General features: G+C 65.9%; 54 protein-coding genes and 2 tRNA genes (1 of these 56 running past the window's edge). 34 read left to right on the forward strand and 22 right to left on the reverse strand.

Translation table 11 applies throughout. The annotated features are described in order from the left end of the window. The first annotated feature begins 135 nt into the window (after window positions 1-135). Window positions 136-2,289, forward strand: coding sequence for an ATP-dependent helicase (locus tag SB764_RS16520; protein ID WP_410864208.1), 2,154 nt, complete (start codon window positions 136-138; stop codon window positions 2,287-2,289). 55 nt (window positions 2,290-2,344) lie between these two features. On the opposite strand, the gene SB764_RS16525 is transcribed toward SB764_RS16520, so the two are convergent. From SB764_RS16525 to fdxA, 10 genes are all read right to left on the reverse strand, one after another. Further along, window positions 2,345-3,094 carry a DUF4088 family protein gene (locus tag SB764_RS16525; RefSeq protein ID WP_065061285.1) on the reverse strand — a complete coding sequence of 250 codons (750 nt, stop codon included), beginning with the start codon at window positions 3,092-3,094 and terminating at the stop codon, window positions 2,345-2,347. 260 nt (window positions 3,095-3,354) lie between these two features. Then, the gene (locus SB764_RS16530; RefSeq protein ID WP_065061403.1) at window positions 3,355-3,678 is read right to left on the reverse strand and encodes an AzlD domain-containing protein; all 324 of its coding nucleotides are present in this window, start codon (window positions 3,676-3,678) and stop codon (window positions 3,355-3,357) included. A gap of 8 nt (window positions 3,679-3,686) precedes the next feature. Next, entirely contained in the window at window positions 3,687-4,472 is a 786-nt protein-coding gene (locus tag SB764_RS16535; RefSeq protein ID WP_080180368.1) for an AzlC family ABC transporter permease, read from the reverse strand. A 228-nt stretch (window positions 4,473-4,700) separates the two neighbouring features. Continuing rightward, window positions 4,701-5,603, reverse strand: a complete 903-nt coding sequence (locus SB764_RS16540; protein WP_074983856.1) for an AraC family transcriptional regulator — start codon at window positions 5,601-5,603, stop codon at window positions 4,701-4,703. Window positions 5,604-5,651: 48 nt separating this feature from the next. After that, window positions 5,652-6,152 carry a CreA family protein gene (locus SB764_RS16545; RefSeq protein ID WP_074983855.1) on the reverse strand — a complete coding sequence of 167 codons (501 nt, stop codon included), beginning with the start codon at window positions 6,150-6,152 and terminating at the stop codon, window positions 5,652-5,654. A gap of 46 nt (window positions 6,153-6,198) precedes the next feature. Then, window positions 6,199-6,492 (reverse strand): type II toxin-antitoxin system RelE/ParE family toxin, encoded by a 294-nt coding sequence (locus SB764_RS16550; RefSeq protein ID WP_410864095.1) that lies wholly within the window; start codon window positions 6,490-6,492, stop codon window positions 6,199-6,201. Next, window positions 6,480-6,752 (reverse strand): CopG family ribbon-helix-helix protein, encoded by a 273-nt coding sequence (locus SB764_RS16555; protein ID WP_065061287.1) that lies wholly within the window; start codon window positions 6,750-6,752, stop codon window positions 6,480-6,482. The genes SB764_RS16550 and SB764_RS16555 overlap by 13 nt, the downstream gene beginning before the upstream one ends. Before the next feature lie 175 nt (window positions 6,753-6,927). Beyond that, a tRNA-Asn gene (locus SB764_RS16560) sits at window positions 6,928-7,003 on the reverse strand. An 83-nt stretch (window positions 7,004-7,086) separates the two neighbouring features. Continuing rightward, window positions 7,087-7,162, reverse strand: a tRNA-Asn gene (locus tag SB764_RS16565). Window positions 7,163-7,345: 183 nt separating this feature from the next. After that, window positions 7,346-7,669 carry a ferredoxin FdxA gene (gene fdxA / locus SB764_RS16570; protein ID WP_065061288.1) on the reverse strand — a complete coding sequence of 108 codons (324 nt, stop codon included), beginning with the start codon at window positions 7,667-7,669 and terminating at the stop codon, window positions 7,346-7,348. Window positions 7,670-8,045: 376 nt separating this feature from the next. Here fdxA and pncB point away from each other — a divergent pair, with 376 nt between their 5' ends. From pncB to rmuC, 5 genes are all read left to right on the forward strand, one after another. Continuing rightward, the gene (gene pncB, locus SB764_RS16575; RefSeq protein WP_065061289.1) at window positions 8,046-9,248 is read left to right on the forward strand and encodes a nicotinate phosphoribosyltransferase; all 1,203 of its coding nucleotides are present in this window, start codon (window positions 8,046-8,048) and stop codon (window positions 9,246-9,248) included. Between the two features lie 128 nt (window positions 9,249-9,376). Further along, complete coding sequence (locus tag SB764_RS16580) at window positions 9,377-10,039, forward strand: lactate utilization protein C (protein ID WP_065061290.1); 663 nt, start codon at window positions 9,377-9,379, stop codon at window positions 10,037-10,039. A 40-nt stretch (window positions 10,040-10,079) separates the two neighbouring features. Then, window positions 10,080-11,492 (forward strand): sodium:proton antiporter, encoded by a 1,413-nt coding sequence (locus SB764_RS16585; RefSeq protein WP_410864210.1) that lies wholly within the window; start codon window positions 10,080-10,082, stop codon window positions 11,490-11,492. A gap of 152 nt (window positions 11,493-11,644) precedes the next feature. Further along, window positions 11,645-12,634 (forward strand): 2-hydroxyacid dehydrogenase, encoded by a 990-nt coding sequence (locus SB764_RS16590; protein WP_410864097.1) that lies wholly within the window; start codon window positions 11,645-11,647, stop codon window positions 12,632-12,634. Continuing rightward, the gene (gene rmuC, locus SB764_RS16595; RefSeq protein ID WP_410864099.1) at window positions 12,631-14,133 is read left to right on the forward strand and encodes a DNA recombination protein RmuC; all 1,503 of its coding nucleotides are present in this window, start codon (window positions 12,631-12,633) and stop codon (window positions 14,131-14,133) included. The genes SB764_RS16590 and rmuC overlap by 4 nt, the downstream gene beginning before the upstream one ends. A gap of 98 nt (window positions 14,134-14,231) precedes the next feature. On the opposite strand, the gene SB764_RS16600 is transcribed toward rmuC, so the two are convergent. The 6 genes from SB764_RS16600 to SB764_RS16625 form a co-directional block, all read right to left on the reverse strand. Then, window positions 14,232-14,714, reverse strand: coding sequence for a GNAT family N-acetyltransferase (locus SB764_RS16600; protein ID WP_410864101.1), 483 nt, complete (start codon window positions 14,712-14,714; stop codon window positions 14,232-14,234). Next, the gene (locus SB764_RS16605; protein ID WP_065061294.1) at window positions 14,714-14,989 is read right to left on the reverse strand and encodes a hypothetical protein; all 276 of its coding nucleotides are present in this window, start codon (window positions 14,987-14,989) and stop codon (window positions 14,714-14,716) included. Before SB764_RS16605 ends, SB764_RS16600 begins: the two co-directional genes overlap by 1 nt. Window positions 14,990-15,053: 64 nt before the next feature. Next, entirely contained in the window at window positions 15,054-16,376 is a 1,323-nt protein-coding gene (gene glp / locus SB764_RS16610; RefSeq protein ID WP_410864103.1) for a gephyrin-like molybdotransferase Glp, read from the reverse strand. A gap of 107 nt (window positions 16,377-16,483) precedes the next feature. Beyond that, entirely contained in the window at window positions 16,484-17,131 is a 648-nt protein-coding gene (mobA, locus tag SB764_RS16615) for a molybdenum cofactor guanylyltransferase MobA (RefSeq protein WP_410864105.1), read from the reverse strand. Between the two features lie 7 nt (window positions 17,132-17,138). Then, window positions 17,139-18,251 (reverse strand): GTP 3',8-cyclase MoaA, encoded by a 1,113-nt coding sequence (gene moaA / locus SB764_RS16620; RefSeq protein WP_410864107.1) that lies wholly within the window; start codon window positions 18,249-18,251, stop codon window positions 17,139-17,141. A gap of 230 nt (window positions 18,252-18,481) precedes the next feature. Beyond that, entirely contained in the window at window positions 18,482-21,853 is a 3,372-nt protein-coding gene (locus tag SB764_RS16625; protein ID WP_410864109.1) for an Rne/Rng family ribonuclease, read from the reverse strand. Window positions 21,854-22,707: 854 nt separating this feature from the next. Between SB764_RS16625 and SB764_RS16630 the strand changes: the two genes are divergently transcribed. The 4 genes from SB764_RS16630 to SB764_RS16645 all read left to right on the forward strand — a co-directional run bounded on the left by SB764_RS16630 (window position 22,708) and on the right by SB764_RS16645 (window position 25,923). Beyond that, a complete protein-coding gene (locus tag SB764_RS16630) occupies window positions 22,708-23,739 on the forward strand; it encodes an RluA family pseudouridine synthase (RefSeq protein ID WP_074983844.1) in 1,032 nt (343 codons plus the stop codon). Between the two features lie 90 nt (window positions 23,740-23,829). Then, the gene (locus tag SB764_RS16635; RefSeq protein ID WP_074983843.1) at window positions 23,830-24,489 is read left to right on the forward strand and encodes an HAD-IIIA family hydrolase; all 660 of its coding nucleotides are present in this window, start codon (window positions 23,830-23,832) and stop codon (window positions 24,487-24,489) included. Continuing rightward, window positions 24,486-24,890 (forward strand): Rieske (2Fe-2S) protein, encoded by a 405-nt coding sequence (locus SB764_RS16640; RefSeq protein WP_065061301.1) that lies wholly within the window; start codon window positions 24,486-24,488, stop codon window positions 24,888-24,890. The genes SB764_RS16635 and SB764_RS16640 overlap by 4 nt, the downstream gene beginning before the upstream one ends. 25 nt (window positions 24,891-24,915) lie before the next feature. After that, on the forward strand, window positions 24,916-25,923 hold the full coding sequence (locus tag SB764_RS16645) for a S49 family peptidase (RefSeq protein WP_065061302.1): 1,008 nt from the start codon (window positions 24,916-24,918) through the stop codon (window positions 25,921-25,923). Between the two features lie 90 nt (window positions 25,924-26,013). On the opposite strand, the gene SB764_RS16650 is transcribed toward SB764_RS16645, so the two are convergent. Together SB764_RS16650 and SB764_RS16655 are read right to left on the reverse strand one after the other, a co-directional pair. Beyond that, entirely contained in the window at window positions 26,014-26,751 is a 738-nt protein-coding gene (locus tag SB764_RS16650) for an SAM-dependent methyltransferase (RefSeq protein WP_065061303.1), read from the reverse strand. Then, complete coding sequence (locus SB764_RS16655) at window positions 26,748-27,398, reverse strand: Maf-like protein (RefSeq protein WP_110328329.1); 651 nt, start codon at window positions 27,396-27,398, stop codon at window positions 26,748-26,750. Before SB764_RS16655 ends, SB764_RS16650 begins: the two co-directional genes overlap by 4 nt. 377 nt (window positions 27,399-27,775) lie before the next feature. Between SB764_RS16655 and SB764_RS16660 the strand changes: the two genes are divergently transcribed. From SB764_RS16660 to nagZ, 22 genes are all read left to right on the forward strand, one after another. Then, the gene (locus tag SB764_RS16660) at window positions 27,776-28,435 is read left to right on the forward strand and encodes a DUF177 domain-containing protein (RefSeq protein WP_065061305.1); all 660 of its coding nucleotides are present in this window, start codon (window positions 27,776-27,778) and stop codon (window positions 28,433-28,435) included. Window positions 28,436-28,568: 133 nt separating this feature from the next. Then, entirely contained in the window at window positions 28,569-28,748 is a 180-nt protein-coding gene (rpmF, locus tag SB764_RS16665; RefSeq protein ID WP_018441573.1) for a 50S ribosomal protein L32, read from the forward strand. A gap of 146 nt (window positions 28,749-28,894) precedes the next feature. Continuing rightward, on the forward strand, window positions 28,895-30,058 hold the full coding sequence (gene plsX, locus SB764_RS16670; protein ID WP_237181277.1) for a phosphate acyltransferase PlsX: 1,164 nt from the start codon (window positions 28,895-28,897) through the stop codon (window positions 30,056-30,058). Then, a complete protein-coding gene (locus tag SB764_RS16675; RefSeq protein ID WP_065061306.1) occupies window positions 30,058-31,047 on the forward strand; it encodes a beta-ketoacyl-ACP synthase III in 990 nt (329 codons plus the stop codon). Before plsX ends, SB764_RS16675 begins: the two co-directional genes overlap by 1 nt. 115 nt (window positions 31,048-31,162) lie before the next feature. After that, window positions 31,163-32,101: an ACP S-malonyltransferase gene (gene fabD / locus SB764_RS16680; RefSeq protein WP_074983837.1), complete on the forward strand. Its 939-nt coding sequence runs from the start codon at window positions 31,163-31,165 to the stop codon at window positions 32,099-32,101. A 46-nt stretch (window positions 32,102-32,147) separates the two neighbouring features. Further along, window positions 32,148-32,897, forward strand: a complete 750-nt coding sequence (gene fabG / locus SB764_RS16685; protein WP_065061308.1) for a 3-oxoacyl-ACP reductase FabG — start codon at window positions 32,148-32,150, stop codon at window positions 32,895-32,897. 169 nt (window positions 32,898-33,066) lie between these two features. Beyond that, window positions 33,067-33,306, forward strand: a complete 240-nt coding sequence (gene acpP, locus SB764_RS16690) for an acyl carrier protein (protein WP_004197638.1) — start codon at window positions 33,067-33,069, stop codon at window positions 33,304-33,306. 180 nt (window positions 33,307-33,486) lie between these two features. Beyond that, entirely contained in the window at window positions 33,487-34,728 is a 1,242-nt protein-coding gene (gene fabF, locus SB764_RS16695; RefSeq protein ID WP_065061309.1) for a beta-ketoacyl-ACP synthase II, read from the forward strand. A gap of 140 nt (window positions 34,729-34,868) precedes the next feature. After that, the gene (locus SB764_RS16700; protein WP_146230033.1) at window positions 34,869-35,267 is read left to right on the forward strand and encodes a protein YgfX; all 399 of its coding nucleotides are present in this window, start codon (window positions 34,869-34,871) and stop codon (window positions 35,265-35,267) included. A 259-nt stretch (window positions 35,268-35,526) separates the two neighbouring features. Continuing rightward, window positions 35,527-36,126 (forward strand): RNA polymerase sigma factor RpoE, encoded by a 600-nt coding sequence (gene rpoE / locus SB764_RS16705; protein ID WP_065061310.1) that lies wholly within the window; start codon window positions 35,527-35,529, stop codon window positions 36,124-36,126. A gap of 81 nt (window positions 36,127-36,207) precedes the next feature. Beyond that, window positions 36,208-36,858 (forward strand): sigma-E factor negative regulatory protein, encoded by a 651-nt coding sequence (locus tag SB764_RS16710; RefSeq protein WP_065061311.1) that lies wholly within the window; start codon window positions 36,208-36,210, stop codon window positions 36,856-36,858. Between the two features lie 5 nt (window positions 36,859-36,863). After that, a complete protein-coding gene (locus tag SB764_RS16715; protein ID WP_124260874.1) occupies window positions 36,864-37,934 on the forward strand; it encodes a MucB/RseB C-terminal domain-containing protein in 1,071 nt (356 codons plus the stop codon). A gap of 31 nt (window positions 37,935-37,965) precedes the next feature. Next, a complete protein-coding gene (locus SB764_RS16720) occupies window positions 37,966-39,480 on the forward strand; it encodes a DegQ family serine endoprotease (RefSeq protein WP_410864114.1) in 1,515 nt (504 codons plus the stop codon). A gap of 57 nt (window positions 39,481-39,537) precedes the next feature. Next, complete coding sequence (locus SB764_RS16725) at window positions 39,538-39,849, forward strand: glutaredoxin family protein (RefSeq protein ID WP_110328335.1); 312 nt, start codon at window positions 39,538-39,540, stop codon at window positions 39,847-39,849. A gap of 169 nt (window positions 39,850-40,018) precedes the next feature. Next, on the forward strand, window positions 40,019-41,812 hold the full coding sequence (lepA, locus tag SB764_RS16730) for a translation elongation factor 4 (protein ID WP_065061315.1): 1,794 nt from the start codon (window positions 40,019-40,021) through the stop codon (window positions 41,810-41,812). Between the two features lie 21 nt (window positions 41,813-41,833). After that, on the forward strand, window positions 41,834-42,730 hold the full coding sequence (lepB, locus tag SB764_RS16735) for a signal peptidase I (RefSeq protein ID WP_065061316.1): 897 nt from the start codon (window positions 41,834-41,836) through the stop codon (window positions 42,728-42,730). Window positions 42,731-42,907: 177 nt separating this feature from the next. Next, complete coding sequence (gene rnc / locus SB764_RS16740) at window positions 42,908-44,071, forward strand: ribonuclease III (RefSeq protein WP_124260872.1); 1,164 nt, start codon at window positions 42,908-42,910, stop codon at window positions 44,069-44,071. 78 nt (window positions 44,072-44,149) lie between these two features. Beyond that, complete coding sequence (gene era / locus SB764_RS16745) at window positions 44,150-45,055, forward strand: GTPase Era (RefSeq protein WP_065061318.1); 906 nt, start codon at window positions 44,150-44,152, stop codon at window positions 45,053-45,055. Window positions 45,056-45,105: 50 nt separating this feature from the next. Continuing rightward, window positions 45,106-46,113, forward strand: coding sequence for a DNA repair protein RecO (recO, locus tag SB764_RS16750; RefSeq protein WP_410864116.1), 1,008 nt, complete (start codon window positions 45,106-45,108; stop codon window positions 46,111-46,113). Next, window positions 46,110-46,877 (forward strand): pyridoxine 5'-phosphate synthase, encoded by a 768-nt coding sequence (pdxJ, locus tag SB764_RS16755; protein ID WP_065061320.1) that lies wholly within the window; start codon window positions 46,110-46,112, stop codon window positions 46,875-46,877. The genes recO and pdxJ overlap by 4 nt, the downstream gene beginning before the upstream one ends. Before the next feature lie 70 nt (window positions 46,878-46,947). Then, the gene (gene acpS, locus SB764_RS16760) at window positions 46,948-47,370 is read left to right on the forward strand and encodes a holo-ACP synthase (RefSeq protein WP_124260871.1); all 423 of its coding nucleotides are present in this window, start codon (window positions 46,948-46,950) and stop codon (window positions 47,368-47,370) included. A gap of 58 nt (window positions 47,371-47,428) precedes the next feature. After that, on the forward strand, window positions 47,429-48,469 hold the full coding sequence (gene nagZ, locus SB764_RS16765) for a beta-N-acetylhexosaminidase (protein WP_065061322.1): 1,041 nt from the start codon (window positions 47,429-47,431) through the stop codon (window positions 48,467-48,469). Window positions 48,470-48,549: 80 nt separating this feature from the next. On the opposite strand, the gene SB764_RS16770 is transcribed toward nagZ, so the two are convergent. The 4 genes from SB764_RS16770 to earP all read right to left on the reverse strand — a co-directional run bounded on the left by SB764_RS16770 (window position 48,550) and on the right by earP (window position 52,980). Further along, window positions 48,550-49,935, reverse strand: a complete 1,386-nt coding sequence (locus tag SB764_RS16770; protein ID WP_176080969.1) for a sigma-54-dependent transcriptional regulator — start codon at window positions 49,933-49,935, stop codon at window positions 48,550-48,552. Between the two features lie 466 nt (window positions 49,936-50,401). Next, the gene (locus SB764_RS16775) at window positions 50,402-50,611 is read right to left on the reverse strand and encodes a CsbD family protein (protein WP_065061324.1); all 210 of its coding nucleotides are present in this window, start codon (window positions 50,609-50,611) and stop codon (window positions 50,402-50,404) included. A 277-nt stretch (window positions 50,612-50,888) separates the two neighbouring features. Continuing rightward, the gene (gene efp, locus SB764_RS16780) at window positions 50,889-51,446 is read right to left on the reverse strand and encodes an elongation factor P (RefSeq protein WP_065061325.1); all 558 of its coding nucleotides are present in this window, start codon (window positions 51,444-51,446) and stop codon (window positions 50,889-50,891) included. 187 nt (window positions 51,447-51,633) lie between these two features. Next, a complete protein-coding gene (gene earP, locus SB764_RS16785) occupies window positions 51,634-52,980 on the reverse strand; it encodes an elongation factor P maturation arginine rhamnosyltransferase EarP (protein ID WP_410864119.1) in 1,347 nt (448 codons plus the stop codon). A 268-nt stretch (window positions 52,981-53,248) separates the two neighbouring features. On the opposite strand from earP, the gene uvrC reads away from it, so the two are divergent. Beyond that, window positions 53,249-55,609, forward strand: coding sequence for an excinuclease ABC subunit UvrC (gene uvrC / locus SB764_RS16790; RefSeq protein ID WP_082992023.1), 2,361 nt, complete (start codon window positions 53,249-53,251; stop codon window positions 55,607-55,609). A gap of 129 nt (window positions 55,610-55,738) precedes the next feature. Then, a protein-coding gene (pgsA, locus tag SB764_RS16795; protein WP_065061326.1) for a CDP-diacylglycerol--glycerol-3-phosphate 3-phosphatidyltransferase crosses the window boundary here: on the forward strand, window positions 55,739-56,323 show its 5' portion. Its footprint extends 6 nt past the window's final position; 585 of the gene's 591 nt are visible here — the first part of the coding sequence; its start codon is at window positions 55,739-55,741; its stop codon lies off the right edge, out of view.

Consider the following 56,323-nt stretch of genomic DNA (forward strand, 5'->3'; position numbering starts at 1 on the left):
GGAAGTTGACGCATAAATATCGCCAGATCGCGCCAGATCAGCCCACGATCGAGCGCTTGCGGGTGCGAGGTGTATGGATATACAGTATGCGTCGCCGCCTTTTACGGATTCTCCGCGCCCGCCGTGTCCACCGCCGTGTCCACTCCCGTTTCCAACGATTCCCTCGTCGATCCCGTCAGCGCTGTCGCTCAGGACGTTGCGGCCTATCTCGCCAAGCTCAACGAGGCGCAACGCGCCGCCGTCGAGCATGGCGGTCCGCAGGCCTTCGCTCCGGGTGCGACGCTGCCGGAACCGCTGCTCGTGATCGCTGGAGCGGGTTCGGGCAAGACCAACACGCTTGCGCATCGCGTCGCGCATCTGGTCGTGAACGGCGCCGATCCGCATCGTATCTTGCTGCTAACGTTCTCGCGTCGCGCGGCGCAGGAAATGACGCGGCGTGTCTCGCGCATCGCCGCCGGCGTGCCGGGCGCGGCCGCCGTGCTCGCGCAGGGGCTCACGTGGGCGGGCACGTTTCACGGCATCGGCGCGCGCCTGCTGCGCGAATACGCCGAGCAGATCGGTTTGTCGCCGGCCTTCACGATCAACGATCGCGAAGATTCCGCCGATCTCATGAACCTCGTGCGCCACGAGCTGGGATTGTCGGCGAAAGAGAAGCGATTTCCCGCTAAATCCACGTGTTTGGCGATTTACTCGCGCGTAGTCAACACCGGCGATTCGCTCGCCGACGTGCTCGCGCGCTCGTTCTCCTGGTGTCTCGAATGGGAGCCGCAACTGCGCGCGCTGTTTGCCGAGTACGTGGACGCGAAGCAGAAGCAGAACGTGCTCGATTACGACGATTTGCTGCTGTATTGGGCGCATATGGCGCAAGAACCCGTCATTGCCGCCGATCTCGCCACGCGCTTCGATCACATTCTCGTCGACGAATATCAGGACACGAATCGCCTCCAGGCGTCGATCCTGCTCGCGCTCAAGCCCGACGGACGCGGCCTGACCGTCGTCGGCGACGATGCGCAGGCAATTTACTCGTTTCGGGGCGCAACGGTACGCAACATCCTCGATTTCCCCGCACAGTTCGATCCGTCCGCACGTCAGGTGACGCTGGAACGCAACTACCGGTCAACCGAGCCGATCCTCGCTGCGTCCAACGCCGTGATGGACGCCGCCACCGAGCGCTACACGAAAAACCTCTGGACCGATCGCGCCTCGCAGCAGCGTCCGCGCCTCGTGACGGTCGCCGACGAGGCCACGCAGGCGCGCTACGTCGTCGAGCAGATTCTGGAGGCGCGCGAGGGCGGCATGAAGCTCAAGCAGCAGGCCGTGCTGTTTCGCGCCGCGCACCATAGCGCGACGCTCGAAATCGAGCTGGCGCGGCGCAATATCCCGTTCGTGAAATTCGGCGGCCTGCGTTTTCTCGACGCCGCGCACGTAAAAGACGTGCTGGCGGTGCTGCGCTGGGCCGAAAATCCGCTCGATCGCGTGGCCGGGTTTCGCGTGACGCAGTTGATGCCGGGCGTCGGGCCGGCTACCGCCGCGCGTCTGCTCGATCAGGTTGCGGCTTGCACGGGCGCGTATCGCGCTGCCGAAGCGCTCGCCGCATTCGCACCGCCGCCGCGTGCCGCCGAGGACTGGAGCGCGTTCACGGCGCTCATCGACAGCATCGGCGCGCGCGCCACGGCCTGGCCGGCCGAGTTCGAGCGCGTGCGGCGCTGGTACGAGCCGCATCTGGAGCGCAATCACGAAGACGCGCAGGTGCGCATGGCCGATCTGCTGCAGATGGAAAGCATCGCGAGCACGTACCCCTCGCGCGAGCGCTTCCTGACCGAACTCACGCTCGATCCGCCCGACGCGACCAGCGCCGAATCGGCCGATCCGCTGCTCGACGAGGACTATCTGATCCTCTCGACCATCCATTCGGCCAAGGGGCAGGAGTGGCGCAACGTGTTCGTGCTCAACGGCGTGGACGGCTGCATTCCGTCCGATCTGGGCGCGGGCAGCGACGAGGAACTGGAAGAGGAGCGCCGTCTGCTCTACGTGGCGATGACGCGTGCGAAGGAGGATCTGCACATCGTCGTGCCGCAGCGCTTTTATGTGCACAACCAGGCGGCGTCCGGCGATCGTCACGTGTGGGCGTCGCGCACGCGCTTCATCGCGCCGTCGATGCTGCCGCTGTTCGAGTCGCGCGCGTGGCCCGCGCCGCCCGTGGCGAGCGCGCCGAGTGCGGCGGGACTGGCCGCTGCGGCGCGCGCGAAGGTCGAGATCGGCGCGAAATTGAGGAAGATGTGGGACTAGGGCGCGCGCCGGGGGTATGAGCCTGATCGGTGCGGTGTCCCGCGGGCGGGACGGGCTAGCGAGGCTGATTCTTCGGCGGCGGCACGAAGAAGTTGCGCAGCCAGGCGGCGAGGCGCGTGAAGACGTCGTCGGGTTCTTCGACGAAAATTTCCGGCTTCAGCAGACGCAGATATTCCATGATCTGCTGCGCTTCCTGCTTCTGGAACGTGCCGTGCGCGATGCCCAGACGCAGCAGGCCGCGCAACTCCCCGAGCCGCTCGCGCGCGAGCGAACCCGTGGCCTGTTCGCAGCCGATCTTCGCTTCATAGACGCGCTGGCGCACCGATTCCGCGAGCCGCCATGCGGGCGTCTGCATGATTTCTTCGAGCGTCTGGATGTCCTGCACGCCCGACTTGATCTGCGCGGCGAGCGGGTCGATCTGCGCTTCCTCGCCCTGCGCTTCCTGCACGATCGCGGCCGCCCATTCGCGGCACTTCTTCGACAGCTCGTCGGGCGTCCACTCGGGACGCGACGCGACGCCGAAACCAAAATCGCCGGCCTGACGCAGCAGCATCGAGACGACTTCCGGAAACTCCTTGTCGAGCGTGCGCTTGGCCCACGCGTACTGGCCGCCCTGCAATAGCCGCTGCACCGCCTGCTCGGTGAGCGGCGTCATGTTGTCGAGCAGCTTCGCGCGCAGGAAGTCCTCGAACGACGGCGTGAGGAATTGCGGGTCGAGCTTCAGCGAGACGCGCAGGAACGCGTCGAAATCCTTGCGCAGCGACGCAAGTGTTTCTTCCTTGAGGTTAAGGGTGATATTCCCCATTCTGGTTGCCCCGATCTATTCCTGGCGTTGCCTGGTGATGGCCAGTCTTCGGCTGACCACTGCGCCAAGGCAGGCTTCGACGGTTTAACGGCGCGGCGCGGCGAAACTTGAGCGGCTGCGTGAAAGGTTCACGCGAGGTTCACGCGAGGTTCGCTCGAACGCGCGCCGTGAAAGGACCGTGGGTGGACGGGCGGCGGCCCGTCCGGGGGGATTCGAGGGCGCACTCCAATGCGTATTCAGATGCGCATTTCAGCGTGGATTCAGCGCAACACGACGCCTTGCCAGACGAAGAACACGCCGAGGCCCACGGCGATGGTCAGCAGCGGACGCTTCGTCAGCGCGCTCACGACGATCGCCGCCAGCGCGCCGACGAGTTGCGGATTGCGCCAGCTCAGTTCGGCGCCCTGGCCGTGCGGCGAGACGGCCATCGGCACGATGATCGCCGTGAGGACGGTTACGGGCACGAAACCGAGCGCCGTGCGCACGAGCGGCGGAAACACGAGTCGCTCGCCGAGCACGAAGACGGCGGTGCGCACGATCCAGGTGATCAGCGCCATGCCGAGGATCAGGACGACGTAGTTCATGGGCTGGTTCATCGGTTGCCTCCTGCGACGGCGTGCGCCTCGCGCGGATGCCGGTCCGGGCGGCGGTTGCCGGTCGGGTTCGATGAGTGCGACGGAGCGTCGGCGTCGGGTAGGGCGTCGGCATCGACATGAGATTGGCGCGGTTTGCGCGGCAACGACAGCGCCACGCCGACCACGACGCCCGCGAGCACCGCGCCGAGCAGCCCGAGCTTGTACGGCCACGCCTGCCAGTAGAACGCGAGCACGCCCGAGGTGACGGCGGCCGCCACAAAGCGCAGCGCCACCAGTTGCGGGACCACGATGGCGATGAAAGTGGCGACCATCGCGAAGTCGAGTCCGAGCGACTGCAGGCCCGGGAACGCCGCGCCGAACAGCAGGCCCGCGGCGGTCGAAATCTGCCAGTTCAGATACATCGAGACACCCGAGCCGAGGAAGTGCCACGGCGAGACGTCGTCGCCGGGATGATGGCGGCGGTAATGCGCCCAGGCGACGGCGAACACCTCGTCGGTGAGCACCGCGCCGAGCGCGAGGCGCCAGCGCATCGGCAGATGCGAGACATAGGGCGCGAGCGTGGCGCTGTAGAGCACGTGGCGCAGGTTGACGATCAGCGTGGTGGCCCAGATCACGGCGTAGCTCGCGTGCGAGGCGATCAGCCCGAGCGCGATGAACTGCGCCGAGCCAGCGAATACCGTGACCGACATGAACTGGCCGTGCCAGAGCGCGAGCGGCCCGGACGTGACGAGCGTGCCGAAAATCACGCCGAACGGCGCCGCGCCGATCATCATGGGGATCATGTCGCGCGCGCCGGCCGCGAATTCTTTGTAGCGATGGGGATGGTGGGTCAAGCTGTCTCTCCTGATTCGGAAAGCAGCATAGCGAGCGGCGCGGTGCGTGGCTTGTACGATCTTGCGGCGAGCTTTGTCGATCAGTGTGGCGAGGTTGCGTGGCGTTCCGGATGACGCGCAGTCAAGCGCGCAGTAAAGCGCGCAGTAAAGCGCGCAGTAAAGCGCGCAGTAAAGCGCTCAGGACGACTGCCAGCGTCCCGGCGGCACGCCGAACATGCGGCGGAAATGGCGCGTGAAATGGCTTTGATCGGCGAAACCGCTGGCGGCGGCCACGTCGGCGACCGACGCACCCGCGCGCAGCGGCCCGAGTGCGCGTTGCAGGCGCAGTTGCGTGCGCCATGCGTGCGGCGGCAGACCGGTCGCCTGGGTGAAGAGACGCGTGGCGTGGAACGGCGACAGGCCGACCGCCTGGGCGAGATCGGCGACGCGCAGCGGCGCGGGCAGGTCGGCGGCCAGCAGCGCCTTCATGGTCTCGACGCGCGGGTCGTTGACGTGCGGCCCGATCGGCGCTTCGCGGGTGCGGGCGTGGCGCGTGAGCAAGGTCGCGAGCGCGTCGAGCAACGCGTCTTCGACGGCGAGCGGGTCGGGCGCGGGCAGGGCGAGCGCGCTGGCGTTGCCGCCGGGCGCGGTTCGGGGCTCCGGATCGGCGCGCCGCGCATCGGCGTCGGCTTCGAGCAGACGATGCGCGTACGAGAGCCGCTGCGCGAGATCGGGATCGCGGATCACATCGGCGCCGAACCACGGCAGCGGCTGCTCGCGGCCCGCAATTTCCGCCGCGAGACCGTGCAGATAATCGACCGGCAGGTATATCACGCGATAGCGCCAGCCTTCGTCGACGGCGCGCGAACCGGTATGCACCTCGCCCGGATTGATGACCGGCACCGTGCCGGTTTCCGCCACATGATGCGCGCCGCGATAGCGGAAGCACTCCGCGCCGTCCTCGATCACGGGCACCGTGTACGCCTCGTGCCAGTGCGGCGAGAACGTGTGATCGTGATATTCGGCCGTCAGCAGATCCCCGCCGGGCAGCAGCGGCGAGCGCCAGTAACGGGCGGAATCGCGAAAACGGGGAAGGTTCATGGAGACGGCGGCCAGTCAGTCGGCTTTCAGGCGGCGTGGAAGACCAGTTTAGCGCACCGGAATGGTCGTGCCGGCGGGCATCGGCACGGCGGTGACGCTGTTCTTCGCGCTGCCGCTCACGACGCGGTCGCTATAGGTCAGGTAGACGAGCGCGTTGCGCTTGGTATCGACCACGCGCACCACATGCAGCGTCTTGAAGAGAAACGACATGCGCTCGTTGAACACGTCGGCTTGTTGCTTGAGCGGCGCGCCGAAGCTGATCGGGCCGACCTGGCGGCAGGCGATCGATGCTTCGGTGGGATCTTCGGCGATGCCGAGCGTGCCCTTCACGCCGCCGGTGCGCGCGCGCGACACGTAGCAGGTGACGCCGCTCACGGCGGGGTCGTCGTAGGCCTCGACGACGACCTTGTCGGAGCCGGTCATGCGGAAGTTGGTGTTCACGCTGCCGATCTGTTCGGCGTGCGCGATGCCCGATGCGCAGGCGAGCGCCGCGGTGAATGCGGCAGTGAACGCGGCGGACAGCGTCGGGGCAAGGCGGATGGATTTCATGCGGATTCCCGGGAGTGACGAGGTGTCATTATCGGGCAGGGCGGCGCTAGTAACCGAGTTCTCGTTGATGGCGGAAGGCCAGGACATAGAGGGTGTCGTCGCCGGGAGGGGGCAGATAGAGCGCGACGTAGTCCGTATCGCCGAATGGAATGACCAGTTCGCGAAGTCCGGGTGTGGCCTCGATTGGTCGGCCAATCGCTGGCGTGGCTTCAAGCGCCCGGAAATGTTGATCGATGACTTGTGCTGCGCGCCGCGAGGCTTCGGGTGTTTTTCGAGACAGAAACCGCCGACAGCGCTCCAATCCTTCAATGGCGCGCTGAGTGACGATCAGTCGTGGCATTCCGGCGCGGGGAGTTCGTCATCCGTGCCCCAGTCGCCCAGCCACGCGCGCACCTCGTCGCCATTCAGGTGACGGCCGGATTGCTGATAGTGCTGCCATGACGCGAGCGCTTCCTGCGTGAACCGCTCGCGCGCTTCTTCGCGCTCGGCGTATTGCGCGATGGCTTCGCGCATCACGGCGTGCGGCGTGCGATGCTGAAGGCCCGCGATATGCTGGATGCGGTCCTTGAGTTCGTCGTCGAGCTTGATGGAAATGGACATGAGGCGTGCCCCGTTAGCGGGTATTACCTGTCGATACTACACCAGTTGACTGGCTGCCATCGCGGTCAGTCGGGCGAGTGTTTGATGTCGCAAAAGGGAGAGGGCGCGCCATGCGTCAGTCACGCACGCCCAAAAGAAAAAAGCCGTTGCGCAAAAACGCAACGGCTTTATATTTTGGCTCCCCGACCTGGGCTCGAACCAGGGACCTACGGATTAACAGTCCGGCGCTCTACCGACTGAGCTATCGGGGAACAGCAGTACAACTACAACTTTTTAACTTCATGAAAAAGCCCGTTATGCGCGGTGTTCAACACGAACGGGCTTTTGCGAATCTTGGCTCCCCGACCTGGGCTCGAACCAGGGACCTACGGATTAACAGTCCGGCGCTCTACCGACTGAGCTATCGGGGATCAACAAAAGCAGAGAACGAGATTCTATGGGGCCTGGCGGAGTCTGTCAACACCTTGTCGCCATCTTTTTAAAACAATCCTCCTTCAAAAGGATTGTTCGACGGATTGTCCGTCCTCGGGTGACGTGGTGACGTGGTGACAAACGGACGCGGCGGCGCGGCCCCAACCGCCGCGGAACGCGGCTTAGCGCTCGAGCAGCGCGAGCTTGTCCTTGATGTCCTTGAATTCCTCGGCTTCCGGCAGGGCAGCCTTGGTTTTCGTGATGCTCGGCCAGTTCTTGGCGAGATCGGCGTTCAGCGCGATGAAATCCTGCTGGTCGCCAGGCACATCTTCTTCGGCGTAAATGGCGTTCACCGGGCACTCAGCCACGCACACGGCGCAGTCGATGCACTCGTCCGGGTCGATCGCGAGGAAGTTGGGACCTTCGCGAAAGCAGTCCACCGGGCACACATCGACGCAGTCGGTATAGCGGCACTTGATGCAGCTTTCGGTCACAACGTGGGTCATTCAGGCAGCTCCTGCAAGCTTTTGTATTGGGGATGGCGCTGGATTGACGCGCGCCAAAAGCGGTATTGTAACTGAATGGGAATTTCCCTATCCACACCGCCGGCGCGCCTTTTATATCGTTTCGTGATTAGTTTATGCGGTGCCGCCTTGGCCCGCGCAAATGCGAAAGGCGCGCAAGTGGCGGCCGATTTTTTGCGCAATATCCCTGCGCGCGCCACGGACGTGCATGCAAGCCCGCGTCCGAATGCCGCATTCGGGTAACATGAGCGCACCGCTGATGCCCGCCTTCCGACGGCGTCGCCGCGAGCCCCGGAAGGCGCGTGGCGGTTCGGAAAACGAGGCATGCATCCTCCGATTGCAGTCCGGCTAGTCAATCATGGTCATTACTTCGCTGCTCGATACCGATCTGTACAAATTCACGATGATGCAGGTGGTGCTGCATCATTTCCCCGCGGCCAACGTCGAATATCGCTTCCGCTGCCGCACGCCGGATGTCGACCTCGTGCCGTACGTCGACGAAATCCGCAGTGAAATTTCCAAGCTCTGCCGTCTGCGTTTCGCCGAGCCCGAACTTGAGTATCTGCGCAAGATGCGCTTCGTGAAGGGCGATTTCGTCGACTTCCTCGCGCTGTTCCATCTGAACGAAAAGTACATCTCCGTCACGCCGTCGCCGAAGAACAACGGCGAAATCGACATCGAGATCAAGGGGCCGTGGCTGCACACGATCCTCTTCGAGATTCCGGTGCTCGCGATCGTCAACGAGGTGTATTTCCGCAACACGCAGCATCATCCGCAATACGAAGAGGGCCGCGAGCGCCTGCGCCGCAAGATCGAGCTGCTCGGCGCGAAGCCCGAGTTCGCCGACTGCAAGATCGCCGATTACGGCACGCGCCGCCGCTTCTCGAAGCGCTGGCACGAAGAGGTGATCCTCACGCTCAAGGAAGATCTCGGCGAGCAGTTCACGGGCACGAGCAACGTCTACTACGCGATGAAGCACAACCTCACGCCGCTCGGCACGATGGCGCACGAGTATCTGCAGGCGTGCCAGGCGCTCGGACCGCGTCTGCGCGATTCGCAGATCTACGGCTTCGAGATGTGGGCGAAGGAGTATCGCGGCGACCTCGGCATCGCCTTGTCGGACGTGTATGGCATGCAGGCGTTCCTGCGCGACTTCGACATGTACTTCTGCAAGCTCTTCGACGGCGCGCGCCACGATTCGGGCGATCCGTTCGAGTGGGGCGAGCGTCTGCTCAAGCACTACGAGGAGAACCGCGTCGACGCCCGTACGAAGACCATGATCTTCTCGGACGCGCTCGACATTCCCAAGGTGCTGCGTCTGTACGAGCGCTTCAAGGACCGTTGCCGTCTCGCGTTCGGCGTGGGCACGAACCTCACCAACGACCTCGGCTATCAGCCGCTGCAGATCGTCATCAAGATGGTCCGCTGCAATGGTCAGCCGGTCGCCAAACTGTCCGATTCGCCGGGCAAGAACATGTGCGACGACAAGGCCTATCTCGCGTATCTGCGTCAGGTGTTCGGCATCGAGCAGCCGACCGAAGTGGAGTGCGCGGGCAAGTAAGTTCGCGCACGCAGCACGTAAGCGACACGCGGGCGGCACGCGCTTCATGCGCGGGATAGCGCGCCGGAATACGAGCGACGCGCCGGTATAATCGGCGCGTCGCTTTTCTTCTTTTGACGAGGACGCACATGGACACCACGGCCGCCCGCCGCAGCATGCTCGCGCGCATCCGCGCCGCTCAGGGTCGCGATGCAACACCCGCCGCGCACGAACGGGAAGCCGTGGCCGACTATCTCGCGCGGCATCCGCAAGGGCCGCGTCCGCCGATGGAAGGCGACCTCGTCGCGCGTTTCGTCGTCGAGGCGAAGAAGATGGCATCCACGGTCGAGGAGGTCGCGCAGCTCGCCGACGTGCCCGCCGCCGCGGCGCGCTATCTCGCCTCGCTCCAGTTGCCCACGCAGGCCGTCGCCTGGGAGACGCTCGAATCGTTCGACTGGACTTCGGCGGGGCTCACGGTCGCGTTTCGCAAGCCCGAAGATCGCGATCTCGTCGGCCTCACGGGCTGTTTCTGCGCCACTGCCGAGACCGGCACGCTGGTGCTGCTGTCGGGTCCGCAAACCTGGGCCTCGGGCGCGCTGCTGCCCGAAACGCACATCGCCGTCGTGCCGGCCTCGCGCATCGTCGCGGGTCACGAGGACGCCTTCGCGCTCATGCGCGCCGAACGCGGCGAACTGCCGCGCGCGGTCAATTTCGTCTCGGGGCCGTCGCGCACCGGCGACATCGAACAGACCATCGTGCTCGGGGCTCACGGGCCGTATCGCGTGCACGTGATCGTCGTGCAGGGAGCGTGACGCGTTGACGGATAGCCGCGCGGCACGCAACACGAAGCGGATCCTTGCGCAGTCGCTCGCGGCGCTGCTCGCCTGCGGCGCCAGCACGGCGCACGCATCGAGTGGCGTCGACGGCGCGACACTCTCCGCGACCTGGGGCTTGCCGTTCGCCTGCATGCTGCTCTCGATCGCACTGTTCCCGATGTTCGCGGCCACGTTCTGGCATCGCCATTTCGGCAAGATTTCGGCGGCGTGGGCGCTCGCGTTTCTCGTGCCGTTCGCGGCGTCGCACGGCGTTGGCGTCACGGTTCCGCTCTTTCTGCACGCGCTCGTCGACGAATACGTGCCGTTCATCGTACTGCTCGGCGCGCTCTATACGATCGCGGGCGGCATCTGCGTGTACGGCAATCTGCACGGCTCGCCGCGCACCAATACCGCGATCCTCGCGCTCGGCACCGTGCTCGCGAGCGTGATGGGCACGACCGGCGCGGCCATGCTGCTGATCCGCCCGCTGCTGCGCGCCAACGACAATCGCCGCCACAACACGCACGTGGTCGTGTTCTTCATCTTCCTCGTGGCGAACGCGGGCGGTTCGCTCACGCCGCTCGGCGATCCGCCGCTGTTCCTCGGTTTTCTCAACGGCGTCGGCTTTTTCTGGACCGCGCAACATCTCGCGCTGCCGATGCTGTTCGTCTGCGGCGTGCTGCTCGTCGCGTTCTTTCTGCTCGATACGTGGCGGTTCCGAAGCGCCGGCGAAGCGCGCGCGCCGTTCCTCGATCCGACGCCCGACACCGGACGGCTCGGCATCGGCGGCAAGGCCAACTTCGCGCTGCTCGCGGGCGTGATCGCGCTCGTGCTCATGAGCGGGCTCTGGAAGCCGGGCATCGGCGTCGAGCTGGCGGGTGCGCGCATCGAACTGCAAAACGCCGTGCGCGATGCCGGACTGATCGTGCTGGCAGTCGTGTCGTACGTGTTCACGTCGCGGCAGGCGCGTGCCGACAACGGTTTCGACTGGGCGCCGATTGCCGAAGTGGCGAAGCTGTTCGCAGGCATCTTCGTGACGATCACGCCGGTGATCGCGATGCTGCGCGCGGGCGAGGCGGGCGCGTTCGCCTCGCTGATCGCCTTCGTGAACGATGCGCCGGGCCGCCCGAACGACGCGCTGTATTTCTGGGCGACGGGGCTGCTGTCCTCGTTTCTCGACAACGCGCCCACCTATCTCGTGTTCTTCAATCTCGCGGGCGGCGACGCGCAGGCGCTCATGACGGGCGGCGCGAAAACGCTCGCCGCGATCTCGGCGGGCGCCGTGTGGATGGGCGCGGTGACCTATATCGGCAACGCGCCGAACTTCATGGTGAAGGCGATCGCGCAGCAACGCGGCGTGCGCATGCCGGGCTTCTTCGGCTATCTTGGCTGGTCGTGCGTGGTGCTCACGCCCGTGTTCGCGGCCGCGACCTGGCTCTTTTTCGCCTGATTCGTCTGATACCTGATACGCGCGCGGATCTGGCGGATTAGCCATTCGGCCGACTATGCCGATGCGCGGCCGCGCGGGACAATGCGGAACAATAACGCCCAGGCCGCCCCCGGCGGGCTTCCGGATCAACCTCAGTAGTGTGGAGAGTAACGATGCAAAAGATTCTCGTGGCGCGCCCGATCTTTCCGGACGTGATCGACCGTCTCAAGCAGTATTTCGACGTCGACTGGAACAACGGCGAAACGCTGTCCGCCGAAGCGCTCAAGGCGCGACTCGCCGACAAGGACGGCGCGATCACGATGGGCGACCCTGTCGACGCCTCGACCTTCGCCGCCGCGCCGCGTCTGCGCGTGGTCTCGAACATGGCCGTGGGCTACAACAATTTCGACATGGCCGCGTTCAACGCCGCGAACGTGCTCGGCACCAACACGCCCGACGTGCTGAACGAAACCACCGCCGACTTCGGCTGGGCCCTGATGATGGCCGCCGCGCGCCGCGTGACCGAATCGGAGCATTACCTGCGCGCGGGCAAGTGGCAGAAGTGGTCGTTCGACATGTTTCTCGGCGCGGACATCCACGGCGCGACGCTCGGCGTGATCGGCATGGGCCGGATCGGCCAGGCGCTCGCGCGCCGCGCGCGCGGCTTCAACATGCGCGTGATCTATCACAACCGTTCGCGCGTCGCGCCCGAGATCGAGCGCGAGCTGAACGCGGAATACCGCGCGAAGGAAGATCTGCTCAAAGAGGCCGATCACGTCGTGCTGGTGCTGCCGTACACGCCGGAAAACCATCACACGATCGGCGCGGCCGAACTCGCGCTCATGAAGCCCACGGCCACGCTGACCAACATCGCGCGTGGCGGCATCGTCGACGACGCGGCGCTGGCGCAGGCGCTGCGCGAGCGCCGCATCGCATCCGCGGGTCTCGACGTGTTCGAGGGCGAGCCGAGCGTGCATCCGGCGCTGCTCGAAGTCGATAACGTCGTGCTCACGCCGCACATCGCGAGCGCGAGCGAGGCCACGCGCCGCGCGATGGCCAATCTCGCCGCCGACAATCTGATCGCCGGACTGGGTCAAGGTCCGCGCGCGGGTGAGCCGCCCAATGCGATCAATCCGGCCGTGATCGGGAAAGCGCGCGCATGAGTGCTGAGTCGTTGATGGCGCTGGCGCTGGCGGTGCTCGCCGTGCTGGCGGTCGTGCTTGCGTTCGCCGTGATCGTGCTGCTGCGCGCGCGCGGCGGCGCGCATGACGAAGCCGCGCTCGACGCGCTCGATCAACTGAGCGACCGTCTCGCGGCATCGACCGACACGCAGGCGCGCGCGGCCGAACGCATCGAGCGCGAGTTGCGCAACGAGATCGCGCGCACGGCGCAGGCTTCGCGCAGCGAATTCGGTGGTGGTTTCGCGCAGGTGCAACAGGCGCTCGCGGCGCATCTCACGAGCATCGCGACCGTGCAGAACGGCCAGATCGACGGCTTCGCGCAGCAGCTCGTCAAGCTCACCGAGAGCAACGCCCAGCAGCTCGACGCCGTGCGCCAGAGTCTGCACGTGCAGGCGCAGCAGGCGCGCGAGGAGCAGTCCACGGCGCTGCGGCACTTCGGCACCGTGCTCGGTCAGCAGCTCGCGCAACTGACTGAAGCGAACGACCGGCGTTTCGCCGAAGTGCGCGCGACGCTCGAACAGCGTCTCAAGGACATCGAGGCGAACAATGCGGCGAAGCTCGAAGAAATGCGCCGCACCGTCGACGAAAAGCTGCACGCCACGCTCGAACAGCGTCTCGGCGAATCGTTCAAGCTGGTCTCGGACCGGCTGGAGCAGGTGCATCGCGGCCTCGGCGAAATGCAGACGCTGGCTGCGGGCGTGGGCGATCTGAAGAAGGTGCTCACGAACGTGAAAACGCGCGGCACGTGGGGCGAGGTGCAGCTCGAAGCGCTCCTGGAGCAGATGCTCACGCCCGACCAGTTCGCGAAGAACGTAGCGACCGTGCCGGGCAGCAACGAGCGCGTGGAGTTTGCGATTCGTCTGCCGGGCAAGGGCATCAAGCCGGGTGCGCCGGACAGCGCGCCGGTCTGGCTGCCCGTCGACGCGAAGTTTCCGCGCGAGGACTACGAGCGCCTCATCGACGCCCAGGAGCGCGCCGATCTCGCTGGCATCGAGGAAGCGGGGCGCGCGCTCGAAACGCGCGTGCGCGCCGAAGCTCGCACCATCGCCGAGAAATACGTCGCGCCGCCACACACGACCGACTTCGCGCTGCTGTTTTTGCCGACCGAAGGGCTGTACGCCGAAATCCTGCGTCGCCCCGGTTTGACCGATGTGCTGCAGCGCGACTTCCGCGTGACTGTCGCCGGGCCGACGACGCTCACGGCGCTGCTCAACAGTCTGCAGATGGGCTTTCGCACGCTCGCTATCGAGCAACGGTCGAGCGAGGTGTGGCAGGTGCTGGGTGCGGTGAAGACCGAGTTCGGCAAGTTCGGCGACGTGCTTGCGCGCACGAAGACGCAACTGGAAACGGTCACGCGCTCGATCGAGGCCGCCGAAGTGCGCACGCGCGCGATGAATCGCAAGCTGCGCGACGTGGAGGCGTTGCCGGGCGAAGAGGCGTCGAATCTGCTCGGCGACGCGCTGCCTGGCGTGGAAGAGTAGGACCCGCAGCACGCCCATGCCCCTATGAAAAAACGGGCCGTCCGCAGCGTTGCGGACGGCCCGTTTTTTCATGTGACTTGCGTCGTGAGACGCGTGCTTTAGCCCGGCACGGCGAGCTTGTCGAGCGCGTCGCCCGTCACGCGCACCACGCGCCAGTCGGGGAAGACCGTCGCGCCCATCTTCTCGTAGAAGCGGATGGCCGGCTCGTTCCAGTCGAGCACGCTCCACTCGAAGCGCGCGCACTGGCGCTCCACGGCGATGGCCGCAAGCTTGCGCAGCATCGCGGTGCCCAGACCCGTGCCGCGCTGCGTCGGCTCGATATAGAGGTCTTCGAGATAGAGACCGCGGCGCCCCAGAAACGTCGAATAGTTGTGGAAGAACAGCGCGTAGCCGACGATCTTGCCGGCGTCGTCGGCGACCAGGGCTTCGGCGGCCGGATGTGCGCCGAACAGCGCGTCGGCCAGCAGTTCCGGCGTGCCGGTGAACAGGTGCGTGAGCTTCTCGAATTCCGCGAGCTGGTACATGAGCGCGTGCATGTCGCTCACGTCGCTGGCCGTGGCCGCGCGGATCGTGGCCGCCATTACGCTTCCTCGGGTACGTCGGAGAGATGGATCTCGATGCCGCCGAAGCGCGAAGCCACCCAGTTGTAGAGATGGCAGGCGATCCACAGCAGCACGAAGCCGACGATCGCATTGAGGATCAGCGCGCTGAACACGGTGCCGAGTTCGAAGGTGCCGTAGCGGAAGAAGGCGACCACCGCGACGAGCAGCACGATCGGCACGCTGAACGTGAGGTAGACGAGGATGAGCGCTTTGGCGGTTTGCCCCGCGGCGATGAACGAGATCTGTTTTTTCATGGAAGTCGGTCCGTAGGTCGAATGGACGTAGCGTGTACAGGATGGCTGGAGTGGGGCGCGCGCGCTAGACGAGCCCGTCAAAGAGCATGACGTCGACGGCGTCGCCGGCGTCGAGATCGGCGGATTCGTGCGCGAGCACGATGAAGCAGTTGGCTTCGCTCATCGTGCTGAGCGCGCCGGAGCTTTGCGAGCCGGTGGGCGTCACGCGCCACTGGCCGCGCGCGTCGCGTTCGGCGACGCCGCGCTGGAATTCGGTGCGGCCGGCGCGCTTTTTGATCGGCGCTTCGCAGCGCGCGGGAATCAGCGGCACGGGCTGCGGCGTCGCGCCCGACATGGCGATCAGGGCGGGGCGCACGATCTGGTAGAAGCTGACCATGGTCGCGACCGGGTTGCCGGGCAGGCCGAACAGCAGCGCCGGGCGACCCGCGCCCGGATGGCCGCCGGACCAGATGCGGCCGAACGCGAGCGGGCGGCCGGGGCGCATGGCGAGGCCCCAGAACGTGACGTCGCCGAGCGTTTGCAGTTGGGTGCGCGTGAAATCGGCTTCGCCGACCGAGACGCCGCCCGAGGTGAGCACGACGTCGGCGCTCGCGGCGGCCTGTTTGAGCGTGGCGGCGAGTGCGTCGGGCTCGTCGCGCACCATGCCGAGATCGATGGCCTCGACATTCAGGCGGCGCAGCATCGCGCCGAGCGTGTAGCGGTTGCTGTCGTAGATGCAGCCGGCATCGAGCGGCTCGCCGGGCGAGCGCAGTTCGTCGCCGGTCGAAAAGAAGGCCACGCGCAGGCGTCGTTTCACTTCGACTTCGACGAGACCCAGCGAGGCGAGCAAGCCGATGTCGGAGGCGCGCAGATCGCGGCCCGCGCGCAGCGCCACGCCGCCACGCGCGAGGTCCTCGCCCCGGCGGCGGCGGTTCGCGCCGGGTGCGCTGTCGCGCACGCTGAAGCGGATCGACGCGGATTCGCCGGACTGATCGAACTGCACGCGTTCTTGTGGCACGACGGTGTCGCAGCCGGCGGGCATCGGCGCGCCGGTCATGATGCGCACGCATGCGCCGCGCGCCACGTCGCCCAGGTAGGGATGGCCCGCGAACGCCTTGCCGGCGATCGTCAGTGTGAGCGCGCCGTCTTGTGCGGACTCCGCGAGCGCCGCGCCGTCGAACGCGTAACCGTCCATCGCCGAATTGTCGTGCGCGGGCACGTCGATCGGCGAGACCACGTCCACGGCCAGCACGCGCGCGAGCGCTTCGCGCAGCGGCACGCGTTCGCTCCCGGCCAGCGGCGTCACCCACTGCAGCACGATGGCTTGAGCGGCGCTGACGGGCAAGGCTTGAGGATCGAACTGGCTGAGGCTCGCGGCGCTACCGGAGAAAGTGTTAAGCGTGGTCATCGAGTGGAGAAGCGTCGCATCCGCACAATGGGTGCGGCGATCGTCCTGGGAGGCGGGCCAGGTGGGCCGGCGGCTGGCGGCGCGCGGCGGATGTCCGGTTGCGCACGTCAGGCACGGTCGAGGTCGGCGAGTTCCTGAAAGGAATTGATATTGTAAAACGCACGCTCGTCGGCAAAGGCGACTTCGGCCGCCCTGTGGCGCGCGTACCACGCACGCACCTTGCGCTCGCCCGCCTCCAGAAAGGCCGCGAGGTCGTCGGCGAGCGAGATGTGCACGAGCGCGAAGACGGGATGCAGCGAGACTTCGCCCGCGGCGTCGGTCGTGGTCGCGGTGGCGATCGGCACGCCTTGCGCACGCGCGGCATCGGCGAGACGCACGGCGAGGTCGGCGGGCAGCCACGGCGAATCGCACGGCGCGCTCAGCAGCCATTCGGTCGTGGCTTCAGTGTCCACCGCGTTTTGCGACACGGCGCGCAGTCCCGCGAGCAAACCCGCGAGCGGACCCGGAAAATCGGCGAGCGTATCGGCGATCACGCGTGCCTGCCACGGCGCGCCCAGTTCGGCGTAAGTATCGCGGTTGCGATTGGCGCTGATCATGAGCGTGCCGACCTGCGGCGCGAGGCGCGCGAGCACGTGCGCGGCGAGCGGCTGGCCGTGCAGCATCTGCAGGCCTTTGTCGGCGCCGCCCATGCGCTGGCCGCGGCCGCCCGCGAGCACGAGGCCGGTGATCGACGAAACGGGAAGGGGAGCGTTCATGCGCGGCTCAGCCGCCGATGTAGGACATTTCAATGCGGCGTTCTTCGCTGGGTGCGGGGGCGTCGGCGCTGCCGCGCAGTTGCGAGTAGCGGTCGCCGCGCTGCCGCCAGACCTGGGCGATCGCCGCGGCAATGCCGATATCGCTCGCGTCGCTGCGCAACAAGGCGCGCAGGTCGTAGCCCATCGACGCGAACAGGCACAGGTACAGCTTGCCTTCGGTCGAGAGGCGCGCGCGCGTGCAGTCGCCGCAGAACGCGCGCGTGACGCTGGAAATCGTGCCGATCTCGCCCGCGCCGTCGGCGTAACCCCAGCGCTGGGCGGTTTCGGCGACGCTGTGCGCGTCGAGCGGCACGAGCGGGAAGTGTTCGGCAATGCGCGCGACCACGTCGGCGGACGGCAGCACTTCGGCCATGTTCCAGCCGTTCGTGGCGCCGACGTCCATGTATTCGATGAAGCGCAGCGTCACGCCCGAGCCGCGGAAGTGGCGCGCGAGCGGGACGATTTCGCTGTCGTTGGTGCCGCGCTTGACGACCATGTTCACTTTGATCGGCGCGAGCCCGACGGCCTGCGCGGCCTCGATGCCGCCCAGCACGTCGGCGACCGAGAAATCGGCGTCGTTCATGCGGCGAAACAGGGTGTCGTCGAGCGCGTCGAGACTCACGGTCACACGCGTGAGACCCGCGTCGCGCAGCGCGCGCGCCTTGCGGGCCAGCAGCGAGCCGTTGGTCGTGAGCGTGAGGTCGAGCGGCGTGCCGTCGACCGTGCGCAGCGCCGCGAGCCGCTCGATCAGGAATTCGATGTTCTTGCGCAGCAGCGGCTCGCCGCCCGTGAGACGAATCTTGGTGACGCCCTGCGCGACGAATAGCCGCGCCAGGCGTTCGATTTCCTCGAGCGTGAGCAGGGCCGAGTGCGGCAGGAACGGGTAGTCCTTGTCGAACACCGCGCGCGGCATGCAGTAGACGCAGCGGAAGTTGCAGCGGTCCGTCACCGAGATGCGCAGGTCGCGCAGCGGCCGCGCCAGCGCGTCGACCACCTCGCCCGTCGGCGCGCGCACGGCGTCCGCTGCCAGCCGGGGCGGCAGCGATCGGGCGTCGGCTACGGGGATGATGCGTCGGGACATGTTGGTTTCGAACTCGCTGATTTCGCACTCGCGATAGTTCGATTTTAGCCGAAGCGCACTTTGCGCATGGACGAGGGAGAACGCTGATATATCAAAAAAAAGCCCGCCGATATGTGGCGGGCTTTTTGCTGCACTGCGATAGCCGTGCAGAGAGGAGTGTGAGGAGTGTCGAGCAGGCCGGGCGGATCTCGCGAGAAACTCGTGCGATCCGCCTGGCGCTGCTCGCCGCCTTACTGCTGGCGGCCGGTTTCCACTTGCTGCATCGGCGTGCTGTCGACCGGCGGCAGCGCCTTGCGCTCGCGCGGCGCGCGCGCGGGCTTGGTCACTTGCGCGGCGGCGTCTTGCGAGGCGCGCAGCTTGTCGGCGTCGGTGTTCACCCAGACGAGGCCGGCGCTGGCCAGCATCGTGTCGAGCGATCCGGTCGCGGCGGCGCTGGCCGTCGTCACCTGAACCGGACGCTGAGCAACGGGCTCGGCGACCGGCGCGGTTTCGACCGGCGCGGCCTGAACCGGCGCTTCGACGGGGGCCTGAACCGGCGTCACGGCTGCCGGTGCGGCTTCGACCGGCGCGACGCGCGTTTCGACCGGTTCGGGCTGTGCAACGGCCGCAGCCGGCGCAACTTCCTCGGACGTCGGCGCTTCGACGCGGTCTTCACGCGGTGCCGGGACCTCGGCGGCGACGGCCGGTGCCTGAACCGGCGTTTCTGCCGGAGCGGCCACGACGACCGGAGCCGGCGCTTCAACCGGCGCGACCGGTGCTGCGGGTTCGACGGCGACCGGAGCGATCGGAGCAACGGGAGCGACGTGCTCGACAGGCGCTGCGGGCGCGACCGGTGCGGTCGTTTCCACGGCTGCCGGTGCGACGGTTTCAACCGGCGCGGGAGCGGCTTGCGGCGCTTCCTGTGCGGCTTCCACGGCCTTCGTTTCGACAGCTTCGACAGCAGCGACAGCCGCAGCGGCGACCGGCAGGGCGGTCACGACCGACGCTTCCGTCGTCACGGTCTGCACCGTCGTTTCCGTCTTGATCGACTCGACGGCAGCCTGCTCGGCGACCGGAGCGTCGAAACCTGCATCAACGCCTTCTTCGCCCGATGCGCCGTCTTCCGACGCGCCTTCGTTCGCTACCGAGCCATCCGCATCACGCTCGCGACGACCGCCACGGCGGCCGCGACGACGGCGGCGGCGCTCTTCACCTTGCGGCGATGCGCCATCTTCGTCGGCACCCGACTGGCTCACGCCGTCGGTGAGTGCGGCTTGAGCGGCTTCTGCGGTTTCGCTGTCAGCGCCTGCACCTGCGGCGTCGAGACGGGCTTCCTGCGCCTCGGCGGCTTCGTTCTGCTGCGAGCGGCGGCGTTCGCCACGCTCGCCGCGTTCACGGCGCTCGCCGCGTGCCGGCGTTTCGCCGGATTCGCTGCGGTCCTGACCACGTTCGACGCGTTCGATGCGCTCGCCACGGGCTTCACGCGGTTCGCGTTGCTCGCGCGGCTCACGTTGTTCGCGCGGCTCACGTGCCTCGCGCGGTTCGCGTGCTTCACGCGGCTCGCGCGGTTCACGATTGCCACGGGCTTCGCGTGCCTCGCGCGGCTCGCGTTGTTCACGCGGCTCACGGGCTTCGCGTGCCTCACGCGGCTCGCGGCCTTCGCGTTGTTCGCGGCCTTCGCGCGGTTCGCGTTCCTCGCGACGGCCCGACGGTTGACCGCCGCGCGTGCCTTCGCCACGGCCTGCTGCGTCGCGGCCACCGGTGCGGCGGTTACGGTTGCGATCGCCCGAAGCGGCCTTGTCGCCACGCTCAGGACGGCCTTCGCGTGCCGGACGTGCGGCCTTTTCCTGCGTCTGGACCGGCGCCGGTGCGGGAGCCGCAGCCGGTGCGCCGCCGAACAGGCGCTTGATGAAGCCGAAGAAACCGCCGCCGGCCGGTGCGGCCGCAACGGGCGCGGTCGCCGGAATGGCTTCCACCGTCTTCACGGGCGCGGACGGCGCCGGACGATCCGGCGTGATGCCCTTGACCGCGGCTTCCTGCTTCGGCTTGGCTTCGGCGTTGCGCTTGCTGTAGCCGGTTTCCGATTCGAGCTCGCGAGCCGCTTCCTCGGCCAGCTTCCACGAGGCGCGCGGGTCGTCCAGACGCGTATCGTCGTGACGCAGACGCTCGAGCTTGTAGTGCGGCGTTTCGAGGTGCTTGTTCGGGATCAGCACGACGCCGACCTTGAAGCGCGACTCGATCTTGTTGATTTCCGAACGTTTTTCGTTCAGCAGGAAGGCGGTCACTTCGACCGGCACCTGGCAGTGGATCGCCGCAGTGTTTTCCTTCATCGCTTCTTCCTGGATGATGCGCAGGACCTGAAGCGCCGACGATTCCGTATCGCGGATATGACCCGTGCCGTTACAGCGCGGGCAGGTGACGTGGCTGCCTTCCGAGAGGGCCGGGCGCAGACGCTGGCGCGACAGCTCCATCAGGCCGAAGCGCGAGATCTTGCCCATCTGCACGCGTGCGCGGTCGTGGCGCAGCGCGTCTTTCAGGCGCTGCTCGACTTCACGCTGGCTCTTGGCCGACTCCATGTCGATGAAGTCGATCACGATCAGGCCGCCCAGATCGCGCAGACGCAGCTGGCGCGCGACTTCGTCGGCGGCTTCGAGGTTGGTGCGCGCGGCGGTTTCCTCGATGTCGGCGCCTTTGGTGGCGCGGGCCGAGTTCACGTCGATGGCGACCAGCGCTTCGGTGTGGTCGATCACGATCGCGCCGCCCGAGGGCAGCGGCACCGTGCGCGAGTACGCCGTTTCGATCTGGTGTTCGATCTGGAAGCGCGAGAAAAGCGGCACGTCGTCGTGATACCGCTTCACCTTGCTGACATTGTCCGGCATCACGATATCCATGAAGGCGCGCGCCTGGTCATAGATTTCCGTGGTGTCGATGAGGATTTCGCCGATGTCGGGCTGGAAGTAGTCGCGGATCGCGCGGATCACGAGGCTCGATTCCAGATAGATCAGCATGGGCTGACCGGTCGTGCCCGCCTGCGACGCCGCTTCGATGGCGCGCCACAGTTGCAGCAGGTAGTTCAGGTCCCACTGGAGTTCTTCGGCGGAGCGGCCGATGCCGGCCGTGCGCGCGATGATGCTCATGCCTTCCGGCAGTTGCAGCTGCGCCATGGTTTCGCGCAGTTCCTGACGGTCGTCGCCCTCGATGCGGCGCGAGACGCCGCCGCCGCGCGGGTTGTTCGGCATGAGGACCAGATAGCGGCCGGCGAGCGAGATGAACGTGGTCAGGGCCGCGCCCTTGTTGCCGCGCTCTTCCTTCTCGACCTGGACGATCAGTTCCTGGCCTTCCTTGAGGGCGTCCTGGATGCGCGCACCGCGCATGTCCACGCCTTCGCGGAAGTACTGGCGGGCGACTTCCTTGAACGGCAGGAAGCCGTGGCGGTCTTCGCCGTAGTTCACGAAACACGCTTCGAGCGAGGGCTCGATGCGGGTCACGATGCCCTTGTAGATGTTGCCTTTGCGCTGTTCGCGCCCGGCGGTTTCGATGTCGATGTCGATGAGCTTCTGTCCATCGACGATGGCGACACGCAGTTCTTCCTGCTGTGTCGCATTAAACAGCATGCGTTTCATTGAACGGCTCCAGTGCGGCTTTGCGCGCGGCCTGCGGGCGCCCGACGCTTCGACGGGCAGAACGCAAGCCGGCAGCGGCAAGCCGCGCCTTATTGTGTTGTCACAAGCACGCTGGAGCAGGAACGTTGGGGGGGAGAATTGCCTTGTGTGGGCCCGGTCCGGCGTTGTGTTGCCATGGACGGGCCGCGTGGGCACATGCGAAATACGTCTTCAACAAGCGGCCAGACATGCCGTGGAAGTGCGACGGCACGGATTTCCTGCGCTTCCGATCCGACTGCTGCGCGCGGCGGCGGCATACTGCGCCTTGCACGATCGCAACAGAAGACAAACCGCAGCGGCGAACCGCGCGCGCTTGCGGCTGGATCAGCTTCGCGGCCTGGATATCAAAGCAGGACCGCGTATGGGAAGCCTTCAGGAACGCCCGTCTTCCCCCTCGGGGTGTCTCGCCACCTTTGACGTCGCCATGTCCCGCACATTGCCGGGACGCTTCGGGCGCTCGCCGTATTTTCGCCACCGTGGCGTGGCGTCGCGGTCACTTCGACCACGCGGCGCCGCGCCACGGATGAATTCTTTATACCAATGTTCCGTTACCGTCGGAGGCCGCGCCGACCGAACGTGCCTGTGGGCGCCGTCCCTGCCGTGCGGATTTCCGTGCGTGCAACTCGTTGCATCTCTTCTTTCGGGGTGAGCAACCCGCCCCGGGCGCAAGTAAAATAACCGTTTATCGCTTGCTGCCTGCGCGTGCAGCGCGGTTCAGGTCCGGTCGAACCTCCTTGGGTATCCATCGGATGGTTCTGGAACTTTTAGGCCGTTTGGCCTACCGTCGCGTCAGCGCTGGGCAAATTATATTCAGAATGAAAGGGTTAGGCAAAACATCCCAGAATCAGGTCGCAGCCGACCAGGTTTCGATCGTCGAAATCGACGATGGCGCCGCGGGTCAGCGGATCGATAATTTTCTTTTGCGCGTCTGCAAAGGCGTGCCGAAAAGCCACATCTATCGCATTTTGCGCAGCGGGGAAGTGCGCGTGAATAAGGGCCGGGTCGATGCGCAGTACCGGCTCGAACTCGGCGACCTCGTGCGGGTGCCGCCGATCCGCATCGCCGAAAAACCGGCGCAGGCGTCGGCGCCCGTGCCGCCCGGCCAGTTCCCGATCCTGTTCGAGGACGACGCCATGCTCGTCATCGACAAGCCGGCGGGCGTCGCCGTGCACGGCGGCAGCGGCGTGGCGTTCGGCGTGATCGAACAGTTGCGCGAGGCGCGCCCGCACAGCAAATTCCTCGAACTCGTGCACCGGCTCGACCGCGAAACGTCCGGCGTGCTGATGCTGGCCAAGAAGCGCGCGGCGCTGGTCGGCCTGCACGAGCAGATGCGCGACAACAAGACCGACAAGCGTTACTACGCCTGCGTCCACGGCGACTGGGCGAGCGACTGGGGCCGCCGCCGCGCGGTCAAGGAGCCGCTGCATAAATATCTGACCCCGGAAGGCGAGCGCCGCGTGCGCGTGCAGGCCGACGGCATGCCGTCGCACACGGTTTTCAATCTGGTCGAGCGCTGGCCGCACTACGCGCTGCTCGAGGCGGAACTGAAGACCGGTCGCACGCATCAGATCCGCGTGCACCTTGCGCATCTGGGCCTGCCGATCCTCGGCGACGCCAAGTACGGCGACTTCGCGCTCAACAAGGCGCTGGCGCGCACCGGCGCGAAGCCGGGCCTCAAGCGCATGTTCCTGCATGCGCACCGGCTCAAGCTCGCGCATCCGATCACGGGCGAGACGTTGCAGTTCGAAGCGCCGCTGCCGCCGGAGCTGCGCAGTTTCGTCGACGGACTGCGCGCGCAGCGCGAAGGCGCGGACGGCGAGAGCCAGGCCGCCGCGCAGCCGGAATGACGCGGGGGCGCGAAGCCGCGCCACCCGGAAGCGGAACGAAGCCGGAGAACAAGCCGGACGAAAAAACAACAGTGTTTGGAGAAGGACCGTATGGCTCGACAGCAATTTGACCTGATTGTGTTCGACTGGGACGGCACGTTGATGGATTCGACGGCCCACATTACGCGCAGCATCCAGGCGGCCTGCCGCGACCTCGGCTTGCCTGTGCCCGGCGACGAGGCGGCCAGCTACGTGATCGGCCTCGGCCTGCGCGAAGCGTTGCAGATCGCCGCGCCCACGCTGGCGCCCGCCGACTATCCGCGCCTCGTGGAGCGGTATCGCGTGCACTATCTGCTCAAGGATCAGGAGACGGAGCTGTTCGCGGGCGTGCGCGAGATGCTCACGGAACTGCGCGACACCGGCTATCTGCTCGCGGTGGCCACCGGCAAGAGCCGCGTGGGCCTGAACCGCGCGCTCGCCGAGGCGCGCCTCACGAGCCTGTTCGACGGCACGCGCTGCGCCGACGAAACGTTCTCGAAGCCGCATCCGGCCATGCTTCAGGAACTGACGCGCGAACTGGGGCAGGATCTCGGTCGCACGGTCATGATCGGCGACACCACGCACGACCTGCAGATGGCGGCCAACGCCGGCGCGGCGGGCGTGGGCGTGGCGTATGGCGCGCACGCGTCGACCTCGCTCGAAGCGCTCGCGCCCCAATACATCGCCGCCGACGTTCCGGCGCTTGCGACGTGGCTGCGGGAGCACGCATGAGCCTGCCTGAGAACGAGGCGGGGCTCGCGGCGGTACGCGTGTGCGCGGCCGGTGAACTCGCCGACGGCGGCGCCGGCAAGCGCCTCGACGCGACCTACGCGGGCGGTCCGGCCGTCGTGTTCTTCGTGCGCTTCGGCGGCGAGGTCTACGGCTACCTGAACCGCTGCGCGCACGTGCCGATGGAGCTGGACTGGGTCGAAGGGCAGTTTTTCGAGTCGTCGGGGCTCTATCTGATGTGCGCCACGCACGGCGCGATCTACGAACCCGAGACGGGCAAGTGCGTCGGCGGGCCGTGCCGCGGCGGGCGGCTGCGCCCGGTTCGCGTCGAGGAACGCGACACGCCCGAAGGCCGTGCGGTATTCTGGCTGCCGGACGCCGACCTGAGTCCGACCCCTTTGTGATCCTTCGCTGATTCTCACCGCACGCATGTCAGATAATCCGACCCCTGATCAGAACGAGCCGGAGCGCCCGATGCACTCCGGCAAATCCGAAGCCGCCAAGACCGGCTGGGAGCGTGACGCGCTCGAACGCATCGCCATGGCCGCGATCGTGGAGCAGCGCGCGGCGCGGCGCTGGAAAATCTTCTTCCGCTTCGCGTTTCTGGCGGTCTTCCTGCTGATCGCCTGGGCACTGCTCGACTTCTCGGGCGCGCGCGTGGAGGGCGGCGGCAAGCACACCGCGCTCGTTTCGCTGGACGGCGAGATCTCGTCCGATACCGCCGCGAACGCCGAAGATATCAACAATGCGCTCGACAGCGCCTTTGACGACGACGGCACGGCCGGCGTGATCCTGCACATCGACAGCCCGGGCGGCTCGCCCGTGCAGGCGGGCATCATCAACGACGAAATCCACCGTTTGCGCGCCAAATATCCGGCTATTCCGCTTTACGTGGTGGTCGGCGACATGTGCGCATCGGGCGGCTATTACGTCGCGGCGGCCGCTGACAAGATTTACGTGAACAAGGCGAGTATCGTCGGCTCGATCGGCGTGCTGATGGACGGCTTCGGCTTCACGGGCCTGATGGACAAGCTCGGCGTCGAGCGCCGTCTGCGTACTTCGGGCGAGAACAAGGGCTTTTTCGATCCGTTCTCGCCGGATACGCCGAAGATGGACGCGCACGCGCAAGCGATGCTCGACCAGATCCACCAGCAGTTCATCGACGCCGTGAAGGCAGGGCGCGGTTCGCGTCTGAAAGACACGCCGGACATCTTCTCGGGCCTGTTCTGGACCGGCCAGAAGAGCGTGGAACTCGGTCTCGCGGACGGTTATGGCGACACCGACTACGTGGCGCGCGAGGTCATCAAGGCGCCCGACGTGGTCGACTACACGGTCAAGCAGAGCATTTCCGACCGCGTGGCGAAGCGCTTTGGCGCGAGCGTCGGTTCGTCGGCGATGCAGTCGCTGATTTCGGGCGCGAAGATGTCCTTGCGTTAAGCGCTCGGCGCAGTTCGCAAAAAACGGCCGCTGGCGATTGCGCAGCGGCCGTTTTCTTTTGGGGCGCTATGACGCGATGACGCACCCGGATCAGTTCGCCAGCATCAGAAAGATCGCGGGACGCTTGTGCAGATCGGGCGTCGGCGGCTTTTTCCAGTCGGAGATCGTGCGGCTCAGGATCGTCTCGGTCGGCAGCGTGAGGTCGGCGGCCACGCACACGAGCGTCGAGGGCGCGCAGGTCGCGACCAGTGCGTCGAGCAGCGTCTTGTTGCGATAGGGCGTCTCGATGAAGATCTGCGTCTGCTTCGCCTTGCGCGAGGTCTGTTCGAGTTCGCGCAGCTTCTTGATGCGCTCGTTGGCGTCCACCGGCAGATAGCCGTGGAACGCGAAGCTCTGGCCGTTCAGCCCGGACGCCATCAGCGCGAGCAGGATCGAGCTCGGGCCGACCAGCGGCACGACCTTGATGCCGCGCTCGTGCGCGCGGCGCACCAGCAGCGCGCCCGGATCGGCCACGGCGGGCACGCCCGCTTCGGACACGAGCCCCGTGTCGATGCCTTTCAGCAGCGGCGCGAGCAGCTTGTCGACTTCGCCCGCGGGCGTGTTCACGTTCAGTTCGCGGATCTCGATCTCCTGGATCGGTCGCGTGGTGCCGACGCGCTTCAGGAACGCGCGCGTGCTCTTGGCGTTTTCGCCGATGTAGCTCGCGAGCGTGCCGGCGCGCTCGCGCACGGGCGCGGGCAGCACGTAGGCGAGCGCGGCTTCGTCGCCGTCGCCGAGCGTGTTGGGGATCAAATACAGCGTGCCTTTCGAGGTGCCTTGCGCGGTCATGCCTGGGTCTCCAGCAGCGGATAGCCCGCGGCCAGCAGCATGCGCGTGAGCGCGATGAGCGGCAGGCCGATCAGGGCGGTAGGGTCGTCGGATTCGATGGCTTCGAGCAGCGCGATGCCGAGGCCTTCGGATTTGGCGCTGCCTGCGCAGTCGTAGGGCTGTTCGGCGCGCAGATAGGCGTCGAGCGCGGCGTCCGGCAGGTCGCGAAAGCGCACCTTCGTCACGATATCGACGCTATCCGTTTGGCCAGTAGCGGTATCGAGCAGACTGAGCGCACTATGGAACAACACTTCGCGGCCGCGCATGCTGCGCAGCTGGTCGAGTGCGCGCTCATGCGTGCCGGGCTTGCCGATCTGGCTACCGTCGAAGGTCGCCACCTGGTCGGAGCCGATCACGAGCGCGCGGCCCGTGATCGCGGGCAGGGCGGCGGCCACGGCGCGCGCCTTGGCTTCGGCGAGGCGCAGCGCGGTCGCTTGGGGCGTTTCGCCGGGCTGCGGCGTTTCGTCCAGATTGGGCACGGCGGTGTCGAACGGAATGCGCAGGCGTTCGAGCAGCTCGCGGCGGTAGCGCGAGCTGGAGGCGAGGATCAGCGCGGGGCGGCCCGAGGGGCGGCCCGTCTGCGGCGCGGGCGAGATAGGTGGCTGCATGATCGGTCGTCGGTATCAAAAAGAGTGGCGGCTTGCGCGGGGCGGCTGAAAAACGAGGGGCGGATGACCGCTCGCCGTCGAAAAACGCTGGCCGCACAGAGGCTTGCGGACGTGAGCCTAACTGTTTGACTCACAAAGATAAAGGCGTTATGATTTTGGGCTTTTCATCGGTACGCTCTAATCTATACGTCCGCGTGTGGGCCTTTCCGTGGGGCGCAAATCAGTAGCGGCGCAGTAGCAGATTGAGCGCCAAATGAGCGCCAAAGCCCTTAGGGCTGTACCGAACACAAGAATATTTGAAATTGAAATACGCAGGCCGGCAGCGTCTGCTTCTTTGCATCGCTTGCAGGTCGCATGTCTGAAGCAGGAGAGCGCACATGACCGAACAATCTGGTAAGCCTGCCGGCGCGGAATCGAGCAAGAGCGGCGCGCTCAATCCGCGCGACCTCGATATCTTCGAATTCGCGCGTAGCGGTCGCGAAGCTGCAGGCGTGGTGCGCCTGTCGCAGCTCCCGCGCATGCTCAACGAAGTCCCGGCCGAGGCGCCCGATCGCGACAGCGCGTTCACGTGGCAAGCCGCCGGCTTCACGCAGCAGGAATTGCAGGACGACGGCACTGAAGGGCCGCAACCTTATCTGCGGCTCGCGGTCCACGGCAGTGGGTGGCTCACGTGCCAGCGTTGCCTCGCTCCCTATGAGCAGGCATTCGATGCAGATGCGATCTTCCGTATCGTCCAGACGGAAGAGGAGGCGGACGAGTTCCCGCTCGACGACGATGAAGTCGAAGTGATCGTAGGCTCACGCCAGTTCGATCTCGTCGACTTGATCGAAGAGGAGTTGTTGCTCTCGCTGCCGCTCGTGCCGAAGCACGAAGTCTGTCCGGAAATTCACGAAAGTCTCGCCTCGGGTGCCGACGGCGCGGACGGTGTGGACTCCGTCGACGACGTGCCGGAGCAGGAAATCGAGACGGAAGAGCGCGTCAACCCGTTTGCGGCGCTCGAATCGCTCAAGAAGGACGGTCCCGGCAGCAAGCATTGAGCTGAGCCGCCGGTGGCGTGCAGTATTGCGCAGTTAAATTCGTGGGCCCAGTCCCGGAGTCCGGCCATCCCCCAGGGTGGCGGCGGCCGGATCGGGCTGTGTTAGAATTCGGAAAATTTTCAGGAGTTTCATCATGGCAGTTCAACAAAACAAGAAGTCGCCGTCGAAGCGCGGCATGCACCGCTCGCACGATTTCCTCACGGGCGCGCCGCTGGCTGTCGAGCCGAGCACGGGTGAAGTGCATCTGCGTCACCACATCAGCCCGAACGGCTACTACCGCGGCAAGAAAGTCGTCAAGACCAAGAACGACTAATCGTTCCAGCGTGCGGCGCTGCGGTCCTCACGGGCTGCATGTTGCGCCGCACATGGCGATTCCGTTCGCTTGACATTTTCTCGGCACGGCATAAAAAGGCGGCATTCAACTGCCGCTTTTTTATGCCCGAAAATCCGTCGCATTCCATGACTGTTACGCTCACGATAGATTGCATGGGAGGCGACCACGGCCCGTCCGTGACGGTGCCCGCCGCTGTCCATTTCGTCCGCTCGCATCCCGATGTGCATCTGCAGCTCGTCGGTCTCGAGACGGCGATCCGCGCCCAGCTCAAGAAGCTGAAGGCGCTGGACCTCCCTGCGCTTTCCGTCGTTCCCGCCACCGAGGTCGTCGAAATGGACGATCCGGTCGAAGTCGCGCTTCGCAAGAAGAAAGACTCGTCGATGCGCGTCGCGCTCAATCGCGTGAAAGAGGGCGAGGCGCAGGCTTGTGTCTCGGCTGGCAATACCGGCGCGCTGATGGCCGTGTCTCGCTACGTGCTCAAGACGCTGCCCGGCATCGAACGTCCGGCCATCGCCTTCGCGCTGCCCAATCCGCGCGGTTACACGATGATGCTCGACCTTGGCGCGAACGTCGACTGCGAGCCGCAGCATCTGCTGCAGTTCGCCGAAATGGGTCACGCGCTCGTGGCCGCGCTCGAAGGGAAGGACCGTCCGACCATCGGGCTCCTGAACATCGGCGAAGAGGTCATCAAGGGCAACGAGACCATCAAGCGCGCCGGCGAACTGCTGCGCGCGAGCACGCTGAACTTCCGCGGCAATGTGGAGGGCAACGACATTTACAAGGGCACCGTCGACGTCATCGTCTGTGACGGTTTCGTTGGTAATGTCGCGCTCAAAACGTCGGAGGGCCTCGCGCAGATGCTCAACGACATGATCAAGGAAGAGTTCGGCCGCTCGTGGCTCACGAAGCTCATGGCGATCGCCGCGCTGCCGGTGCTCATGCGCTTCAAAAAGCGCGTCGATCACCGCCAGTACAACGGCGCCGCCTTGCTGGGCTTGAAGAGCCTCGTCATCAAAAGCCACGGTTCCGCCGATACCTACGCGTTTGAGCAGGCGATCAAACGCGGGTATGATGCCGTCAAAAATGGCGTGCTGGAGCGCCTCGCGCACGCCATGGAAGAAAACGCCGGTTCGTTCGAACAGGCCGCTGGTGCTGCCGGAACGGCAGCGGGCGGGCAGAACGACGGCGTGGCAGGGGCCCCGGAAGGCCCGTCGGCGGGTTCGTCGGCAGGTGATTCCGGTCTGGCCGCGGGTGGAGTTCCGCCCGCCGCATCATCCTCGAAGGCATAATGGCTCAATCGACTCTTTATTCCCGCGTGCTCGGCACGGGCAGCTACCTTCCGCCTGAGCGCGTCACCAACCAGGAACTGGCCGAGCGCCTCGCCGCCAAAGGCGTCGAGACGAGCGACGAGTGGATCGTCGCCCGCACCGGCATTCACGCCCGACACTTCGCCGCTCCCGACGTCACCACCAGCGATCTCGCGCTGGCCGCTTCGCAGCGCGCCATCGCCGCGGCCGACGTCGATCCGCAAAGTATCGACCTCATCATCGTCGCGACCTCGACGCCCGATTTCGTGTTTCCGAGTACCGCCTGCCTGCTGCAGAACAAGCTCGGCATCCGCAATCACGGCGCGGCGTTCGACGTGCAGGCCGTCTGCTCGGGCTTCGCGTACGCCGTTTCGGTGGCCGACAGCCTGATCCGCAGCGGCCAGCACCGCACGGCCCTCGTGGTCGGCGCGGAAACCTTCTCGCGCATTCTCGACTTCAACGACCGCACGACCTGCGTGCTGTTCGGCGACGGCGCGGGCGCGATCGTGATGCAGGCTTCGAACGAACCGGGCGTGCTCGCGAGCGCGCTGCACGCCGACGGCAGCTACGCGCACATCCTGTGCACGCCGGGCAACGTGAACGGCGGCGTGATCGCGGGCAACGCGTTCCTGCACATGGACGGCCAGGCGGTGTTCAAGCTCGCCGTCAACGTGCTCGAAAAGGTCGCGATCGAAGCGCTCGACAAGGCGCAACTGCGCGCCGATCAGATCGACTGGCTGATTCCGCACCAGGCCAATATCCGCATCATGCAGGGCACCTGCCGCAAGCTCGGCCTGCCTGCCGAACGCATGGTCGTGACCGTGGGCGAACACGGCAATACTTCGGCGGCGTCCATTCCGCTCGCGTTCGACGTCGCGGTGCGCGACGGCCGCATCAAGCGCGGCCAGAACGTGCTGATCGAAGGGGTGGGCGGCGGCTTCACCTGGGGCGCCTCCGTCATCCGCTTCTGACTTTCGCGAGTGGGCTTTCGCGCTCCCGCACCCGGCCGCACGCACCACGCGTGCGGTCCGTCGCGGTACATCCGAGCGCATCGCCTCTCCGTTTTGACCGAATTTTGAGGATCTCATGAAATTCGCATTCGTTTTTCCGGGTCAAGGTTCGCAGGCCGTCGGCATGCTCGACGCCTTCGCCGATAGCGCCGTCGTGCGCGAAACGCTGCAGGAAGCCTCCGACGCGCTCAACCAGGACATCGGCAAGCTGATTGCCGAAGGCCCGGCAGAAGAACTCAACCTCACCACCAACACGCAGCCGGTCATGCTCACCGCCGCCTACGCCGTCTATCGCGCGTGGCAACAGGCGGGCGGCCCGGCGCCGGCGATCGTCGCGGGCCACAGCCTTGGCGAATACACGGCGCTCGTCGCCGCCGGCGTGCTGGCGTTCCGCGACGCTGTGCCGCTCGTGCGCTTTCGCGCGCAGGCGATGCAAAACGCCGTGCCGGTGGGCGAGGGCGGCATGGCCGCCGTGCTCGGTCTCGACGACGACACCGTGCGCGCCGTTTGCACCGAAGCCGCAGCCGCGAGCGGCGGCGTGGTCGAAGCCGTGAATTTCAACGCGCCGGCGCAAGTCGTGATCGCGGGCCACAAGGCCGCAGTCGAAAAGGCCTGCGAAATCGCCAAGGCGAAGGGCGCCAAGCGCGCGCTGTCGCTGCCGGTGTCGGCGCCGTTTCACTCGTCGCTGCTCAAGCCCGCTTCGGACCAGCTGCGCGACTACCTCGCGAGCGTCACGCTGAACGCGCCGCTGATTCCGGTGGTGAACAACATCGACGTGGCTTTCGAAACCGATCCGGCGAAGATCCGCGACGCGCTGGTGCGTCAGGCCGCCGGTCCGGTGCGCTGGGTCGAATGCGTCAAGGCGATCGGCGCGCAGGGCGCCACGCACGTGATCGAATGCGGTCCGGGCAAGGTGCTCGCGGGCCTCACGAAGCGGATCGACGGCGAACTGGTCGGCGCCTCGGTGGCCGATCCGAAGTCGCTCGAAGAAACGCTCGCGCTCGTCAAGGGCTGATCCGCCTGACCGGGCGACTCAACGCAATCAGTAACGGATTCGAACGATGGAAAAGACTCTCGACAATCAGGCCGCAATCGTGACCGGCGCCTCGCGCGGCATCGGCCGGGCGATTGCGCTCGAACTGGCGCGCCAGGGCGCGACGGTGATCGGCACGGCGACCAGCGAAAGCGGCGCGCAGGCGATCACGGCGGCATTCGCGGAAGCGGGCCTGAAGGGCCGCGGCGCGGTGCTCAACGTCAACGACCAGGCTGCGGCCGAAGCGCTCATCGACGCCACCGTGAAGGAATTTGGCGGTCTCGCGATCCTCGTCAACAATGCAGGCATCACGCAGGACAACCTCGCGATGCGCATGAAAGACGACGAGTGGGATTCGGTGATCGACACGAACCTGAAGGCCGTGTTCCGCCTCTCGCGCGCCGTGCTGCGCCCGATGATGAAGGCGCGCACGGGCCGTATCATCAATATCACGTCGGTGGTCGGCTCGTCGGGCAACCCGGGTCAGGCCAACTACGCGGCGGCCAAGGCCGGCGTCGCGGGCATGACCCGTGCGCTCGCGCGCGAAATCGGCAGCCGCGGCATCACGGTCAACTGCGTGGCGCCGGGCTTCATCGATACTGACATGACCAAGGATCTGCCGGCCGAGCAGCAAGCCGCGCTCAAGCAGCAGATTCCGCTGGGCCGTCTGGGCAGCCCGGAAGACATCGCGCACGCGGTCGTTTTCCTGGCGTCGCCGCAGGCGGGCTACGTGACGGGCACGACGCTGCACGTCAACGGCGGCATGTATATGTCTTAACCGGATTCAGGTACTATCCGCGCCTTGATGCGTCCGGCGAGATCACCCGTTCGGACACCGTCGCGGATAGCCGTTCCCGGAACCTTGAGCGCCGCTTTTCTGCCAGGTCAAACCTGATAAAATGCGCGCACTCGCATTCATGAGCTAACTTTTTTCCCTTGGAGGGGTAATGGACAACATCGAACAGCGCGTCAAGAAGATCGTCGCCGAGCAACTGGGCGTCGCCGAAGCTGAAATCAAGAACGAAGCTTCGTTCGTGAACGATCTGGGCGCCGACTCGCTCGACACCGTCGAGCTCGTGATGGCCCTCGAAGACGAATTCGGCATGGAAATCCCGGATGAGGAAGCCGAGAAGATCACGACGGTTCAGCAAGCGATCGACTACGCTCGCGCGAACGTCAAGGCCTAAGGCGCTTTTCGTTTCCGGACCGGGCGCGCCCGGTCCGCGAGGACGCACGCCCGTGAAACCGCGTACGCCCGCCGCACTCGTTGCGGGGCATCTGCCGGTCAACTAGCCACAGGGCTCACAGGAGCATTTCCTGTGGCCTCTGTGGCTTTTGTTTTTGTCATCTATGGAAAAGGGGTTACCGTGAGCCGCCGTCGAGTTGTTGTTACAGGCCTGGGGCTGATTTCGCCTGTTGGCAATAATGTTGCCGACGGCTGGGCCAATCTGGTCGCCGGGAAGTCCGGCATCGCCAACATCACGAAGTTCGACGCAACGAACTTCTCGACCCGCTTTGCCGGCGAGGTGAAGGACTTCAACGTCGAAGACTACATGCCGGCGAAAGAAGCGCGCCATATGGATACGTTCATCCATTTCGGCATCGCTGCGGGCATGCAGGCGCTCAAGGACAGTGGCCTCGAAGTCACCGAAGCGAACGCGGAGCGCATTGGCGTGAACGTCGGTTCGGGTATCGGCGGTCTGCCGATGATCGAAGTCACGCAAACCGAATTGCTCAACCGCGGCCCGCGCCGCATTTCGCCGTTCTTCGTGCCGGCCTCGATCATCAACATGATCTCCGGCCATCTGTCGATCAAGTTCGGCCTGAAGGGCCCGAACCTCGCGATGGTGACGGCCTGCACGACCGGTCTGCACTGCATCGGCGAAGCATCGCGTCTGATCGAATACGGCGACTGCGACGTGATGATCGCGGGCGGCGCGGAATCGACCGTTTCGCCGCTCGGTATCGGCGGTTTCGCGGCGGCGCGTGCGCTTTCGCAGCGCAACGACGATCCGGCGACGGCCAGCCGTCCGTGGGACAAGGACCGCGACGGTTTCGTGCTGGGCGAAGGCGCCGGCGTGATGGTGCTCGAAGAGTACGAACATGCGAAGGCACGCGGCGCGAAGATCTACGCGGAAATCGGCGGCTACGGCATGAGCGGTGATGCTTATCACATGACCGCTCCGCTGGAAGACGGCGACGGCGCACGCCGCTGCATGCTGGCGGCGATGAAGAACGCGGGTGTGAACGCCAACGAAGTGAACTGGCTCAGCGCTCACGGCACCTCGACGCCGCTCGGCGACCTCGCGGAAACCACCGCGATCAAGCGCGCATTCGGCGACCACGCGAAGAACATCGTCGTGAACTCGACGAAGTCGATGACCGGCCACTTGCTGGGCGGCGCGGGCGGTCTCGAGTCGGTGTTCACGGTGCTCGCCGTGCACAACCAGATCTCGCCGCCGACGATCAACATCTTCAACCAGGATCCTGCCTGCGACCTGGACTACTGCGCGAACACCGCGCGGGACATGAAGATCGACGTCGCGCTGAAGAACTCGTTCGGGTTCGGCGGCACGAACGGCACGCTGGTGTTCAAGCGCCACGTCTGACCGGCGCCTGATACACCTTTGAGCCAGCCCCGGCTGAGACTCATATGATCGCCTCGCGCGACTCCGCGGCCGCTCCGGTTCATCCGGGCGGCCGCGTTCACATTTCTGCGGCGCGGCGCGTTGCGACGCCGCGTCTTGCCGTGCGCGCGTCCTGGACGATGCGTGCGGCGCTGCTGCTCGGATTGCTCGTTGCGTGCGCAGCGTTTCATACGGCGCTGGCGCCGTGGCTCGGCGCGTGGCGCGCAGTGCCGGCCATATTGGCGCTGGGCGCGGCGGGCGGACTCGGCTTCGTGGCGTGGTGCCGCGCACAACCGGCTTTCATCGAAATCGGGACGGATCGATTCGCGGCGTTCGCGCGTTCCGGCGCGTGTCTCGCGGATGGCCGCCTGATCGGCGCCTCGCAATGGGGTGCGGCGCTGCTGGTGCTGGTGGTGGAGAAGGGCGCGCGCCGCAAGACGCTCCTGATCGCCGCCGATTCCGTGGATGCCGAGACTTTCCGCGTGCTCGCCGTGACCGCGCGCAGCGCCGCGGGCCGCTAGACCGCCAGGGTCCACCAAGGGCTCCGATCAAGCCGCCAAGCGGGATTCGGCGCCCGCCGGTTCATGATTCGCGCTTTCTTTTCGCGCCTTCTCTTGCCGTTTGCCGCGGCGTCCCCATTTGTTTCTGTTCTGCCTCTGCGTGCGGTCAGCCAGAGCGCTGTAACGACTGTAACCGCTGTAACGCGCGTAACGTGGCGCCGTGGCGGTGACGCTACAATGGTGCCCCCGCGTCCACTTCATGAGCTAACGGATTTTTCAGGTGAGCGAAAAAGAAATTGACCAGGTGCTGGTCGAGCGCGTGCAGAAAGGCGACAAGGCCGCGTTCGAACTGCTGGTCTCCAAGTACCATCGCAAGATCATCCGCCTGATCTCGCGCCTCGTGCGGGACCCCGCGGAGGTCGAGGACGTGGCCCAGGACGCCTTTATCAAGGCGTACCGGGCATTGCCGCAATTTCGTGGCGAATCCGCTTTCTATACGTGGTTGTACCGTATTGCCGTCAATACGGCGAAGAACTACCTTGCGACCCAGGGACGACGCGCCCCCACTTCCACCGAAGCTGATGCTGAAGAAGCTGAAACTTTCTCGGACGCCGATCAACTAAGGGATATCAACACGCCCGAATCGATGTTGATGAGCAAGCAGATCGCCCAGACGGTCAATGCTGCCATGGCGGTTTTACCGGAAGAGCTGCGCACCGCCATTACGCTTCGGGAAATAGAAGGTTTGAGCTACGAGGAAATTTCCGAAATGATGGGTTGCCCGATCGGAACCGTCAGATCGAGAATTTTCCGCGCTCGCGAAGCCATTGCGGCAAAATTGCGTCCGTTGCTGGACACACCGGAAGGCAAGCGCTGGTAAGCCAGTCTCGCGCCGGGCACGGACGTAATTCACTAGAGTGGGTGTGTCACTACGGGGCTCTGTAAGGAAATGGGGAGCATCATGGGGTCGGTTTCGATGCAATCGGTGTCGGGCTCGCGCGGCGAGCAACTGTCCGCTTTCGCCGACGGCGAATTGGCGGGTGACGCGCATCTGAACGCTATTTTTTCCGGATTCGACGACGAGGACCGCAAGGCCTGGTCGGCGTATCACCTGATCGGCGACGCGCTGCGCTCCGACGACCTGGCGATGAGCCAGGCCGCGAGCCAGTCCTTCATGGCGGGCTTCGCGGCCCGCTTCGAGGCCGAGCCGCACGTGCTCGCGCCCGCGGCGTTGCCCGCATCGTCGTCCGCGCGGGCTTCGCATGACGGCCGCGTCGCGCGCATTCTGGCGTTGCGCCACCGCGTCGTGCCGTCACTGGCCGTGGCGGCTGCGGCTGCTACGCTCACCTGGATCGTCGTGCCGCAAATGCGTGGCGCTGGCATGGCCGGCGGTCCGCAGATCGCGGCCATGCAGCCGGTCGGCGACAACGTGCAGCGTGTGGCGATGAACGCGGTGCCGGTGCAAACCGCTGCCGTGCAGGACGGCAACATCATCCGCGACGCGCGCCTCGACGCTTATCTCGAAGCGCACCAGCAGTTCGCGCAGCAGCCGGTCATGTCGGATTCCATGCCGCTGATCCGCTCTGCGGCCCTTACCACGCAAGGCCAGTGAGTCTGATGCAGACAGTGCGGTTGAATAACAATACATTCTGGGGGCGGTTGCCGGCATACCTGTGCTGCGCGGCCGTGATGTTCACCGCTCTGTCTGTCGCCCCGCGCGCGCACGCGCAGGGTGCGTCGGCCGCCGCCGCGGTCGACCCGGCCACGCGCCAGAGCGCGGCGCAGTGGCTCGACCGCATTCAGCAGGCTGCGCAGCAGCAGAATTACGTCGGCACCTTCGTGTATCAGCGCGGCAATTTCGTGCAGTCGTCGCGCGTCACGCATTACGCCACGAAGAGCGACGGCGAGTTCGAGCAGCTCGAAAGCCTCGACGGCAAGCCGCGCAAGATGCTGCGCCACAACGACGACCTCTACACGTTCGTGCCTGAGCGCAAGCTCTGCGTCGTCGAAAAACGCCAGAACAAGGACGCCTTCCCGGCGCTGCTCGCCACGAGCGGCAGCGAAGTGCTGTCCGTCTACGACCCGAAGATGCTCGGCACCGACCGCGTGGCCGGCATCGACAGCCAGGTCATCGAACTCGATCCGAAAGACGGCTATCGCTACGCCTACAAGCTGTGGGCCGATGCGAAAACCGGTCTGCTGCTGCGTTCGCAGATGCTCGACCCGTCGAACGGCCAGGTGCTCCAGCAGCTGTCGTTTACGCAGGTGAGTATCGGCGTGCCGGTCGACAAGGCGCCGATTGCGAACGGCATGCGCAATCTCGCGGGCTGGACCGTGGTGCGCCCGCCGCTGCAAAGCGTCGATATGGAAGCGCAAGGCTGGAATTTCGGGCAGAACGTGCCGGGCTTCCGCAAGATCCGCGAACTGCGCCGTCCAATGGCCGCGCGCGACGCGAACGATCCGCCGATCCCGGTCGATCAGGCCGTGTTCTCGGACGGCCTTTCGGCGGTCTCGATCTTCGTCGAGCCGGTCGAACACAACAGCCGCAAGGAAGGCGCGGGTAGCACGGGCGCAACGCACGTGCTCGTGAAGCGCGACGGCGATTACTGGATTACGTTGCTCGGCGAAGTGCCCCAGGCCACGTTGCAGCAGTTCGCATCTGCCATAGAATACAAGGCTTCCAAGTAAATCCTGCGGCTGACTACGGGCTGACTACGATATGACGATCTTCCCGCTGCGCAAATTCTTCGCGGCCGCGGTGGTGGTGGCGTGCCTGCCGCTTGCCCCGCACATGGCATCGGCGGCGCCCGCCGCCAATCTGCCCGACTTCACCGACCTCGTGGACAAGGTGGGGCCTTCCGTCGTCAACATTCGCACGACCACGCACGTGACGCTGTCGCAGCGTGGCGGTCTGCCGCCGGGCATGGATAACGGCGACATGTCGGAATTCTTCCGCCGCTTCTTCGGCATTCCGTTGCCGCAAGGTCCGCAGGGCGGGCAAGGCGGTCAAGGCGGCAGCCCGTCGCCGCGCGGCGGCGATCAAGACTCCGGTCCCGACGGCGGCAACGACTCCGAACAGAGCAGCGGCGTGGGCTCGGGCTTCATCATGACGAACGACGGTTACGTCATGACCAACGCGCACGTGGTGGACGACGCGGACAGCATCTACGTCACGCTTACCGACAAGCGCGAATTCAAGGCCAAGCTGATCGGCGTGGACGACCGCACCGACGTGGCCGTCGTGAAGATCCAGGCGACCAACCTGCCGGCCGTGACGGTCGGCGACTCGAACAAGGTGCGCGTGGGCGAATGGGTCGTGGCGATCGGCTCGCCGTTCGGCCTCGAAAACACCGTGACCGCGGGCATCGTGAGCGCAAAGGGCCGCGATACCGGCGACTACCTGCCGTTCATCCAGACCGACGTGGCCGTGAATCCCGGCAACTCGGGCGGTCCGCTGATCAACATGCAGGGCGAGGTGATCGGCATCAACTCGCAGATCTACAGCCGTACGGGCGGCTTCATGGGCATTTCGTTCGCGATTCCGATCGACGAGGCGATGCGCGTGGCCGATCAGCTCAAGACCAGCGGCAAGGTCACGCGCGGCCGTATCGCCGTGGCGATCGGCGAAGTGACGAAGGACGTGGCCGATTCGCTTGGTCTGCCGAAGGCGCAGGGCGCGCTCGTGTCGAGCGTCGAACCGGGCGGGCCGGCCGACAAGGCGGGCATTCAGCCGGGCGACATCATCCTGAAGTTCAACGGCGTGAATGTCGAAACCGCGACGGATCTGCCGCGCATGGTCGGCGACACCAAGCCGGGCGCGAAGGCGACCGTCACGATCTGGCGCAAGGGCGCGACGCGCGATCTGCCGATCACGATCGCCGAAATGCAGGCGGACAAGGGCGCGAAGGCTGACCCGAAGAAGGCGCCGGAGCCGAAGCCGCGTCCGTCGAATGCGCTGGGGATGTCGGTCACCGACATCCCCGCCGACCAGCTCGCCCAGCTCAAGATCAAGGGCGGCGTGGTCGTGGATACGGTCGACGGCCCGGCCGCGCGCGCCGGTCTGCAAAAGGGCGACATCATCCTGCGCGTGGGCGATACAGATATCGTCAACGCGAAGCAGTTCCAGGACGCGACTTCGCACCTCGATCCGCAAAAGATGGTGGCGATTCTCGTGCGACGCGGCGACAACACGCAGTTCGTGCCGCTGCGCCCGCGCAATCCGGGGCAAAAGTAAGCTCCGCCGCGTCCGCACGGATCGATGCCCAAGCACGCCGCGCCGCCCACGTCGCCCATGTTGTCCCCGCAGGACGACCCGGCCGCGCGGGCGCGCGCGTATCTCGTGCTGTACAGCCGTGCATGGTGTCATCTGTGCGAGGACATGCGCGTGGCGCTCGAACCGCTGGTCGCGGCGGCGGGGGCGCGCCTCGATGTTGTCGATGTCGATTCCGACCCCGCGCTGGTGGCGCGCTACGACGAACTCGTGCCGGTGCTGGTCTGCGACGGCATCGAGTTGTGCCACTACCGGCTCGACGAAGCGCGCGTGCGCGCCATGCTGGGACTGGGCTCGACGTTCGCGCCGCAGTCCGCGACACCCGCGCAATGAGGCTGCGATCCGCTTGGGATCGGGGCCGCGCGGCATAAACTATCCGTTACTTCTCAGCACCGTTCGCCTGCCGACACCTATTTCGGCTAAAATAGTTCGGTTTTTCATCTGTTTACGAGGCGTGCCCAGCTATCGTTGGGGCGCGCCTTTTTCGCTTGATCGGCACTGAATGGATCATATTCGTAACTTCTCGATCATTGCGCACATCGACCATGGCAAGTCGACGCTCGCCGATCGCATCATCCAGCTGTGCGGCGGCTTGTCCGACCGCGAAATGGAAGCGCAGGTGCTCGACTCGATGGATCTCGAGCGCGAGCGCGGCATCACGATCAAGGCGCAGACCGCGGCCCTCACGTACAAGGCACGTGACGGCAAGGTCTACAACCTGAACCTGATCGACACTCCGGGGCACGTCGACTTCTCCTACGAGGTCAGCCGCTCGCTGTCCGCGTGCGAAGGCGCGCTGCTCGTGGTGGATGCGAGCCAGGGCGTCGAGGCGCAGACCGTGGCCAACTGCTACACGGCCATCGAGCTCGGCGTGGAAGTCGTGCCCGTGCTCAACAAGATCGACCTGCCCGCCGCCAACCCCGAAAACGCCATCGAGGAAATCGAGGACGTGATCGGCATCGACGCGACCGACGCCACGCGCTGCAGCGCGAAGACCGGCCTCGGCGTGGAAGACGTGCTCGAATCGATCATCGCCAAGGTGCCTCCCCCCAAGGGCGACCCTGAGGCACCGCTGCAGGCGCTGATCATCGACTCGTGGTTCGACAACTATGTCGGCGTGGTCATGCTCGTGCGTATCGTCAACGGCACGCTGCGTCCGAAGGACAAGATCAAGCTGATGGCCACGGGCGCGCAGTATCCGGTCGAGCACGTCGGCGTGTTCGCGCCGAAGTCGCGCAACCTGGAATCGCTGTCGGCGGGGCAGGTGGGCTTCATCATCGCGGGCATCAAGGAACTCGCCGCCACCAAGGTGGGCGATACCGTCACGCTCGTGAACCGTCCCGCGCCGGAACCGCTGCCGGGCTTCAAGGAAGTGAAGCCGCAGGTGTTCGCGGGTCTCTATCCGGTCGAGGCGAACCAGTACGACGCGCTGCGCGAATCGCTCGAAAAGCTCAAGCTCAACGACGCCTCGCTGCAATACGAGCCGGAAGTGTCGCAGGCGCTGGGCTTCGGCTTCCGCTGCGGCTTCCTGGGTCTGCTGCACATGGAAATCGTGCAGGAGCGTCTCGAGCGCGAGTTCGACATGGACCTCATCACCACGGCTCCGACCGTGGTCTACGAAGTGGTCCAGGGCGACGGCTCGCTGATCAAGGTCGAGAATCCGGCGAAGATGCCGGAGCCGTCGAGGATCGCCGAAATCCGCGAGCCGATCGTCACGGTCAACCTGTACATGCCGCAGGACTATGTGGGCTCGGTCATCACGCTCTGTACGCAGAAGCGCGGCAACCAGGTCAACATGCAGTACCACGGCCGCCAGGTGCAGCTCACCTACGAAATTCCGATGGCGGAAATCGTGCTGGACTTCTTCGACCGTCTGAAGTCGGTGTCGCGCGGTTACGCGTCGATGGACTACGAGTTCAAGGAATACCGCAGCTCGGACGTCGTGAAGGTCGACATGCTGATCAACGGCGACAAGGTCGATGCGCTGTCCATCATCGTGCACCGTTCGCAGTCGCAGTATCGCGGCCGCGAAGTGGCGGCGAAGATGCGCGAGATCATCCCGCGCCAGATGTACGACGTGGCGATTCAGGCGGCCATCGGCGCGCACATCATCGCGCGCGAGAACATCAAGGCGCTGCGCAAGAACGTGCTGGCCAAGTGCTACGGCGGCGACATCTCGCGTAAGAAAAAGCTGCTCGAAAAGCAGAAAGAAGGCAAGAAGCGGATGAAGCAGGTCGGTTCCGTGGAAATTCCGCAGGAGGCTTTCCTTGCGATTCTGCGCGTCGAAGACAAATAAGCCAGAACAACGGACCTTTACATGAATTTTGCGCTGATCCTTTTTGTGCTCGTCGTTTTGACGGGTATCGCGTGGGTTGCAGACAAGCTGGTTTTCATGCCGCGCCGGCGCCTCGCCGCCGATGCGGCCGTGGCGGAATTCGATCGTCAGCAGGAGCGTGTGGGCGAGCGTTTCGCCGACGAGAACGCGCCGCAAACGCGTCAGAACCTGCGTAACGAAAAGCTGCGCCAGCCGTGGTGGCTCGAATACACGGCGAGCTTCTTTCCCGTGATCCTGATCGTGTTCCTCGTGCGCTCGTTCGTCGTGGAGCCGTTCAAGATTCCGTCGGGCTCGATGGTGCCGACGCTGCTGGTGGGCGACTTCATCCTCGTGAACAAGTTCGACTACGGTATCCGTCTGCCGATCACCAACACGAAGATCACGCAGGGCCGCGGCCTCGAGCGCGGCGACGTGGTGGTGTTCCGCTATCCGAAAGACGAGTCGGTCGACTACATCAAGCGTGTGATCGGTCTGCCCGGCGACGTGGTCGCGTATCAGGACAAGCAGCTCACGATCAACGGCAAGCCGGTGCCTGAAACGCCGCAAGCCGATTACTTCGACGAAGAGCGCATCGGTTACGCGAAGCAGTTCACGGAAGATCTCGGCAACGGCCGCAAGAACAACATCCTGAACAATCCGGCTGTGCCGCCGTTCATCGTGGGCGCCGAAGATTATCCGTATCGCGACAACTGCCAGTACAACGCACGCGGCGTGATCTGCAAGGTGCCGGCCGGCCATTACTTCATGATGGGCGATAACCGCGACAACAGTGCGGACAGCCGTTACTGGGGTTTCGTGCCCGACGCGAACATCGTCGGCCGCGCGTTCTTCATCTGGATGAACTTCAGCAGTCTGAAGCGCATCGGTTCGTTCGAGTAACGGGCGCGTGTTGCTTCTCGACGAAGCAACGCGTTCAGCCTGCATCGAGCGCGCGAACGAGTCGTCCCGCCTCTTCGCGCGCTACTTGAAGAACCCGCGGTAAGGTCGCTTCATCATGGTTTTTCGCCCGCCGCCCCGCGTTTTCGCCGGGGGCGGCGGGCGCGTTATACTCTCCCCATGCCCCAATCTCCGTTGGAAAGCCGGCTGCGCTACGAATTTCGCAATGCGGAATTGTTGCGCCAGGCTCTCACCCACCGCAGTCACAGTGCCACGCATAACGAACGCCTGGAATTCCTCGGCGATTCGGTCCTGAATTGCGCGGTGGCGGCCCTATTGTTCCAACGTTTTGGCAAGCTGGACGAAGGCGACCTCTCGCGCGTACGCGCGAACCTGGTCAAGCAGCAGTCGCTTTACGAAATTGCTCAGGCCCTGAATATCGCCGACGGTCTGCGTCTTGGCGAAGGCGAGTTGCGCAGCGGCGGATTCCGCCGCCCGTCGATCCTCGCGGATGCGCTCGAAGCTATCTTTGGCGCGATCTTCCTCGACGGCGGCTTCGACGCCGCGCAGACGGTCATCAAGCGTCTTTACGTGCCGATTCTCGATCACATCGACCCGCGCACGCTCGGCAAGGATGCCAAGACGCTGCTGCAGGAATACCTGCAAGGTCACAAGATCGCGCTGCCCACCTATACCGTGGTCGCCACGCATGGTGCGGCGCACAATCAGCAATTCGAAGTCGAATGCACGGTGCCCAAGCTCGACGTGAAGGTGTCGGGCTCGGGCGCGAGCCGCCGCGCGGCCGAACAGGCCGCCGCGAAGAAAGCGCTCGACGAAGTCATGGCTGCCGCGCCCGCGCTGGTGACCAAGCCGCGTCGCTCGAAGGGCGCCCGCGCACCCAAGCCCGAACCCGAGGTCGTCCCCGGTGTGACGGGCGTGCAGGGCGCGCTCGATCTGCGCTCGCCGGAACGCCGCGCGCGCGGCGACCGCCCGATTCTCGGCGTGCCTGCCGCGGCAGGCGAGGCGGGCGAACGTGCGCCGGTGTCGCTGGCCGCGCCGCTTGCCGTCATTCGCGCCGCGCATGTGCAGGAAAAAGGCGCCGAAAAACCGGCGGAAAAATCTGCGGAAAAGCCCGCCGACAAAGCCATTGAAGGCGTGCCGTCGGCCGGCTCGATCGCGCCGCGCGCCACGCGCGGCCGGGAAGCGCACAATGGCGCTTCGGGCGACGCCGGCGCGTCGAATGGCGCGTCGAATGGCACCTCCGCCACCTCGTCCGGCTCCGTCGAGACGAGCGCCGAGGTCGGCGCTGCGCTGCCCGTGCGCGCCGCCGACGCCGGCCACTGAACCTGTCGAGCGCGCGCGTCGTTGGCGCGCGCCGCCTCTGTTGCATCCAATCTGTCGCATCCATTCTCCGATCCGATCATGAACGCTCCCACCACTACTCCTGCCGGTTTTCGCTGCGGCATGGTCGCGATCGTCGGCCGTCCGAACGTTGGCAAATCCACGCTGATGAACGCCCTTGTCGGCCAGAAGATCAGCATCACGTCGCGCAAAGCGCAGACCACGCGCCACCGCATCACCGGCATCAACACGACCGACGACGCGCAGTACATCTTCGTCGACACGCCGGGTTTCCAGACGCGCCATAGCACCGCGCTGAACCGCTCGCTGAACCGCGCGGTCACTTCAACGCTCAGTTCGGTCGACGCCGTGCTGTTCGTGATCGAAGCGGGCAAGTTCGGTCCCGACGACCAGAAGGTGCTCGACCTGATTCCGCCGAACGCGCCCACGATCCTGATCGCCAACAAGATCGATTGCGTGAAGGACAAGGCCACGCTTTATCCGTTTATCGAAGGCGTGCAGAAGCTGCGCGAATTCCGCGAGATCGTGCCGCTGTCGGCGAAGAACGCGGACGACATCAAGCGCCTGCTCGATGTGCTCAAGCCGTATCTGCCCGAAGGCGAGCCGATCTACGGCGAAGACGACCTGACCGATCGCAGCGAGCGCTTCCTCGCCGCCGAAATCCTGCGCGAAAAAGTGTTCCGCTGGACCGGCGACGAACTGCCGTACACGAGCACGGTGGTCATCGAAAAGTTCGAGCAGGAAGGCCGCCTGCGCCGTATTTTCGCGACGATTCTCGTCGAGCGCGACACGCAGAAAGCCATGGTGATCGGCCAGAAGGGCAGCAAGCTCAAGCAGATCAGCACCGAGGCGCGCCTCGACATGGAAAAGCTCTTCGACGGTCCGGTCTATCTGGAAACGTTCGTGAAGGTGAAGAGCGGCTGGGCCGACAACGAAGCCGGTCTGCGCGCCTACGGTTACGAGTGATCCGCTGATCCGCGACGAGTGACAGGAAGAGCGACAGGAAGAGCGACGGGATGAGCGACGGCGAAGCCGGAACCCTGAACGACGATTGGTCCGCGCCCGACGCGGGCCCGGCCGCCGACGACGACTTCGAGTCGTCGTCCGGCGCGCGCGCACGCACGGCGCCCGCGCGCAGCCGGGGCGCGAAATCCGCGCCGAGGTCTCCTTCAAAGCCTGCATCTTCCTCGTCGCGCGACGATCTGGGCGAAGGCGCCGACGCCACGCTCGAACGCCGCGCCGAACCGCGCGCGCCCCGCAAGACCACCGCGCGCTCGCAATTGCCGCGCACGCCGCGCAGCACGGCCTCCGATTATCGCGTCGCCGAGCAGCCGGCCTTCGTGCTGCACAGCTATCCCTATCGAGAAACCAGCCTGATCATCGACGTGCTGTCGCGCGATCACGGCCGCGTCGCGCTCGTCGCGAAGGGCGCGAAGCGGCCGCATTCGGCGCTGCGCGGCGTGCTGCAAACCTTCCAGCCACTCACGCTGAACTGGACCGGCAAAGGCGAAGTGCGCACGCTCACGGGCGCCGAATGGGTCGGCGGCATGTTGCCGCTGACCGGCGACGCGCTGCTGTGCGGCTTTTACGTCAACGAGTTGCTGGTGAAGTTTCTCGCGCGCGAGGACCCGCATCCCGCGCTCTTCAATCATTACGTCGTCACGCTCACGCGCCTCGCGCACGATCTGCCGCCCGTGCAGGTGCTGCGCTCGTTCGAGCGCGTGCTGCTGCGCGACACCGGCTACGCGCTCGCGCTCAACCGCACCGTGAACCGCAAGACCGTGCTGGCCGAAGGGCGCTACGTGTTCGATCCCGAGCGCGGCGTGCGCGAAGCCTCCGACGAGTGGCCCGCGCAATGGCCGGTGCTTTCGGGCCAGACGTTGCTCGATATGGAAGAGGACGATTACCATCGTCCCCAGACCGTCGCGCAGAGCAAGGCGCTGATGCGTTTCCTGCTGAATACTTACCTTGGCGGCACGCCGCTCGCGACGCGCCAGATCCTGATCGACCTGCAGAACCTATGAGCTTCTTTCTGACTTCGCCCAACGTGATCGACCTCGGCGTCAACATCGACCACGTCGCCACGCTGCGCAACGCGCGCGGCACCGCTTATCCCGATCCGATCCGCGCGGCGCTGCTTGCCGAAGAGGCGGGCGCCGATGCGATCACGCTGCATCTGCGCGAGGACCGCCGGCATATCGTCGATGCCGACGTGCGCACGCTGCGTCCGCTGCTCAAGACGCGCATGAATCTCGAATGCGCGGTGACGGCCGAAATGCTCGACATCGCCTGCGAGATCCAGCCGCACGACGTCTGCCTCGTGCCCGAGAAGCGCGCGGAACTTACGACCGAAGGCGGCCTCGACGTCGCCGGCCAGTTCGAGGCCGTGGCCGCCGCCTGTCGTCAGCTCGCCGCGGCGGGTTGCCGTGTGTCGCTCTTCATCGATCCGGACGAAACGCAGATCCGCGCCGCCCAGGCCGCGGGCGCGCCCGTGATCGAACTGCACACGGGTCGCTACGCCGAAGCGCACGAAGCCGCCGAACAGCAGCGCGAGTACGAGCGCGTGGTGGCGGGCGTGAACTGCGGCATGGGCCTCGGCCTGAAGGTGAATGCGGGCCACGGTCTGCACTACACGAACGTGCAGCCGATCGCCGCCATCGAAGGTATTCACGAACTCAACATCGGCCACGCGATCGTCGGGCATGCGGTGTTCGTGGGCTGGGAAAACGCGGTGCGCGAGATGAAGGCGATCATGGTGTCGTCGCGTCTCGCCGCGCAGAACGCGTAACAGCGCCGCGCCGCGCGCGTCGCGTGTTGTGCCGCGCGCGCCACGACCATCCGTTCATCACGAGGAATACATGGCGATTTACGGCATCGGCACGGACATCATCCAGGTGAGCCGTGTGCAGGCAGTGATGGAGCGCACCGGCGGCCGCTTCGCGCAGCGCGTGCTCGGCCCCGAGGAACTCGCGGTCTACGAGGCGCGCAAGGCGCGCTCGGCCACGCGCGGGCTCGCGTATCTGTGCACGCGCTTTTCGGCGAAGGAAGCCTTTTCGAAGGCGATCGGCCTCGGCATGCACATGCCGATGACCTGGCGCGCCGTGCAGACGCTCAACGCGCCCGGCGGCAAGCCGTACATGGTCGCCAATGGCGACCTCGTGCAATGGCTCGAGGCGCGCGGCATCACGACCCATGTGACGATCACCGACGAACGCGATTACGCCGTCTCGTTCGTGGTCGCCGAAACCGACCGGCCGCCGGTTCAGACGCCCGTTCGCTGATCCCTTCCATCCGCTCGCGCCGCGTCGCGTGGCGCGGCCTTCAACGCCCCAACGATCGATGAAACTCATTCCCGGACCGGTCATGCTCGACGTGGTCGGCACGTCGCTCAACGATGACGACGTGCGCCGCCTCGCGCATCCCTCCACCGGCGGCGTGATCCTGTTCGCGCGCCACTACGAGAACCGCGCGCAGCTCGTCGCGCTGACCGATGCGATCCGCGCCGTGCGCGACGACCTGCTGATCGCCGTCGATCACGAAGGCGGCCGCGTGCAGCGCTTTCGCACCGACGGCTTCACGGTGCTGCCCGCGATGGGCCGCATCGGCGCGCTGTGGGACAAGGACGTGCTGCTCGCGACCAAGCTGGCGACGTCGGTCGGCTACATTCTCGCGAGCGAGCTGCGCGCCTGCGGCATCGACCTGAGCTTCACGCCGGTGCTCGATCTGGGCTACGGCCAGTCGAAGGTGGTCGGCGACCGCGCGTTCCACCGCGATCCGCGCGTGGTCACGCTGCTCGCCAAGAGCCTGAATCACGGCCTCGCGCTCGCGGGCATGGCGAACTGCGGCAAGCACTTTCCGGGGCACGGTTTCGCGACCGCCGATTCGCATGTCGCGGTGCCGGTGGACGAGCGTCCGCTCGAATCGATTCTCGGCGAGGACGCGCTGCCGTACGACTGGCTCGGCCTGTCGCTCGCGGCGATCATGCCGGGTCACGTGATCTATCCGAAGGTCGACGAGAAGCCGGCCGGTTTCTCGCACGTGTGGGTCAAGGAGATCCTGCGCGACCGTCTGCGTTTTCCGGGCGCGATCTTCAGCGACGATCTGTCGATGGAAGCGGCGCGCCAGGGCGGCACGCTCGCGCAAGGCGCGCGCGCCGCGCTCGACGCGGGTTGCGACATGGTGCTGATCTGCAACCAGCCGCACGAGGCCGAAAAGGTGCTCGAGGAGTTGCGTATGGACGAGCCGTCGCGCGAGCGCAAGGCGTCGTCGAAGCGCATCCGCCGTCTGATGCCGCGCGGTAAGGCGCTGCGCTGGGACAAGCTGGTGGCCGATCCCGCGTATCTCTCCGCGCAGGCGCTGCTGCGCAGCGTGCTGCCTTGAGCTGAGCGCCACACGGCAAAACGGCGGTCCTTCTGCAGAGAAGGGCCGCCGTTTTTTCGTGCGCGAACGTGTCGCGCGGATCAGTTCAGGCGCATGCGCTGCAGCTTGTTGTAGAGCGTCTTCGGGCTGATGCCGAGCAGCGACGCCGCGCGATGGCGCGTGCCGCCCACGGCGTCGAGCGTGGCGCGGATCAGCATTTCCTCGACGTCGGCGAGCGGCGTGCCGACCGTCACCTGCACGCGGTTGCCGTTGCCGTCGCGCGTGCCGCTGCCGTTGCTTTCCTCGGCCTGCAGCGTTTCCAGCACTTCGCCGGACGCGTGCCACGCGCGCTGCACGCGCTCGTGCAATTCGCGCACGTTGCCCGGCCAGTCGTAGCCCAGACATTCGCGGATAAAGGCCGGCGACACGAGCCGCGTCGTGCCGGTCAGACCGCGCGAGTGCGCCTCGATATTGAGCGCGTCGACGCAGGCGACGGCGAGGAGGGCGGCGTCTTCGTCGCGCTCGCGCAGCGGCGGCAGTTGCAGCGCGGCGGCGTCCAGACGCAGCCACAGATCCTCGTGCAGCATGCCTTGCTGCACCGCATCGCGCGGCACCGTGCGCGTGGCGGCGATGAGGCGGAAATCGGTGCCCACTTCGCTGCTGCCGCCGACGCGCATGAAGGTCTGCGAGTCGAGCGCGCGCAGCAGCGCTTCCTGCTGGGCGCGCGGCAGATCGGTGAGTTCGTCGATGAAGAGCGTGCCGCCCGACGCCTGATCGACGAGACCGGGCTCGCGCTGCTCCGCGCCGTTGAACGCGCCGCGCTCGTGGCCGAACAGAATGCTCGCGAGCGGCCGTCCGCCCGCGGCCTCGGCGGCCAGCGCGCGCACGTCGCAGACCACGAACGGCCCTTTGCGGCGTCGGCTCAGCTGATGCAGCGTGCGCGCGGCGACTTCCTTGCCCGTGCCGGGCTCGCCCTGCACGAGAATCGCCGATTCGGTGGGCGCGAACTGTTCGATCGCGTCGTAGACGTGCTGGATCGCGTTGCTGCGGCCGAGCATCGGGCCGAAGCGGCCGAGTTCGCGCAGCGACGCGCGCAACGTGCGCACTTCCTCGCTGAGTTCGTACGGACGCGGAATGCGCGCGAGCAGACTGCGCAGGCGCGGGATGTTGACCGGCTTGAGCAGATAGTCCCAGATGCCGTGGCGCAGGCCTTCGATCGCGCTTTCGACCGTGGCGTTGCCGGTCATCACGATCACGGGCAGTGCGCCGCCGGGCGGCTGGGCGGGCAGATGCGGGAGCAGTTCGAGGCCGCTGCCGTCGGGCAGGTTCAGGTCGACGAGCACGACGTCGGGGATGAAGCGTCCGAGTGCGGCGCGCGCGTCGGCGAGCGTGGCGGCGGTATCGACCGAGAAACCATCGGCGGCCAGGATGGCGGAGAGGCCGGACAGGCTATTGGGATCGTCTTCGACAATCAGGGCGTGTGGCATGGCGCAAGGGCTGACGGATGAGCGCAGACACGCCCGACACGCGCGCAGACGCGCGCGTCGGACCAGCCCGACGCGGCGTCGCGGCACGCACGGGCGCGGCGCGATACGGAAGAGTTCAACGGGATCACCGCAGTGTCCCGAGGCAGGTTATTCAGTTCCGATCCTCCCAGATTGGCGCTCGCTTCCAGCGGTCGTGCTGCGTCTGTCCGCTTTTTCGTTTCGCGGACCCGCGGTGCATCTCGCGGATCCGACAGCCGATTCGCCGCGCGCTGCGCCGGCCCTGAGCGCCGCGAGATGCCGCGCCGGGCCGTTTTTTTACCCCCAACACCGGCCGCCGTTATCGGGCAGCCGGCTTGAACCTGCGTAATTCCTGCTTGTTCCTGCTTGTACCCGCTCTGCTTGTACCAAGGTCCGGGCAACTATCCGCAAATCGGCGCGCAAACCGGCGTGCAAACCAACGCTGACATCAGTCGAACGGCCGATGCGCGTCGAACCAGCGCCGCACTTCCAGTTCCGCCTCGTCACGCGTCTTGCCGTAACGTTCCTGGATCAAACCGGCGAGGCGATCGGCGTGTCCTTCCGCCTTGGCCAGCTCATCGTCCGTGAGCTCGCCCCAGGCGGCCTTCGCCTTGCCAATCAGCTGCTTCCACTTGCCTTCTGCGATGTCGTTGTTCATCGAGTTCTCCTGGTTCCGGGAAGAGGGTGCGTTAGCCGCGATAAAAAGTGGCTATCCCAGAAATAAACCAGCAGAAACCATGCCAAGACCGCCTTGCCTTGCTGCGCCGATATTGCTCACGTTTTGCGCACCGGCAAAACCGGTAAGGTTTTCCCATGGCACTCACAAACATACACGTTCGGCAAAAAAAGAAAAAGCGCCCCGAGGGGCGCTTTCGCGATTGCATCCGCGATGCATCGATGCGGACGCGTTCGCCTTGCCGTTTGCCTCGTGAAGCTTAGGCGCGGCTGCGGTACTCGTTCGTACGCGTGTCGATTTCGATCTTGTCGCCGATGTTGCAGAACAGCGGCACTTGCAGTTCGAAGCCCGTGGTCAGCTTGGCCGTCTTCAGCACCTTGCCCGACGACGTGTCGCCCTTGACAGCCGGTTCCGTGTAGATGATTTCGCGCACGAGCACGGTCGGCAGTTCGACCGAGATGGCCTTCTCGTTGTAGAACACGACTTCGCAAGCCATGCCGTCTTCGAGGTAGTTGAGGGCGTCGGCCATCATCTCGCCTTCGACTTCGTACTGGTTGTAGTCGGCGTCCATGAACACGTACATCGGGTCGGCGAAGTACGAGTACGTCACTTCCTTGCGGTCGAGCACGACGACGTCGAACTTGTCGTCCGCCTTGTACACGGTTTCCATGCCCGCGCCGGTCAGCAGGTTCTTGAACTTCATCTTCACGACGGCGGCATTACGGCCCGATTTGTTGTATTCGGCCTTCTGCACGACCATGGCGTCGTTACCGATCATCACGACGTTGCCGACGCGGAGTTCCTGTGCGGTCTTCATAAAAAACTGTCCTGTCCAGATTAGATAGCTTTGGGTGTGCGCGACGGCAAACGTCGCAAGCGTTCGTTGTGGCCCCCTGCCGGAACGCGTAGCGCTTCGAACGGCGTGTTCGTTTGCGTATTCGCGTAAAACCTGCAAGGCGTGCGGAAATCGAGGTCGCTTGAGACGGCTGCCGCCGGATAACCGCTTATTTTAACTGAGTTTTTGCGAATTCGGCCAGATTTCCAGCGAGATCGCCGGTCAGGGCCAGTTCGGCTGCCCAGCCGTGCGCGCGCGCTTTCAGGGCGGGCAGGTGGCGGGCGAGGTCGGCCCAATCCGGCGCACGATCCGGCGCACGATCCGGTGCCATTTGCGCGGTGCCTGGCGCGATTTCAGGCGCGGTCTCAGGCGTGGCTTTATCCGCTGCCGCGTTCGTCCCGCTCGCGCCACCGTCGTGCGCGCCAGCCGCGTGCCCGGCGTTGCCGTTCCACGCGTGCCAGAAGCGTTCGAGCGCCTCGCGCGGCGCGGCGTCGAGCGGGCGCGTGTAGTGCTCCAGGGCGGCGTCGAGCTTGGGCAGATGCGCGTCGTCGGCTTGCGGATAGATGTGCCAGACGAACGGCCGCGCCGCCCACTGGGCGCGCACGAACGAATCCTCGCCGCGCACGAAGTTCAGGTCGCTCGCCCACAGGAGCGCGTCGTAGCCGCGCTGCTCGGTGAAGGCGAGGCTGTGCGCCGTGAGCGATCCGCGTTCGCCGCGCGTGCCCGCGTCGAAAGACGGGACGCCGAAGAAGCGTGCGAGCGCGCCCGAAATGCGCCCTTGCGGCACGAGCAGCACGATCGGCGTCGGATTGTCGCGCCACTGTTCGAGCAGCGTGTCGATGGCGGGATTCTCATAGGCGAACAGCGAGATCACCGTGGCTTCCGGACCCGGCGGCGGGCCCCCGGTCGCGCGTTGCCACCACGCCGCGCGCGCTTCGGGCGAGCTTTCGAACGCGGCGCGCGCCGCATCGAGATCGCGTTCCTTGAGCACGCCGCCGGTTCCCGCGCCGAGGCCCGGAAAGAAAAAGTGCTTGAGCAGCCCGTAACGCGGATGCGGCGACGGACGCAGATGGAAATCGGCGACCCAGTCCTCGGCGCTCAGATATTCGAGATTGAGCCACACGGGCGTGGGCGTGCGTTCGGCCATCGCCGCGATGTACGCCGACTGCAGTTCGCAGGCGAACGCTTCGATCACCACGTCGGCGATTCGCAGCGTTTCGCCCACGTGATCGGTCTCGTGCCAGTGCTCGACGACCACGCCTTCGACCGTCTGCGACGCGCGCGACGCGTCGAGCGTCGGGCAGAGCTTTTCGAACGCGTGCAGATCGTCGACGAACAGGCGCACCTCCCAGCCGTGCTCGCGTGCGAGCTGACGCGCGAGACGCCAGCAGACGCCGATGTCGCCGAAGTTGTCGATCACGGCGCAGAAGATGTCGCAGGCGAGGGGCGCGGCGGCGTCGTGCGGACGGACGGCGTCGGGCGCGGGGCCGGTGGTGGAGCGGGGAGCGTGGGACATGACGTGGGCTGGCGAGTAGGGCTGGCGGCGGGCCGGCGGCTTCGAGCCGGCTCGTGGGCGCGGCTTTGGGCGCGGCTTTGGGCGGCTTCCAGGTTGCATCCCGGGTTGCAACCGGGGTGCTTCTGGCCCGCGCGGAATGATCTAAACTTGCGATTCTAGGGCAGCCGCATGACCGCGTCGCGTCGCGTGCGCGGATGGTCTGCGCCGCACACCCGCAAGCCTGCCCCGACCCGACGCAACTCGACGCTCACAGACGTCCCCAGACTGGATGACCGATTCTCACGATCCCGCCGACTCCCACGGTCCCGCCGCCGACGCCGACATTCCCGCAGACGCGCCCGAAACCGCTGCCGAAGCCGTCGCCGAAGCGTTCGACCCGAAGGAAGTGCTGACGCAACTGCCGCATCTGCCCGGCGTCTACCGCTACTACGATGCGCGCGACGCGGTGCTCTACGTGGGCAAGGCGCGCGACCTGAAGAAGCGCGTATCGAGCTATTTCAACAAGACGCAGCTCTCGCCGCGCATCGCCATGATGGTGACGCGCATCGCGCGTATCGAGACCACGGTCACGCGCTCGGAAGCCGAAGCGCTGCTGCTCGAAAACAACCTGATCAAGGCGCTCGCGCCGCGCTACAACATTCTCTTTCGCGACGACAAGTCGTATCCGTTCCTCAAGCTCACGGGCCACAAGTTTCCGCGTATGGCGTATTACCGCGGCGCGGTCGATCGCAATAACCAGTACTTCGGACCGTTTCCGAGCGCCTACGCGGTGCGCGAAAGCATCCAGATCCTGCAGCGCGTGTTTCAGCTGCGCACCTGCGAGGATTCGGTGTTCAACAACCGCACGCGGCCGTGTCTGCTGCATCAGATCGCGCGCTGCACGGCGCCGTGCGTCGGCGCGATCAGCCAGGACGATTACGCGCGCGATGTGAGCAACGCCTCGCGTTTTCTGCTCGGCCGTCAGAACGAGGTGATGAAGGAGCTGGAGACGAAGATGCACGCGTTCGCCGCCGAGCTGAAGTTCGAGCAGGCCGCGTCGGTGCGCAACCAGATGAGTTCGCTGTCGACCGTGCTGCATCAGCAGGCGATTGAGACAGGCAGCGAGAGCGACGTCGATATTCTGGCCGTGGTCGCGCTGGGCGGACGCGTCTGCGTGAATCTCGCGATGGTGCGCGGCGGCCGCCATCTGGGCGACAAGGCGTACTTCCCGGCGCACGTCGAGCGCGCGCTGACCGACGAAGAGGGCGGCGTGGCGGAAACCATCGGCGAGGAAACGGTGGTCGCGGCGACGGCGCTGAAGTCGCTGCCGTCGCTCGCGCGCAAGGCGCTGGTGGCGAGCGCGGGCGCGGCGGCGCAGGCGGAAGACGAAGAGAACGCGGCTGATGAAGCAGGCGCGGACGCAAGTGAAAGCGTAAGCGGAGACGTGAGCGAAGACGTAAGCGAAGACGCAGGCGAGCAGCCCGATCCGCTGGCGATCGCGGCAGACCTCGGCAGCGAAACCGAAGCGTCCGACGCCGCTGACAGCCTCGACGAAGCCTCCGCCGCGAAGCCGAAGTCGTCGAAACGCGCGGCTCGCGCAAACGGCATCGAATCCGAAGTGCTCGACGCTTTCATCGCGCAGCATTACTTCGGCAATCGCGTGCCGCCGGTGCTGGTGGTGAGCCATCCGCCGGCGAACCGCGAGCTCGTCGACGTGCTGTCCGAACAGGCCGGCCACAAGGTCGCGGTGCTGCGCCAGCCGCAAGGCCAGAAGCGCGCGTGGCTCGCGATGGCCGAGCAGAACGCGCGTCTCGCGCTCGCGCGGCTGCTCTCGGAACAGGGCTCGCAACAGGCGCGCACGCGCACGCTCGCGCAACTGCTCGGCCTCGAACTCGACGATCTCGCGCATCTGCGCATCGAGTGTTTCGACATCAGCCACACGATGGGCGAGGCGACGCAGGCGTCCTGCGTCGTCTATCACCATCACAAGATGCAGTCGAGCGAGTACCGGCGCTACAACATCACGGGCATCACGGGCGGCGACGATTACGCGGCCATGCGCCAGGTGCTCACGCGCCGTTACGAGAAGATGGTCGCGCAATCGGCGCGCAACGAAACCGACGAGGCGCAGGCGCTGCAAAGCACCGATCCCGCCGATCCGAGCGCGTCGCCGGACGGCGCGGAACCGGTCGCGACGGGCGGCACCTTGCCCAACATCGTCCTGATCGACGGCGGCAAGGGGCAGGTGGAGATTGCGCGCCAGGTGTTCGACGAACTCGGACTCGACCCTGCGATACTTGTGGGCGTTGCCAAGGGCGAAGGGCGCAAGGTCGGCCTCGAAACGCTGGTGTTCGCCGACGGCCGCGCGCCGCTCGAACTCGGCAAGGAGAGCGCGGCGCTGATGCTGGTCGCGCAGGTCCGCGACGAGGCGCACCGTTTTGCGATCACGGGCATGCGCGCCAAACGCGGCAAGACGCGCCAGACGTCGCGGCTCGAAGAACTGGAAGGCGTCGGCGCGAAACGGCGCCAGCGTCTGCTCGCGCGTTTCGGCGGTCTGCGCGGCGTGATGGCGGCGAGCGTCGAGGATCTGGCGAGCGTCGAAGGCATCTCGCATGCGCTGGCGGAACAGATCTATCAGCAGCTTCATTGAGGCCGCGCCCGCGCACGGGAATCGACGGCGCGCGGGCGTCAACCTTACGCTTGCTTGTGGCGGCCCCGGTGACGCGGCACAATTGCATCTCCCATAATTGCAACTCCCCCTGACAGACTGCGCGCGCCAATGCCGTTCAATATCCCGATTCTCCTGACGTGGCTGCGGATCGTGGCGATTCCGCTCGTAGTGGGCGTGTTCTATCTGCCGCAGTCGGTGCTGAGCCCGATGCATCAGAATGTCGCAGCCATGTGGATCTTCATCCTCGCGGCGCTGACCGACTGGTTCGACGGCTATCTCGCCCGCAAGTGGAACCAGACCTCGTCGTTCGGCGCGTTCCTCGATCCGGTCGCCGACAAGCTGATGGTCACGGCCGCGCTGCTCGTGCTCGTGCACCTGCAGCGTCTCGACGCGGTGATCGCGCTGGTGATCGTGGGCCGCGAGATTGCGATTTCGGCGCTGCGCGAGTGGATGGCGCAGATCGGCGCTTCGAAGAGCGTGGCGGTGAATCAGCTCGGCAAGTTCAAGACGGCGTGCCAGATGGTCGCGATTCCGATGCTGCTGTTCTACGCGCCGCTCACGCTCGACGGCAAGACGCTGTTCGATTCGCGCGTGTGGGGCACGTGGCTCATCTACGTGGCAGCGGTGCTGACGATCTGGTCGATGCTCTATTACATGAAGCTCGCATGGCCGCAGATCCGCGAGCGCGGAAGC

Origin of the sequence: Paraburkholderia sp. SIMBA_027, from assembly GCF_046535315.1 — a bacterium.
In the GTDB taxonomy this organism is placed as follows: Bacteria; Pseudomonadota; Gammaproteobacteria; order Burkholderiales; family Burkholderiaceae; genus Paraburkholderia; species Paraburkholderia tropica.

Bases quoted from the DNA above. Each gene is read 5' to 3' on its own strand.
- SB764_RS16525 (WP_065061285.1), bottom strand. From the start codon at position 3,094: ATGGGGAATATCACCCTTAACCTCAAGGAAGAAACACTTGCGTCGCTG.
- SB764_RS16530 (WP_065061403.1), bottom strand. From the start codon at position 3,678: ATGAACTACGTCGTCCTGATCCTCGGCATGGCGCTGATCACCTGGATC.
- SB764_RS16535 (WP_080180368.1), bottom strand. From the start codon at position 4,472: ATGATCCCCATGATGATCGGCGCGGCGCCGTTCGGCGTGATTTTCGGC.
- SB764_RS16540 (WP_074983856.1), bottom strand. From the start codon at position 5,603: ATGAACCTTCCCCGTTTTCGCGATTCCGCCCGTTACTGGCGCTCGCCG.
- SB764_RS16545 (WP_074983855.1), bottom strand. From the start codon at position 6,152: ATGAAATCCATCCGCCTTGCCCCGACGCTGTCCGCCGCGTTCACTGCC.
- SB764_RS16550 (WP_410864095.1), bottom strand. From the start codon at position 6,492: ATGCCACGACTGATCGTCACTCAGCGCGCCATTGAAGGATTGGAGCGC.
- SB764_RS16555 (WP_065061287.1), bottom strand. From the start codon at position 6,752: ATGTCCATTTCCATCAAGCTCGACGACGAACTCAAGGACCGCATCCAG.
- fdxA (WP_065061288.1), bottom strand. From the start codon at position 7,669: ATGACCCACGTTGTGACCGAAAGCTGCATCAAGTGCCGCTATACCGAC.
- pncB (WP_065061289.1), top strand. From the start codon at position 8,046: ATGGTCATTACTTCGCTGCTCGATACCGATCTGTACAAATTCACGATG.
- SB764_RS16580 (WP_065061290.1), top strand. From the start codon at position 9,377: ATGGACACCACGGCCGCCCGCCGCAGCATGCTCGCGCGCATCCGCGCC.
- SB764_RS16590 (WP_410864097.1), top strand. From the start codon at position 11,645: ATGCAAAAGATTCTCGTGGCGCGCCCGATCTTTCCGGACGTGATCGAC.
- rmuC (WP_410864099.1), top strand. From the start codon at position 12,631: ATGAGTGCTGAGTCGTTGATGGCGCTGGCGCTGGCGGTGCTCGCCGTG.
- SB764_RS16600 (WP_410864101.1), bottom strand. From the start codon at position 14,714: ATGGCGGCCACGATCCGCGCGGCCACGGCCAGCGACGTGAGCGACATG.
- SB764_RS16605 (WP_065061294.1), bottom strand. From the start codon at position 14,989: ATGAAAAAACAGATCTCGTTCATCGCCGCGGGGCAAACCGCCAAAGCG.
- glp (WP_410864103.1), bottom strand. From the start codon at position 16,376: ATGACCACGCTTAACACTTTCTCCGGTAGCGCCGCGAGCCTCAGCCAG.
- mobA (WP_410864105.1), bottom strand. From the start codon at position 17,131: ATGAACGCTCCCCTTCCCGTTTCGTCGATCACCGGCCTCGTGCTCGCG.
- moaA (WP_410864107.1), bottom strand. From the start codon at position 18,251: ATGTCCCGACGCATCATCCCCGTAGCCGACGCCCGATCGCTGCCGCCC.
- SB764_RS16625 (WP_410864109.1), bottom strand. From the start codon at position 21,853: ATGAAACGCATGCTGTTTAATGCGACACAGCAGGAAGAACTGCGTGTC.
- SB764_RS16630 (WP_074983844.1), top strand. From the start codon at position 22,708: ATGAAAGGGTTAGGCAAAACATCCCAGAATCAGGTCGCAGCCGACCAG.
- SB764_RS16635 (WP_074983843.1), top strand. From the start codon at position 23,830: ATGGCTCGACAGCAATTTGACCTGATTGTGTTCGACTGGGACGGCACG.
- SB764_RS16640 (WP_065061301.1), top strand. From the start codon at position 24,486: ATGAGCCTGCCTGAGAACGAGGCGGGGCTCGCGGCGGTACGCGTGTGC.
- SB764_RS16645 (WP_065061302.1), top strand. From the start codon at position 24,916: ATGTCAGATAATCCGACCCCTGATCAGAACGAGCCGGAGCGCCCGATG.
- SB764_RS16650 (WP_065061303.1), bottom strand. From the start codon at position 26,751: ATGACCGCGCAAGGCACCTCGAAAGGCACGCTGTATTTGATCCCCAAC.
- SB764_RS16655 (WP_110328329.1), bottom strand. From the start codon at position 27,398: ATGCAGCCACCTATCTCGCCCGCGCCGCAGACGGGCCGCCCCTCGGGC.
- SB764_RS16660 (WP_065061305.1), top strand. From the start codon at position 27,776: ATGACCGAACAATCTGGTAAGCCTGCCGGCGCGGAATCGAGCAAGAGC.
- rpmF (WP_018441573.1), top strand. From the start codon at position 28,569: ATGGCAGTTCAACAAAACAAGAAGTCGCCGTCGAAGCGCGGCATGCAC.
- plsX (WP_237181277.1), top strand. From the start codon at position 28,895: ATGACTGTTACGCTCACGATAGATTGCATGGGAGGCGACCACGGCCCG.
- SB764_RS16675 (WP_065061306.1), top strand. From the start codon at position 30,058: ATGGCTCAATCGACTCTTTATTCCCGCGTGCTCGGCACGGGCAGCTAC.
- fabD (WP_074983837.1), top strand. From the start codon at position 31,163: ATGAAATTCGCATTCGTTTTTCCGGGTCAAGGTTCGCAGGCCGTCGGC.
- fabG (WP_065061308.1), top strand. From the start codon at position 32,148: ATGGAAAAGACTCTCGACAATCAGGCCGCAATCGTGACCGGCGCCTCG.
- acpP (WP_004197638.1), top strand. From the start codon at position 33,067: ATGGACAACATCGAACAGCGCGTCAAGAAGATCGTCGCCGAGCAACTG.
- SB764_RS16710 (WP_065061311.1), top strand. From the start codon at position 36,208: ATGGGGTCGGTTTCGATGCAATCGGTGTCGGGCTCGCGCGGCGAGCAA.
- SB764_RS16715 (WP_124260874.1), top strand. From the start codon at position 36,864: ATGCAGACAGTGCGGTTGAATAACAATACATTCTGGGGGCGGTTGCCG.
- SB764_RS16720 (WP_410864114.1), top strand. From the start codon at position 37,966: ATGACGATCTTCCCGCTGCGCAAATTCTTCGCGGCCGCGGTGGTGGTG.
- SB764_RS16725 (WP_110328335.1), top strand. From the start codon at position 39,538: ATGTTGTCCCCGCAGGACGACCCGGCCGCGCGGGCGCGCGCGTATCTC.
- lepA (WP_065061315.1), top strand. From the start codon at position 40,019: ATGGATCATATTCGTAACTTCTCGATCATTGCGCACATCGACCATGGC.
- lepB (WP_065061316.1), top strand. From the start codon at position 41,834: ATGAATTTTGCGCTGATCCTTTTTGTGCTCGTCGTTTTGACGGGTATC.
- rnc (WP_124260872.1), top strand. From the start codon at position 42,908: ATGCCCCAATCTCCGTTGGAAAGCCGGCTGCGCTACGAATTTCGCAAT.
- era (WP_065061318.1), top strand. From the start codon at position 44,150: ATGAACGCTCCCACCACTACTCCTGCCGGTTTTCGCTGCGGCATGGTC.
- recO (WP_410864116.1), top strand. From the start codon at position 45,106: ATGAGCGACGGCGAAGCCGGAACCCTGAACGACGATTGGTCCGCGCCC.
- pdxJ (WP_065061320.1), top strand. From the start codon at position 46,110: ATGAGCTTCTTTCTGACTTCGCCCAACGTGATCGACCTCGGCGTCAAC.
- acpS (WP_124260871.1), top strand. From the start codon at position 46,948: ATGGCGATTTACGGCATCGGCACGGACATCATCCAGGTGAGCCGTGTG.
- nagZ (WP_065061322.1), top strand. From the start codon at position 47,429: ATGAAACTCATTCCCGGACCGGTCATGCTCGACGTGGTCGGCACGTCG.
- SB764_RS16770 (WP_176080969.1), bottom strand. From the start codon at position 49,935: ATGCCACACGCCCTGATTGTCGAAGACGATCCCAATAGCCTGTCCGGC.
- SB764_RS16775 (WP_065061324.1), bottom strand. From the start codon at position 50,611: ATGAACAACGACATCGCAGAAGGCAAGTGGAAGCAGCTGATTGGCAAG.
- efp (WP_065061325.1), bottom strand. From the start codon at position 51,446: ATGAAGACCGCACAGGAACTCCGCGTCGGCAACGTCGTGATGATCGGT.
- earP (WP_410864119.1), bottom strand. From the start codon at position 52,980: ATGTCCCACGCTCCCCGCTCCACCACCGGCCCCGCGCCCGACGCCGTC.
- uvrC (WP_082992023.1), top strand. From the start codon at position 53,249: ATGACCGATTCTCACGATCCCGCCGACTCCCACGGTCCCGCCGCCGAC.